The following is a 54,333-nucleotide window of genomic DNA, read 5'->3' on the forward strand; positions in this document are numbered from 1 at the left end:
AGATATGTTTGGGCACAAGAAGAGCCTAGAAATATGGGGGCATGGAGTTTTATGTTACAAAGATTTGACAAAATCAAATTAGAAGTAGCATCTCGAAAATACCATGCGGTGCCTGCTGCCGGATCCAAAGCAAGATTTGAAAAACGCCATCAGGAAGTAATTGATCAGGTGTTCCAAAAATAAAAAAGATAAAATTCAAAATATAAAACGATAAACTCATGGTTTTAGAAATGAAAGTTCCTTCACCGGGGGAATCTATAACAGAAGTAGAAATCGCAACATGGTTGGTAGAAGACGGAGACTACGTTGAAAAAGATCAACCAATTGCAGAAGTAGATTCTGACAAGGCTACCTTAGAACTTCCTGCAGAAGAAAGTGGAGTTATTACTTTAAAAGCAGAAGAAGGAGATGCGGTAGCAGTTGGTGCTGTTGTATGTTTAATTGACATGGATGCAGCAAAGCCAGAAGGAACATCTACTCCTGCTAAAGAAGAAGCAAAAGAAGCTCCAAAAGCAGAGGCTCCTAAGGCAGAAGCAAAAAAGGAAACCTATGCTACAGGAACTGCTTCACCGGCAGCTAAAAAGATCTTAGCAGAAAAAGGAATGGATGCCTCTTCTGTTAAAGGAACCGGAAAAGATGGAAGAATCACTAAAGAAGATGCAGTAAAAGCTGTGCCAAGTATGGGAACTCCAACAACAGGGGGAAGCAGAGGTTCTGAAAGAAAGAAGCTTTCTATGTTGAGAAGAAAAGTAGCACAACGTTTGGTTTCTGTAAAGAACGAGACAGCTATGCTTACTACTTTCAATGAAGTAAACATGCAACCTATCTTTGACCTAAGAGCTCAATATAAAGAAGAGTTCAAAGCGAAACATGGAGTTGGTTTAGGGTTTATGAGTTTCTTTACCAAAGCTTGTGTAAGAGCATTGCAAATGTATCCGGATGTAAACTCTATGATTGATGGAGACTTCAAAGTGAGTCATGACTTCCAAGATATCTCAATCGCTGTTTCAGGACCAAAAGGATTGATGGTTCCTGTAATCAGAAATGCTGAAAACCTAGGTTTTAGAGGAGTAGAAAGCGAAGTAAAGCGCTTAGCCTTAAGAGCTAGAGATGGTCAAATTACAGTAGATGAGATGACTGGAGGAACATTTACGATCACCAACGGTGGAGTATTTGGTTCTATGTTGTCTACACCAATTATTAACCCTCCTCAGAGTGCTATTTTAGGAATGCACAACATTGTTGAAAGACCAATGGCTGAGAATGGAGAAGTAGTAATTAGACCTATCATGTATGTTGCTTTATCATACGATCACAGAATTATTGATGGTCGTGAATCTGTTGGATTCTTAGTAGCAGTGAAAGAAGCTTTAGAAAATCCTGTAGAGTTATTAATGGACAATAATGTACACAAAGCTTTAGAACTTTAATTCTTTAGCTTAAACGATAAAAAAAGCCTCGGATTTCCGAGGCTTTTTTTATTATTTATCTCCTAATTCTTCTCTGATATCTTTTGTTGTTAGATGAAACTCTTGGTAGAGTTGTAACAAGCTCATTAATGCAGAGATCAAATCTTGTGTCTCTAGCAAAATACTAAAGTATAAGGTAGTGTTCTTAGGGCTAGATTCTTCAGCTCTAATTCTAGCTACTTGTTTTTCTATAGAATCAGCAACATAATTCAAGAGTTTTTTCTTTTCAATTAAGATCACCTCTAATTCATCAAAAGAACGCTTTTCAAAAGAAACTCCAATATCTTTCAGTAACTCGTTTAACTGAGCATTAATGGTAAGAAGATCTTTTAATTGACCTTTCTTTAAGTTCTTGTGATTGTTGTTTACGTGTTTGTAGCTGGCTCTGGCAATAAATCCAATAGCTTGAGCAACATCTTGTAAATGACCTAAAGTAAGAATGTAGAATTTACTTGCTTCTACAGAATCTTCTTCCAGAGATTTGATAAAGTAGTAAACACCATCTTTAAGTTCGTCAATTTCATTATTAAGCTTCCCAACATTTTTGTCGGTCTTTCTCAACTTGTTCAAGTCATGCTTAGAAAGATCAGAAACAACACTATTGTATAGCTTTCCAACGCGTAATACCACATTAGAGATATGATCTGAACTTTCTTCAATCACTCCATTAATGCTAATCAATTCAGCTCTCTCTACATATTGTTGCTTCTTTTCTTCTTTTGCTTTTTTAGAATGCTGTATGGTAGTTCTAGTTACCATAAAGGCAACAACAACCAAGAAGAAAATAATGAAGTATAAACTAAAATGAATCAATGAAGCCACAATAGCAGCAGCAATAAAAGCAATAATAGCAGTTAAGAACCATCCTAAGATTACATTAATTACCCCGGCAACTCTATAAACAGCACTTTCTCTTCCCCAAGCTCTATCAGCTAAAGAAGCCCCCATCGCAACCATAAAGGTTACATAGGTTGTAGATAGAGGAAGTTTCATGGAGGTTGCTATAGAGATCAATACACTAGCTGTGATCAAGTTTACAGAAGCTCTTACCAAATCAAAAGCAGGAGCTTGATCTTGTTGACCTCTAGGAATAGCAAGGCTAGGTTTCTCAAACTTTGAGTTTAAGTAATTTTGAGCCTTTTCCGGAAGGATAAAGTTAAACCCGGCATTTGTAAACATAGCCATTCTTACCACAACTCTAGAAAGATTGTTAGGCTTGAATTTTTCATGACCTTCACCTTGACGTGATAAGTTGATCCCTGTTTCAATTACACTCTTTGCTTTTTTAGAAGTCCATAAGGTTACAACCATAATTGCACCCGCAAGCAACAAAAGCCAAACGTTTGAGGGTACTTTCTTAGCTAAGATTCCCATAGAGAAATTAATAGCTTCCTGACCAGATTCGCTCCAAATCTCATACGAGTTCAAGGCGGCAATTGGTACACCAATAAAGTTTACCAAATCGTTTCCGGCAAAAGCCATAGCTAATGAAAACGTTCCTACCCCAATAATGAGTTTCAGAACATTTACTTTAAGAACTGTAATTAAGATAAATGAAATCAATGTCCATATCACAAAATTGGCGCTGATTAAAATGAAGATGTTATAGTCTAAAATATATTGAATATCGGCATAAAAAGGAGTTCCTTTCAGTCCTTTAATAATGATAAAATAGATAATAGATGTTAATGCAAAGCCTCCAAAAAGAGCATTTACATGAGTTGGTCTTTGATTAAAGTTGAAAGAATAGATAAGCCTAGAAAAATACTGAACTATGGCTCCGACTGTAAATGCGACGACGACCGAGAGTAATATTCCCAAGATAATCTTTGTAGCAGTACTGTAGTTGATATAGTTCCACAACTCAGATAAAGCTTCACCTTTCCCATTAATCTTAATAAGAGCAATAATCACTGCAGAACCCAATAATTCGAATACAATAGAAACTGTTGTAGAAGTTGGCATTCCAAGTGAGTTAAAGAGATCTAAGAGAAGAATATCTGTAATCATCACGGCCATAAAAATGATCATGATGTCCTGAAAGACAAACATATCAGGATTAAAGATTCCTTTTCTGGCAACTTCCATCATACCACTGGATGAGACGGCTCCGAAGAACACACCAACACTGGCAATGATCATAATACTTTTAATAGGAATAGCTTTAGAACCTATCGCAGAATTCAAGAAGTTAACAGCATCATTACTAACTCCCACTACTAAATCTAGCACGGCAAGAACAGCCAATGCGATCAGCATTAAAACATATGGATCACCCATCGTAAATTTTTTACAAACTTAGCAAAGTTACTCAGACCAATAACACTCAATGTTATGTAAATGTTATGAAATTTTAGGGAAAATGCGGAGTTTCCTGTTATTATACTAACTTTAGGCATGTAAATTAGAAAGTTATGGAATACATTACATTAGTTTTAATTGCTTTTGTTGCCTTTGAGCACTTTTATTTTTTGATTTTAGAGATGTTCCTATGGACAAAACCGAAAACGATCAAAATTTTTGGTATTAGAGACCAGCAATTGGCTGAAGACACTAAGGTCTTGGCAGCCAATCAAGGTTTGTACAATGGTTTTTTATCTGCAGGATTAGTTGCCTCTCTAATTTTAGAAGACGAAAGAATGAGTATTCTTTTTTTAACGTTTGTTATTATCGCCGGAATTTATGGAGCATATTCCACAAAAAAGATTCGTTTGTTTTTTGTACAGGGAATCCCGGCAATTATAGCACTTTTACTAGTATTATTTTAAACAAAAAAAGAAGTTTCGTTAACTTTTTCTTATAAAAAAGTTAAACTTTTTTGTATTCTAGAACTTCCAGTTATATTTGCCTTCATTTTAAATAATTTACACCAAAAATTGTTCTTAGTTTAAAATTCCCTAAAGTAGTTTTATGTTAAGTGCGATTTTAAGAACAAACTTTTAAAAACTTAATTAAATCATGAAATTTTTATTATCCCTAGCCGCTTTTTTTGTGATGACTTCAGCTGTGTTTGCACAGAACAACAGAATAAGTCAATACAGTATCGATTTTTCGAGATCAGCAGACAACTCGTTAAACTCAGTTGCAGGTAAGTTGTATATCGACGAAGCTTTTTCTCAAGCGAAAATTAGCAACTATGACAATTCAACTCTTTTAAGATACAACCCTTATAGAGATGAGATGGAGTTTATGAAGCAAGATCAAATCTTTTATCTTGACAAACACGAAGGAATTAAAATCAAATTTGTTAGAGCTAACAAGAACTATGTAATCAAGAACGTAAATGGAGAGTTAAAATACTTTGTTGAAGTACAAAAAGGTGATAAAGTATCTTTTCTTGTAAAAGAAAGAGTAAAGTATTCACCAGCAGCCCCAGCTGTAGATAGTTATAGCTCTTCTAAGCCAGCAAGATTTACAAGAAGTACAGATGCTTTTTATGTAGAATTTGCTGATGGTACTGTAGAAGAAATGCCAAAAAAGAAAAAGCAGGCTATTAAGTTCTTTAAAAAGAAGAATATAGACTTAAAGAGCTACTTAAAAAAGAACAAGATCAATTTCAAGAAGGAAAAAGATGTGAAGAAATTGGTTCAAGACTTGAACAAGTTATAGAAATAAAACGTATATAGTTTAAAGGGCAACACTAATGTGTTGCCTTTTTTTATATATCTAAAATATTAACATATGTAAATGGGTAATTTTTAGTAACTTGGCGAAACAATAAAAAAACTTACTTATGAAAACTCAAAAATTGTTACTATCCCTGCTCGTTATCTTATTACCTTTTTATGTAAATGCACAAGAAACAAACTTAAGTAGAGCAGGAACAACGGGTATTGGTATTGACCTTTCTAGTTGGGAGGGAATGACGTTTAGAAACAGCTTAACGACTTCAAATTCCAGAGTCGGAAATAAATCATTAGAAACTTTTTACGAAAGTGTTACAGGTGTATCTCCATACATTAATGATACATTTATGCCGGCAAAAGTTAACAACTTCAAACAAATCGCTACAGCAAGATATGATGCTTACAAAGATTTATTTGTAGTTAAGATCAATGAATCTAAAAGTCTTTATTTAGAAAAAAGACTTGGAAACAGGGTAACCTTTATTGCAACTAAAGAGATGTATCAGGTCTTTTATGATGAAGAAGAAAAAGCAAGATTCTTTAAGATCGAAAAAATGACTCCTCATTTCTCTTTATTAATAAAGCAAGAGATTGTACTTAGAGGAGGAGAAAAGCCAAGAAGCAGTTACGATAAGTATGTAGCTCCTTTCTTTAAAAGAACAAAAGACAAACTATATCTTAGTTTAGATAATAGACTTGCAGTGAAAGCACCTACCAGTAAAAAGAAATTCTTCAAGTTATTTAAAGATGAAGCAGGGGCGATTAAAAGCTTTGTGAAAAAGAACAAGTTGAATATCAAGGAAAAATCAGATATTCTTAGAATCTTAAACTACTATGCTACTCTATAAGCAGTAAGCAAAAGATAATACAAAGGAAAGCGGCATTTATTTGCCGCTTTTTTATTTTATAACTCAGATGATATCATGAGTCTTTTCTGAGTTGTTATTTTTAGTAAATTGGTGTACAACAAAAAACCTTACTTATGAAAGCTCAAAAATTGTTACCATCCCTACTTGTTATTATACTACCCTTTTACCTAACAGCACAAGAATTCTATCAAGGAGAAGCTATAGGAAGTAATAACTTACGAGCTCTAAGCAGCTTTAATCAAATAACTATTAGAAATAGCGCTTTGTTTGAGAATGTGAGAGATGGGCAAAATTCGGTTAATGGAAAGTTTTATGAAAGTATAACAGGAGACTCACCCTATATTAATAATGCTTTTTTTCCTGCGAAGGTTAATAATTACAAAGAATTTACTACAGCAAGATATGATGCATTTAAAGACTTGATAGTTGTTAAGATCAATGATTCAAAAGGCCTTTATTTAGAAAAGAGATTAGGAAATAAAGTAAGATTTATGACGACTAATGAGGTATACCAAGTGTTTTATGATGAAGAAGAGAAAGCAGGTTTTTTTAAAGTACTAGAAACAACTTCTAAGTATGCAATGCTTATAAAGCAGCAAGTTCAATTAAAAGGAGGAGAAAAGCCTAGAAATAGTTACGATAAGTATGTAGACCCTTTTTTTAAGAGAGTAAAAGACAAATTATACATTAGCCTAGATAATAAAAATGCAGTGAAAGCGCCTACAAGTAAAAAGAAGTTCTTCAAGCTTTTTACAGATGATGCGAACGCAATCAGGAGTTTTGTAAACAAGAATAAACTGAATATCAAAAGCCAGAAAGATATCTTGAAAATATTGAATTACTACGCAACTCTATAGAAGTTGTAAAAAAGATAAAACTGTAAGCGACACCTTTTTAGGTGTCGTTTTTTTTGTTAAAAGTGATTATTCAACGCAACCTTTTGCGCAATTCATCTACTATAAGGTAGAGACAATTGTTTATGAATTATTAAAACTAGCTATTTATGAGAACACAAAAATTACTGATCTTGCTTTTGGGGTTGTTTGTAATGAACAACAGTTTTGCACAAACATTACCTCCTGTAGAAAGCGTTGGAATAGGTGGGTTTAAAAAAGGAGCGGGTCATTTAGGTCTTACCTCTTTTAACCCTATTACCTATAGAAATGTACTTTTATTTGTGAACAGAGATCATAAGAATGAGATCAATGATAAGTTTTATGAGAGTGTTTCAGGCTCACCTTATATAAGCGATAACTTTTTACCGGCCAAGGTAAATGATTTCAAAGAAGTAATTTCAGCTCGTTACAATGCATACAAAGATTTGATTACCATAAAAATTGGAGATTCAAGAGCATTCTTCCTTCAGAAAAAAGCAGGAAACAAGTTGACTTTCGCAAATAATAGAGGGACTTATCAAGTGTTTTATGATCAAGGTGAAGAGGTAAAGTTTTTTAAAGTACTAAAATCAACTAAATTCTATTCTTTATTGATAAAACAAGAAGTTCAGTTGGTAGGAGGAGAAAAACCAAAAAATGACTACGATAAGTACATCGCTCCATATTTTAGGAGGAATAAAGATAAGTTGTACCTCAGTTTAGATAATGTAAGGGCTGTAAAGATTCCAAGCAATAAGAAGAAGTTCTTTAAGCTATTTGAAGATGAAGAAGAAAAGATTAAAGCGTATGTGAAAAAGCATAGATTAAGCGTGAAAAAAGAAGAAGATCTTATAAAAATATTAATGTATTACGAGTCTTTGTAATTTAATTCTACTACCGAGATTTTATAAAAGGCAGCATCTATTTAGATGCTGCCTTTTTTGTTTGACATACAAAATGGCATTCTTTTTGAGATATTGAAAACATAACTAGCTGATAAGCAGTTTATTATTTTTTGTAAATTTATCATGCTATGAGAAAGAAAAGGATAAAAACTAAAACTTTTCACGTATGAAAACATATAAAATCATTCTTGCACTAGTCATTTGTTCATTGATGACAATAGGTGCATTTTCTCAAATCTCACAGAACAACAGAATAAGTCAATACAGTATCGATTTTTCTAAATCTGATGCCAATAACCTAGGAAAAGTATCAGGAAAACAATACATCAATGAGTCTTTTGCTAGTGCAAAAATTAGTAATTACGATAGCTCCACTCTTTTAAGGTACAACCCTTACAAAGACGAAATGGAGTTCATGAGAGGTGAAGAGATCTTCTATCTTAATAAACATGAAGGGATCAAGATCAAATTCGTCAATGAAAACAAAACCTATATCATAAAAAGTGTAGGAGGAAAACTCATGTACTTTGTAGAGGTTTTCAAAGGAGAGAAAGTTTCTTTTCTAATCAAAGAAAAAGTAAAGTATACTCCGGAAACACCGGCAGCTAACAGCTATAGTTCTGCTAAGCCTGCAACATTCAGTAGAAGCCCGGATGTTTTTTATGTAGCATTTGGAGATGGTCCTTTAGTAGAGTTTCCCAGAAAAAAGAAACAAGTGATTAAACTTTTTCAATCGAATAGCATCGAGTTAAAGGGATACTTAAAGAAAAACAAAATCAGTTTTAAGAAAGAGAAAGATGTCTTAAAAATGGTAAAAGACGCGAATAAAATGTAGTCTTCAGATTATTTTTTCTTTTCTTTAGTCACCACAAAATCTTTCAGATAAAAAGGTTCAAAATAAGCGACGTTTTCAACGTCGTTTTTTTTGTATTTGGCATAAGTTAGCTGTATCATATCTTTTGCAGAAGGGAAGTGATCGTCTATAAAAGATGCATTCTTATGTTGGAGAATAGTTTTACATTTTTCTGCTCCATCACCCAAGAAAGTTACAGTACCTTGCTCTAAATAAGACTGAAATGACGTTTCATCAATGATCTTAGCTTCGGTTTCGCTCACTAGTTCTTTATCAGCATTAAATACACTACAATATACTTCCATGCGTCTTGCATCGATCATAGGAATAATATAACCGCTAGAAGCTTCACAGGAGTGAGCTAAAACTTCAAGAGAATTGATTGAAATTAGTGGAAGATCGTTTGAAAAACAAAGTCCTTTTGCAGCAGATACACCTATTCGTAGTCCGGTATAAGAACCAGGTCCTTTTCCAACAGCAATTGCATCTAGTTGATCAAAAGTAAGGTTACTTTCTTTCATGCAATCTGCAATGAAAGGATGTAGCATTTCGGCATGTGAATAGTTTCCGGTATTTAATTCCTTGAATGCAATAATCTCACCGTCCTTAGCAATACTAACGGAACAGTTTTTTGTAGAAGTCTCTATATTTAAAATGTAGGCCATAAATCGGAGGCAAAGATACAGCATAAAAAAAGACCTTGAAAGATTCAAGGCCTTTTGTAATATATGGTCGTTTGATTAATCTAAATTCAATTCTCCGTAGTAGAACTGAAGTACTTTTGTTTTGAATACAAAATCATATTTGTTTCTGATTAATGTAGATTCTGCACTCACTAATCTGTTTCTTACTAGATCGAAATCAAAAAGAGTCATCGCTCCTAAATTATATCTTTCCTGAGCATTTTTAAACGCTTCTTGTTGTGACTCTAAAGATATTTTAGCAGCATCAAAAGCTTTAGCAGCAGCCTTGGCATCAACAAATGCTTGCTCAATAGTTTGCTGTAATTGAAGTTTCTCATTGTCTAATGCAACCTTGCTGATCTCTTTATTTACGAACTGACGATCTACATTGATTCTCGTTTGGTTTCTGTTGAAAATAGGAATGCTTACATTAAACCCTACTCCGTAACCTAAGTTGTTATCTAACTGAGTTAAAAGTTTTGTATTTCTAAAACCAGCAGGAAGATCTAAATCAAAACCGTAGTTTGTGCTAATACTTAAAGAAGCAGAAACAGATGGTAAAAATCTACCTTTGGCAATAGCAATATTATAATCAGCGTCTTTAATTCCTAATTCAGCATTCTGAATCTGCGGCTGATTGGTCAATGCTTTTTCATATACAACATTAGCACTGTCATATAAAAGAACTCCAGGCGCACCTACATCAACATTAGCAATATCAAATCCTTCAGAAGGAATTTGAAGCAATTGAGCTAAGTTTAACAATGCGATCGTTAACGTATTCTCACGAGTTACTAAGTTTTGTTGATCTGCAGCAGCAGTTGACTCGGTATTTAACAAATCTCCTCTTGGAATTGTTCCGGCGTCAAACCTTTCTTTTGCAGCTTCCACTTGTTTTTTACTGATTTGAGCTTGAACTCTGGCTACATTTAAGTTCTCTTTAGCAAACAAAACGTTCAAATATCCATTCACAACAAATAATGAGATGTCGTTTTGGATTTTTGACAATGTAAGTTTACTTCTTTCAACTCCTAATTGTGCTTGTTTATAGCTGTTAAGGTTTTGGTACCCGTTAAAAATGGTAACTCCGGAGCTTACTCCAATAGACCCTCCAAATAAAGTATTGGAAACCCTGTTTTGAGATACCGGGTCAAAACTGGAACCAAATGATAAATTACCACCGGTAGAACCATTTAAATTTGGTAAAAAGTTCCCTTTATTTGATTTTACATTCAGTTCTGCAAGCTCAACATTCAATGTATTTTGTTGAATGGTGATATTATTTTTCAATGCATGATCTACACATTCTTTTAAAGTCCATTGTTTTTGAGAATAGCCTAAAGAGACAAAGAAGAGAGATACAAGTAGTAAAAACTTTGTTTTCATGTTGGTTAGATTCTTGTCGTATTTTTAATATTTAAAGGTTAAAATAGTTTTTAACACCTTACATAAGACGACCAAAATTAGAATATGTTACAGTATCGGGCTCTTATTGAAATGTTAATTTTTAGGAGCCTTTTTATATCGGTAAATAAAGTAGAACAAAACAGCTATTAGAATGTAGGGAAAAACCATCAAATATGTGATTCCCGAGTTAACTCCTTCTGCCATGGTAGTATCACCATTTTCTACAACTGCCTTACACATAGCACACTGTGCTTCTGCTATTAATGGCAAGAAAAAAAGAAATGCGAATGTTTTGAATTTTCTAAGCATAATAAGGAGAGATCATTAAATAGACAATTACACCACTTACAGCAACATATAGCCATAAAGGAAATGTGATCTTAGCAATTTTTTTGTGCTCAACAAATTTTTCAAGCTTTGCTCTCATAAGTGTAATCAAAACAAAAGGGATTACAACAATAGAAAGTAAGATATGCGTAATAAGGATGAAATAATACACATATTTTATGGCTCCTTCTCCTCCAAAAACAGTAGAATCAGAAGTCATATGATAGGCTACATACATTACCAAAAATAAAACAGAACAAACTATAGCCATTATATTCAAGCGTTCGTGCAAGTTTCTGTTGCCTTTTTTAATGGCAATTACAGAAAGAATTAATAACACCGCTGTTATTCCATTAATGGTAGCGTAGATTGGCGGTAAGAAGCTCAATGGCTCAACATCTAATTTAATTCCAAACAAAGCTGCAACAGCAACAGGAATAACAATAGATAGAATTGTTATGATCTTCTTATACCTTTTTTCTTGAGCTTCTTTATTCATTTAAAAGTAATTTAATGTCTTCTTTTAATTCTTGAATCTGATCAGGGAAATCATTCTCTTCCAAAGCTCTGTAATACTTAATTGGGTTTCCAAATTCATCTTTTCTAGACCTGATATACCCATCTTTATCTATTAAGGCAAATAATCCTGAGTGTTCAAAACCACCGTGCCCTTTGTGTTCATCTTTGCCTGCGTATAATTGGAAACCTGTATTAGATAAAGCATATACTACATCATCAGATTTTCCTGTAAGCAAGTGCCAGTTTTTATGATTGATACCATAAGAGTTTGCATATTCCTTTAAGACTTTTGGAGTATCTATATCCGGAGTGATGGAAATAGAAGCAATACCAAAATCAGGATTTCCGAAAAACTCATTCTGAATGGTTAACATCTTTTGATTCATAATAGGGCATATGGTAGGGCAGGTTGTAAAAAAGAACTCTACAACATATACCTTTCCTTTATATGTATCGTTGTTGATGGTTTCTCCGTTTTGATTAACAAACTCAAAAGCCGGAACTTTTTCAAAACGATAAAGGTCTGCTTTTTGAAAACGATCAACGATTTTAGGAATAGCGTAGATTCCAAAGATCAAGATTACAAATGCTACACCTACGTATGAATATTTTTTTTTCATAACTCAACCTTTTTTCTGTCTGCTTTCTTTTTGTTTTTAAAAGCAGCTCGGTATTCATATAAAAGAACTTTAATATCGTCTTCCATTTTGTTATTTAACTCACCAACGGAGTTAAAGTTGTATCCAAATAAAAGACCGTCTACAGAATCTTTATCATCATTTCTACCTCTTAAACTTGAGTTCTTGTCTACAATATATGCTTTGTTGGTATAGAACTGATTTAAGTTATCGTTAGTTCTTAAACTTTGAAAAAGAGAGGAGATAGATTCTTCAGATAAACCGATGAAATGCCATTTAGACATATCGGTAAATTTTTCAATACTGGATCTTAATTTCTGTATTTGATCTTCTGATCCTTTTGGGTACACAGCAATGATTTGAAAAGGAAGATAACCGTAGAATTCCTTATAAATCTTTTGATTTAAGTTGAAAAGCCCTCCTTTTTTAGTGTCGATATCCTTTCCTAAGAAGCAAAGTACAGAAACATGATCAGAAAAGGTAACAGTTTGCACGCTATCTACTTCATTCAAATCTTTTACTTTTTGAGTAAGAACCGGAAGTTTTTTGAAATTATTAATACCGGTAGATAGAACTAAAAAGAAGATTAAAGGAAATATGAAGAGTGCAATAAGCACAAATCGCTTCTTTGTTATTTTCATGATATAAGATAAAAAAAGGTGGTTAAAACCACCTTATAAAATTTTTATTACCAACGCACTAAGGGCGATAAAGTATCGTATAAATACCCACCTTCTATAATTAATAAGGTGACTAAGTAGATAATTAAGAAAACAGCTGTCCAAACAACAGAACGTCTAAACCAAGTTTTCTCACCTTCCATGTGCATGAATGTCCATGTGATATAGTAGGCCTTCACTAAGGTTAAAATGATAAAGATCCAATTTAACCAGCTAGTTCCTAATCCGTTTAGGTGTAAAGAGTCAGGCTTTACAATACCTAATCCAACTTCAACAATTGTAACTATAGATAGCAATCCAAATACTATCCATATTCTTTTTACATTTGAGTTATCGTGTGCGTGTGCCATGTGATTTCTTTCTTTATGTTATTATACTAAGTAGAAGAAGGTAAATACGAATACCCAAACTAAATCTACAAAGTGCCAATACAATCCAACTTTTTCAACCATCTCATAATGTCCTCTTCTTTCGTAAGTACCTAAGATTACATTAAAGAAAATGATGATGTTAATAACGATTCCTGAGAATACGTGGAATCCGTGAAAACCTGTGATAAAGAAGAAGAAGTCTGCAAAGATGGTATTTCCATACTCATTTACTTCTAAGTTTGCTCCTTCAACTACCAATTTCCCTTTTGCTAATTCTTGAGCTCCTTTATCTCTTGAAAGAACGATCTTCTTTTTGGTAGATAGATCAATCTTTTCACTTCTAATTTGAATGTTTGGATTGGCTTCGTAAGAAGCGATGATTTGAGGAATCGAATATTGAGAAACAGATTCTCCAGATTCGAACCATAAACCATTCTTTCTAGAGTGCTCTACTGTATGATCACCTCTGTCTCCTACTACGAAGTCGGCTAAAGCTATTTGCTTATAGATAGGCTTTCCATCGTCATCAACGCCTGTTTGTTGAGCAAATTGAAGAATCTTACCGTCTGTAGTTTTTACAGCTCCGTACGATCCTTTGATAAATGTTTTCCACTCCCATGCTTGTGATCCAACGAAGATCAAACCACCAATGATTGTAGCAAACAAATACCAAGTAACTTTCTTTTTATTCATCTTATGACCTGCATCTACAGCTAATACCATAGTTACAGAAGAGAAGATCAGAATAAATGTCATGAAAGCAACATAGTACATTGGGAATTCACCGTGAATAAAAGGAATGTGTGTAAACACCTCATCGGCGATTGGCCATGAATCAATAAACTTAAAACGAGTTAATCCATAAGCTGCTAGAAAACCTGAGAAAGTTAATGCATCCGATACGATAAAAAACCACATCATCATTTTTCCATAACTTGCTCCAAATGGTTTTACTCCACCACCTCCCCAAGTTGGTTTTTTTTCTGAAGGTACAGCAATGTTTGCTTCCATAAAATCTATGTTAAAAATTCTTTAAATAGTTGGCCAAAATTAATCAATTTTCATCATCTAATAAAATAGAAAAAGAAAAATAAATAAATCCATAAAACATCCACGAAATGCCAGAAGATTGAACCTAGTTCAAACCCCAGTAAATCATTTGGTTTGTACTTGTTTTTAAAATGATTATAAATAACAACAAGTAGTACAATAACCCCAGCAATTAGGTGTAAAACGTGCATTAAAGTAATACCAATTAAGAAGGAAGTAGATACTGTACTTTGATCTCCGGTAAAATATAAACCGGCCGCTCTTAACTCATTGAAACCAATGTATTGGTACCAAATAAATGCAATTCCTAAGGCTAAAGTGATTAATAATAGTCCTATAGATAGAGGCCTGTTGCCTTTTTTTAATAAACGTTGCGAAAAGAAAATAGTAAAACTACTGGCTACAATTAAGGCAGTACTTATATAAAAAGCGTTAGGTAAATCAAAACTAACCCAATCGTCTCTTTTCATACTAATTACATAAGCACTGGTAAGTCCAGCAAAAAACATGACCATACTGATCATTGAAATCCAAAGCATAGGCTTTGCCGATTTCTTTCTAGCAACTTTCAGTTCTTGTTGTAACGCTTCTTTTTCCATTAGTGTAAAAATTTATCAACTACATATACGATCTGAACTACTGTAATATAGAGTACACTAGCCAGCATTAACTTTCTTGCCTCTACATTTGTTTGTTTTCTGTGTAAAACAATTCCGTAGTACAACATAATGCCTCCTAGGATTGCTACCAAAACTGCAGTAAAAGGTGTAATGTAGAATTGCCCGGTTACTTTTAATACCGGAGCTATAGATACCAAAATCATTATTGCTGTGTAAAAAATGATCTGCTTAGTTGCTCCTTGATCTTTTTGATTCATAGGTAACATATTAAACCCTGCCTTTTTATATTCATCAAACTGTAACCAGCCAATAGCCCAAAAGTGAGGGAATTGCCAGAAAAATTGAATCATAAACAAGAATCCGGCTTCTACTCCAAACTGACCTGTAGCAGCTACCCAACCTAACATAAATGGGATAGCACCAGGGAAAGCCCCAACAAAAACGGCTAGAGGAGTTACTGATTTCAACGGAGTATAAGCACAAGTGTATAGAAAAATAGAAACTGCTCCAAAAAGAGCACTCTTTGCATTAATACTATATAAAATGGCAATACCCGCTACAGTAAGTACAACGGCAATGGTAAGTGCAAGTGATACCGACATTCTTCCGGTAGGAAGAGGCCTGTTCATGGTTCTTTTCATCAAGGCATCAGTGTCCTTCTCAATTACTTGGTTAAAAGCATTGGAAGCTCCTACCATAAAAAAACCACCAATACTTAATAAGAATAAAGTATTGTAGTTTACAACATCAACTGCCAATAAGTAACCTGCAATGGAAGAAAAAACCACACTCAACGACAATCCAACCTTTGTGAGTTGCTTGAGATCCGAAATCGTGCTTTTAAGAGAAATTTTCTTGTCGATAACTGTTGTTGAGCTCATTAGAATTAAATCGACTGCAAAGATATTCCATAATAATGGAAAAGCCATGAATTTTATAAGATATTCCAGCAATTTTCTTGAAAATAATTTTCAAAAGTCTTTGTAGTTTCTTTTTTTGTTTTAAATTTGCACCCGCATTGATAGCAATGCCACGATCTTTTAAATAAAATGACTACGCGAAAGTAGCTCAGGGGTAGAGCATCACCTTGCCAAGGTGAGGGTCGCGGGTTCAAATCCCGTCTTTCGCTCTATTCTAAAATAAAAGTCCAAATGCAGAAGTGGTGGAATTGGTAGACACGTTGGACTTAAAATCCAATGGCCTGAAAGGCCGTGCGGGTTCAAGTCCCGCCTTCTGTACAAAAGAAAACCAAGACGAAAGTCTTGGTTTTTTTGTTTTGAAAAACTTAGAAATAAAAAAGCCTTCATAATTTATGAAGGCTTTTCTTTTTAAATTTTAATTTGTCGATTGATCTGTTGATCTAAAGAAATGAACGTTTCCGTTCGTGCTACACCTTTAATTCTCTGAACATCATGATTCAGCAAATACATTAGATCTTCATTGTTTTTACAAAGAATCTTTATGAAGATCGACCAGTTTCCTGTGGTGTAATGACATTCAACAACTTCGGGAATGTCTCTTAATTTTTTAATGGCAGAAGAATACATACTGGCCGATTCCAGAAAAATCCCCACAAAAGCAGTGGTTGTGTATCCTAAAGCTTTGGGATTAAGAATTAATTTAGACCCTATCATAAGTTCAGAGTCTTCAAGCTTTCTTAATCTTTGATGAATTGCAGCTCCGGAAATTCCTACTTCCCTTGCAATTCCTAGAACAGGTGTTCTAGCATCTTCTACGAGTCTTTTGATAATGATTTTATCAATACCATCTATTTTGATCCCCCCAGACATAAATATATAGTTTAGTGATTAGTGATTGTAAGAGATCAAATATAAAAAAAGAAAGGATATAAACAAATACCCTTTCTTTAATTATGTTATATAAGTAAAAATACCTATTATGCTTCCATTTCGAAATCTTCCATGAATTTAGTAGTATAATTACCTGCTACATAATCTGGATGATCCATTAATTGTCTGTGGAATGGAATGGTGGTTTTTACTCCTTCGATGACAAACTCATCTAATGCTCTTCTCATTTTATTGATTGCTTCTTCTCTTGTTTGAGCAGTTACAATCAACTTAGCGATCATAGAATCATAGTTTGGTGGAATCATGTATCCTGAATACACGTGAGTGTCTAGTCTGATACCATGACCTCCCGGTGCATGAAAAGTAGTGATTTTCCCTGGAGAAGGTCTAAATCCGTTATGTGGATCTTCAGCATTGATTCTACATTCGATAGAGTGTAGGTTTGGAGTATAGTTTTTTCCTGAAATTGGAACTCCGGCAGCAACTAAGATTTGCTCTCTGATCAAATCATAGTTAATTACTTCTTCAGTAATTGGATGCTCTACCTGAATTCTGGTATTCATCTCCATAAAGTAGAAGTTTCTGTGCTTATCTACTAAGAATTCTACAGTTCCAGCTCCTTCGTATTTGATATATTCTGCAGCTTTTACAGCAGCAATCCCCATGGCGTCTCTTAACTCGTCAGTCATGAAAGGAGAAGGAGTTTCTTCTGTTAATTTTTGGTGACGTCTTTGTACCGAGCAATCTCTTTCAGATAGGTGACAAGCTTTTCCGAAAGAATCCCCAACAATCTGTATTTCAATATGTCTAGGTTCTTCAATCAGCTTCTCCATGTACATTCCGTCGTTTCCGAAGGCAGCTTTAGCTTCCATACGAGCAGAATCCCAAGCATCTCTTAGGTCTTCTACTTTCCATACAGCACGCATTCCCTTACCTCCACCACCAGCGGTAGCTTTTAGCATTACAGGGAATCCCATTTCTTTTGCTAATTTTTCTGTCTCTTCGTAAGTATCTAAGATTCCGTCCGAACCAGGAATACAAGGTACTCCTGCAGCAATCATAGTTGCTTTTGCAGAAGCTTTATCTCCCATTTTATCAATCATTTCGGCAGTAGCTCCAATGAACTTGATCTCGTGCTCTTCACATAGTTTAGAGAACTTTGCATTCTCAGACAAGAAACCATATCCTGGGTGAATTGCATCAGCATTAGTAATTTCTGCTGCTGCAATAATATTAGACATTTTTAAGTAGGATTCAGAACTCGGTGCAGGACCAATACAAACAGCTTCATCAGCAAACTTAACGTGTAAGCTTTCTGCATCAGCTGTAGAGTATACTGCAACTGTCTTAATTCCCATCTCTCTACAGGTTCTAATTACTCTTAAAGCAATCTCACCTCTATTGGCAATCAATATCTTTTTAAACATAATCGTTACATTTTGTTCTTCTATACAGTAGTATAAACTGTATGTAGAATTGTTATGATGGGTCTACTAAGAATAAAGGTTGATCAAACTCAACTGGAGAAGAATCTTCAGCTAAGATTTTAACAATCTTTCCTGATACTTCAGATTCGATCTCGTTGAAAAGTTTCATTGCCTCAATGATACAAACAGTATCACCTGGTTTGATCTCACTTCCAACTTCTGCAAAATTAGGCTTATCCGGAGATGGTTTTCTGTAGAAAGTTCCAATGATTGGTGACTTGATTGTGATATATTTTGAAGTGTCTTCAGCAGCGGCATCATTTGAAGCAGTTTCGGCTGGTGCAGGAGCAGCAGCTACAGGAGCTGGTGCAGGAGCAGCTTGAGGAATAGAAGCAACAGGAGCAGCTTGTACAATTGTTGTCTCGGTTTTAGATGAACCCGTTTTGATGGTAATCTTAACGTCCTCCATTTCTAGTTTTACTTCACTTGCACCTGACTTAGCTACAAACTTGATAAGACTTTGAATTTCTTTGATGTCCATTATTGTGTCGATTTTAGTGTTTTAGTAGTTTAAGAATTATAAGCCCATTTTAAATAGATAGCTCCCCAAGTGAAGCCTCCACCAAATGCAGCAAAAATTAAATTATCTCCTTTTTTGAGTTTATCTTCATAATCAGCAAGTAATAAAGGTAATGTTGCTGATGTTGTGTTTCCGTATTTATGGATATTCATCATCACTTTGTCAGGATCTAGATCAATTCTGTTAGCAGTAGCTTCAATGATCCTTTTGTTGGCTTGATGTGGAACTAACCAGTTTACTTCTTCTTTAGAAATATCATTTCTGGTTAACATTTTTTCTGCCACATCTGCCATGTTAGAAACAGCAAATTTAAATACTGTCTTTCCTTCTTGATGAACAAAGTGTTGCCTGTTCTTAACAGTTTCTCCAGATGGAGGAAGAATAGATCCTCCGGCTTCAATCTTTAAGAACTCTCTACCAATTCCATCACTTCTTAAGTATTCGTCCTGTAATCCGTAACCGTCGGTATTAGGTTCAAACAAAGCTGCTCCGGCACCATCTCCAAAAATGATACAAGTAGCTCTGTCTGTATAGTCGATAATAGAAGACATTTTATCAGCTCCTATCAACAATACTTTTTTATACCTCCCGGACTCAATATAAGAAGCTGCTGTAGACATTCCGTACAGAAAGCTAGAACAAGCGGCTTGTAGATCATAAGCAAAAGCATTGGTAGCTCCAATTTGACTTGCTGTAAACACTGCGGTAGAAGCAACAGGTAGGTCAGGAGTAGCAGTAGCTACAATTACCATATCTATTTCCTTTGGGTCTAAATTTGTTTTTGCTATCAGATCTTCGGCAGCTTTTACTGCCATATATGATGTACCTTTATTAGGTCCTTTAAGAATTCTTCGTTCTTTAATTCCTGTTCGGGTAGTAATCCATTCGTCGTTGGTATCTACTAAGGTTTCTAACTCTTGATTGGTTAGAACGTAATCGGGAACATATTTCCCAACTGCTGTTATCGCTGCAGTTATTTTTGTCATAGTTATAACTTGATTAGAAGAAAGATTTTAGTTGTTTGTTACCCTCTCTATAACTAGGTGACTAAAGTACTAAAAAATATTTTAGATTTTTTTAATCAAAAGACCAAAAATGATCGATTTTTAGTTAAAAACATAAAAAAACCCTCTGAAAAGAGGGTTTTTGTGTCTTTTTTCACACAAATTATGCTTCAGCAGCACTAGAATCTAATACTACTTGACCTCTGTAGTATAATTTTCCTTCATGCCAGTGAGCTCTGTGGTACAAATGCGCTTCTCCTGTAGTAGGATCTACAGCTATCTGAGGCATAGAAGCTTTGTAATGAGTTCTTCTCTTATCTCTTCTAGTTTTAGATATTTTTCTTTTAGGATGTGCCATCTTATGTCGTTTTTTCTATTATTCTCTAATTAAACCTTTTAATTTATCCCATCTGGGATCTATTTTCTCTTCCTTCTCTGAAGGACTGTCTTCATCTATCTGAAGTTCTTTTAATCTTTCGAGCGCTTCGGAATTCATTGTCCCATCCAGTACTTTTGGGTGTACTTTTTTAGATGGAATAGATAAAACGATCAATTCATAAATAAATTGAGCAACATTGATCTGATACTCTTCATGAGGAATGATCAATATTTCGTCATTATCATCATTGTATTCCGGGCCAAACTTTATGATCAGAGAAAAAGTTCCCTCAATCTCTTGATCAAAAGACTCCAATGAAACATCGCAATCAACATTAACAGATCCTTTAGCTTGAAAAGAAAGTTCTAATAAAGTACTCTTCTTTACAAAGTGCAAGTTGATGTGTATGTTACTGCTATGAAACTCATCAAAGTTAAAAGCTTCAAAGAACGTGTTGTCAATATCATACTCAAATACATGATCTCCTTGTTTTAACCCTACAAAAGGAATGTTGAATTTTTTCAAGTCTTTCATTGTAAATGAATGAATTTGAGCGTGCAAAGATAATAAAATGTTTTAATAAACAACTAAATAAATGTTATTAATACGTTGTTATGATTTCGCAGTTAAAACATTTTTAGTGAGTTCTTTATATTCACTTCTGTTTTGGTGAACTTTTATTGCTGTAAAAAGAGCTTCCTTGAAAGAATCGGCATTGGCTTTTCCTTTTCCCGCAATATCAAATGCAGTACCGTGATCCGGAGAAGTTCGTATTTTATTTAAACCGGCGGTATAGTTCACACCGTTTCCAAAAGATAGTGCTTTAAAAGGCGCTAGCCCTTGATCGTGATACATGGCCAACACTCCGTCAAATTGCTTATAAGTTCCTGATCCAAAGAAACCATCTGCAGCATAAGGACCAAAGATCATCCAACCTGTATCATCTTTGATCTTTTGTATTGTAGGTTTGATAACTTCTTCCTCTTCTTTTCCTATAACTCCATTATCTCCTGAGTGAGGATTCAATCCTAGTATGGCTATTTTAGGTTTGTTGATGTTGAAATCTCTCACCAAAGACTGTTGAAGAATTGATACTTTTTTCTCAATGAGTTCTGGAGTAATGGTTTCAGCTACTTTAGCTACAGGAATATGCCCCGTGATCAAACCAATTCTTAGAGCATCGTTCATTAAGATCATCAAACTATCTCCTTCTAGATGACTTTCAAGAAATTCTGTATGTCCTGAAAAAGGAAAATCTTCAGACTGTATTGTTTCTTTATTAATAGGAGCGGTTACTAATACATCAATAGCATCTTCTTGTAAGGCTTTTACAGCTTTATCTAAAGATTGAAATGCGTAGTTTCCTCCCTGTTTGGTTGCCTTTCCTATCTGAACAGAAGCTTCTTCTTTCCAAATGTTCAGAAGATTTATTTTACCATGAACAATTGCATCGAGAGAGCGAATGCCTTGTACATTGGTTTCGACACCTAAGATCTTTTTATGAATAGAGATCGTTTTGGAAGAACCAAAAAGTACCGGGGTACAAAAATCTAACATTCTCTTATCTTCAAAGGTTTTTAGAATTACTTCTATCCCAACACCATTGATATCTCCTATTGAAATTCCAACAACTATTTTCTGCGCTTTACTCATATCTCAATTGTAATATTCCTACTTTTGTACACAGCAAAAGTAATTAATTTTATATACATGTTTACCGGAATCGTTGAGACTTTAGGACTCGTTAAAAGAATTGAAAAGGAGAAAGAAAACCTACACCTAACCATTGAGAGTAGTTTTACAGATGAACTTAAAATCGATCAAAGTGTTTCACACAATGGAGTTTGTTTGACTGTTGTAGACATTCAAGATTCTCAATACACTGTTACTGCAATAAAAGAAACGATTGAGAAAACAAACATAGGAAACCTGACAGTTGATGAGTATGTGAATTTGGAACGTGGAATGAAGCTGGGAGACCGTTTAGACGGACACATCGTTCAAGGGCACGTCGATCAAACAGGGACTTGTGTAGAGGTTAAAGATGCAGACGGAAGTACATATTATACGTTTGTTTACGATCCTAGTTTGCATAATATTACTATAGAGAAAGGGTCTATTACGATTAATGGTGTTAGTTTAACTGTTGTAGATTCTACGAAAAACGGCTTTAGCGTTGCAATTATTCCTTATACTTTAGAGAATACAACATTCAAATATCTGAAAGAAGGAGATACTGTAAATTTAGAATTTGATGTGATTGGTAAGTACGTAACCAGACTCCAAGGCTTAAAAGAATAAGCTTAGTCTCTTACTTTTTTAATACCGTAAAAAATACCTGCTGCAAGTAAAAAGAGTGCTCCTCCATCAATTGGCAACCCCGGAGGTGGTGGGGGAGGAATTGGAGGGGGAACGGCTTGGCTATTCGCAACAAAGGAACAGCAAATAACAATTACTAGTGTAATTAATCTTTTTTTCTCCATTTTATATCCCCCCAGATTAAAATTAGAAATTATTCTTATGGTGTAAATATAATCTTTAAATCAACACCAGCAAACAAAAAATTAGTGGACCCAGAAGGGCTCGAACCTTCGACCCCCTGATTATGAGTCAGGTGCTCTAACCAGCTGAGCTATGGGTCCTGCTAATTGGTTGGCAAATGTAACAACTTTTTAGAAATCTTAACAGAGTTTCTAGAAATAAATTATTTGTTTCTTGCCATAAGAAAAGTTCCAAAGTCTTTTAAATTCTGTTTACTTTCAGAACTTATGTTCATTTCTTCTAAGATAGAGAAAGAAGATTTGGTGTAGTCTTCTATTAGTTTTTGTATTAAAGAAGGGATGTCATTCCTTTCAAAAATCCTCTTTACTTCTTCTATTTTTATTGAATTATCTTCTAATTTTTGATTGTAAAAATATTCTAATTTCTGTTGATCTTCTTCGTTGGATAATTCAAGAGCTTTTAAATATAAATAGGTCTTTTTATTCTCAATAATATCTCCACCTACTTGTTTTCCAAAGGTTTCAGGGTTTCCAAAAGTATCTAAATAATCATCTTGCAATTGAAAAGCAAGTCCTAAATTTAATCCATACTCATACAAACGATCTGCATCCTCCTCTGAAGCTTCAGCAACAATGGCTCCCATTTTAAGGGCTGCTGCAACAAGAACAGAAGTCTTTAAGCGTATCATATTAATATACTCTTCAATGGTAACATCGTTTCTTGTTTCAAAATCAATATCCAATTGCTGTCCATCACAAACTTCCAGAGCTGTCTTACTAAAAAGCTTAGCTAATCTTTGAAAAATGAGAGGCTCGTAATTCTCGAAATATTGATACGCTAAGATAAGCATTGCATCTCCGGAAAGTATTCCTGTGTTTAAATCCCATTTCTGATGCACCGTTTCTTTCCCTCTTCTTAAAGGGGCTTCATCCATAATATCATCATGAACCAATGTAAAGTTGTGAAAAACTTCAACAGCTAAAGCGGCCGGTAGTGCTTTTTTAAAATCGCCAGAAAGAATATCGGCAGCCATTAAGGTTAAGATCGGTCGTATACGTTTACCGGACAGTTGTAAAATATAATCTATAGGCTTGTATAGATTCTCAGGCTCTTTCACCCAGTTGATGTTTTCAAGGTAACTTAAAAACTCTTTCTGATAAGATGTTAAATCCAATGTATTGTAAAATTTTGGTAAAAATAAGCGATTGCAATTTTACAGTAAGTTAAGAATGTTAAAAATTAACTAATACTTTGGAAACTTTTTTGGTTTCTAAAGTTTCCTTTCGTAAATTTGCCCCCGATTATGAGAGATAAAATTTTAGAAAAAGCCAGAGAAATGTTTTTAACCTTAGGGTATAAAAGCGTTACAATGGATGATATTGCTTCAGAATTAGCAATTTCTAAAAAGACACTTTACAAGTACTTTGATAACAAGCTAGCTTTGGTTGAGGAAGCTACTGTGGGTTTACATGAGTCATGTTTAATGATGGTAAACGCGGTAATTTCACAAGGTTACAACCCTATCAAAGAAAACTTTGAGATTAAGAAGATGTTTAAGGAAATGTTTAAAACAGCATCATCATCCCCTATTTATCAATTAAGAAAGTACTATCCCAAGATTCACGAAAAAGTAATGAAGAAAGAAATGGTTGCTTTTTCAGAATGCTTGAGATCCAATTTGGAAAGAGGTATTCAAGAAGGGTTTTATAGAGAAGAAATAAAAGTAGAGTTGTATACACAGTTCTACTTTTCTTTAGTGTTTAGCATACATGATTCCCCTATCGAGAACCATAAAATTCCGGAATTGGAAAAAGAGGCGTTGGTTTATCACACAAGAGCCATTGCAACTAAAAAAGGAATAGAAGAATTAGAAAACCAATTATACACCAACAATTAATAAATGAAAAAGTATCTAGTAATTATTACTGCTATTTTTCTAGGAATTTCTGTAGAGGCACAAGAGTCTTCAATGACTTTATCTTTACAAGAAGCTATAGATTTTGCTATTAAGAATAGTTATGATAACAAAGTCGCTCAAAGGGATATTGAGTCGGCTAAACAACAAAAGTGGGAAACAACCACTATCGGGCTACCTCAAATAGAGGCAACTGTTGATTATCAACACTGGTTAAAACAACAGGTAACCCTTTTTGATACCAATGGAGATGGTATAAATGAAGAGTTTACTTTCGGGACCAAGCAAAATGTAAATGCTGCTGTAACATTAAGGCAGTTAATATTTGATGGTTCTTATATCGTAGGATTACAATCTGCCAGAACTTTTTTAAAAATTTCTCAGCAGGCTAAAGAGAAAACTGAGCTCTTAACAAGAGAAGCAGTAATTAATGCTTATGGTAATGTTTTAGTTACAGAAAAGAGCATTGAGATCTTTGAAAATAACGAGAAAATTCTTGAAAAGAACTTTAATGATGCCAAGAAGATCTTCGAAAACGGATTAAACGAAGAAGAAGATGTAGAGCAATTGGAAATCACTTTAGGAAATATCAAGAGTCAATTAAACAGCTTGAAACGTTTGAAAGTAATTGCTTACCAAATGTTGAATGTTACTTTAGGAAATGATATCGACACTGAGTTGACTTTAACAGACAACTTAGATTCTTTAACTGAAACAAATATAGACTTTGGATTAATTAGTCAATCGTTCAACTTAAACGATCATATAGATTATAAGATCGCGGAGAACGATAGAGAATCGAAACGTTTATTAATGCAGTTAGAGAAAAGTAAAGCGTTACCAACACTTAATGCTTTTGTAAACTACGGAAGTCAGGCAAACTCAGATTCATTTTCTTTCTTCAACGGAAACCAAGAATGGTTCAACTACTCTCTATTAGGGGTAAGTTTAAAGGTACCAATCTTTAGTAGCTTTGGAAGAAGTGCTAAGACACAAAGAGCAAAAATTGATCTTGAGGTCGCAGACATTCGATTAAAAGAAACGGAAGAAAAATTAAGCTTACAGGCAAAAAGAGCAAAGAGCGATTATCAGTTAAGTATAGAAGATTATCAGACAGCTAAGAAGAACTTGAATTTAGCAGAAAGAATTGAAAAGAAGCAACGAATCAAATTCTTTGAAGGTTTATCTACAAGCTTCGATTTAACTCAGGCTCAAAATCAATTATATAGCCAACAACAAACATTTATCCAATCTATGTTAGATGTGATTGCTAAAAAAGCAGCATTAGAAAACGCATTAAACATCCCAGTAAAATAACTATCCAAATGAGAAAGATCTATTCAATATTCATCATGACACTAGTGTTAGTTTCATGTGGGAAAAACGAAACAGGTTCTTTAGACGAAGTATTAAACTCTAAAGATGTAAAAGTAATTCAGGCTAAGAAGACCGAATTAGATACAAAACAGCAAGAACTTGCTGCACAGATCAAGCAGTTGAACGAAAAGTTGGAGGAATTAAATCCAGATAAAAACATACCGTTAATTACAACATTCCCGGCAAAGCAATCTGTATTTACACATTACTTGGAATTACAGGGAAATGTAATGACAAAACAAAACGTATTGATCTATCCTGAAATGGGTGGCTTATTACAAAAAGTATATGTAACCGAAGGGCAAAGAGTAGCAAAAGGAGATCTTTTAGCAACTATTGATGACGGAGGATTGCAACAACAGTTAGCACAAACAGAAGCTACAGCTGAGTTGGCAAAAACTACTTATGAGCGTCAAAAGAGACTATGGGATCAAAAGATCGGTTCTGAGATTCAATACCTTCAAACAAAGACAGATTATTTAGCTAAGAAAAATGCTGTTGAGCAATTGAAGAAGCAATTAGACAAAGCAAAAATCACAGCACCTTTTGACGGAGTAATCGATGACGTGATCAAAGAAGAAGGAACAATTGTAGCACCGGGTCAAGGAGCAGAAGTTTTCAGAATTGTGAACTTAAACAATATGTACATCCAAACAGATGTTCCAGAAACATACGTAAAAAGTATTACCAAAGGAAAAGAAGTTGTAATCAACTTTCCAATTTTAGGAACAACTGTAGATTCTAAGATCAGACAAGCAGGAAACTTTATCAATCCGGCAAACAGAACTTTCAAAGTTGAAATACCTGTACCAAGCAATAGCAAGAACGTTAAACCTAATCTGACAGCCAGATTAAAAATTAACGATTATACAAATGATGATGCTATTTTAATTCCATTGAGTATTATTTCTGAAAATGCTCAAGGACAACAGTATGTATATGCTGTAACAGGAATTCAAAAGAAAGGAAACGTTACTTACGGAAAAGCTGTTCAAAAGATTATCAAGGTAGGAAAAACTCAAGGAGATGATATCGAAGTATTAGAAGGAATCAATGTAGGAGATCAAATCATCGATGCAGGAGCACGTACTGTAAAAAACAACCAAGAGGTAAAAATTACTACCGAAGAAAAAAAGAAATAAACCATGACTGATCAACAAAAGAAAGTAAATAAAGAATTTGGTCTTTCGTCTTGGGCAATTAATAACAAGACCACCATTTATGTATTGATGGTTGTGATCTTCTTCTTGGGATTGTCTGCTTTTTTAAGCATGCCAAGAGAGAACTTCCCTGAAATACGTGAGACCAAGATCTACATCAGCTCCTTATACCCGGGGAACACAGCTGAAGATGTAGAGAAATTGATTACCGATCCACTGGAAGACAAACTAAAAACTTTAAGTGGAGTTATCGATATTACATCAACTTCTCAAGAAGATTACTCAATGATCATTGTTGAGTTTGATGAAAAAATAAGTGTAGGAGAAGCAAAGCAAAAAGTAAAAGATGAGGTAGATTCTGAAACTTCGAGTGAAGACTGGCCTACCTTTAACAACGCAAAAGTAGATCCAAATATTTTTGAATTGAGTTTGTCTGAGGAAATGCCAATCCTTAATATTAATATTAGTGGAGATTATCCTGTAGACAAATTAAAAGAATTCGGAGAATACCTTCAAGATGAGATTGAAGATTTGCAAGAGATCAAGAAAGTAGATATTCGTGGAGCTCAAGATAAAGAAGTAGAAGTAGCAGTAGATATCTATAAGATGATGGCTGCTCAGGTGAACTTTAATGATGTTATTAATTCCATTAAAAACGGAAATACAACCATGTCTGCCGGTAATTTGATTGCTAGTGGACAAAGAAGAACCATTCGAATTATAGGAGAGATCGATGATCCTCATCAACTAGAGAATTTTGTAGTAAAATCTGAAAAAGGAAACTCTATCTACCTAAAAGATATAGCAGAGGTCTTTTTTAAAGATAAAGAGAAAACTACCTATGCTCGTGAATACGATTCAATTCAGAAAGGCGGAGCTCCTGTAGTGATGCTGGATGTTAAGAAAAGATCGGGGCAAAACATGGTGGAAGCAGCAGAGAAAATTCAAAAGATCGTAAAAGAAACCAAAGAGAATGTATTCCCTGCCAACTTAAAAGTAACTATTTCTAACGATCAATCTTCTAAAACTATTGGTCAGGTTGATGACTTGGTAAACAACATCATCTTCGGGGTAATCTTGGTAGTTACCGTACTAATGTTCTTCTTAGGATTTAAGAACGCCTTATTCGTAGGATTTGCAATCCCAATGTCTATGTTCATGTCTTTAATGATCTTGAACGCTATGGGATACACCATGAATACAATGATTCTGTTTGGATTGATTATGGGACTTGGAATGCTGGTGGATAACGGAATTGTGGTTGTTGAAAACGTCTATCGTTTGATGGATGAAGAAGGAATGTCTCGAATTGAAGCAGCAAAGAAAGGAATTGGAGAAATTGCATTCCCAATTATCATTTCTACAGCAACAACAGTAGCGGCCTTCGTACCGTTAGGATTGTGGCCTGGAGTAATGGGGCAGTTTATGATCTACTTCCCGGTAACGTTATCTGTAGTATTAGGATCATCTCTATTCGTAGCGATCTTCTTTAACTCGGTAATGGTATCACAATTCATGAGTACGGAAGATAAGAATATGCCATTAAATAGAATTGTTAAACTAACTGTGATCATGGCAATCTTCGGAATCATCATTTTGATCTTTGGAGGAGCCTACAGAGCATTAGGAACAATCATGGTATTTACAGCCATTATGCTTTGGATCTATCGTTTAGGATTAAGACCATTGGCAAATGGATTCCAGAACAGAATTTTACCAAAATGGGAACGTTTTTATGAAAAAGCGATTACTGCAGCTTTAAAAGGTTGGAGACCAGGATTGATCGTAATCTCTACATTTGTTTTATTATTCATTGCTTTTGGAGGATTTGGAGCTTCAGTAGCAAGTCAAAGAACCAAAGTAGAATTCTTCCCTGACAATGATCCAAACCAGATTATTGTGTATATCGAATACCCTGAAGGAACCGATATTGAAAAGACCAATGAGATCACAAAGCAAGTTGAAGACAGAGTATATGCTGTTTTAAATTCGCCTGAGTATGTAGACAACGGATACAATTTCTTGGTAGAAAGTGCAGTATCTCAAGTTGGTGCCGGAGCAGGAAACCCTCAAACTGATGGAGGTTCGGCTGCAGAGATGCCTCACAAAGGAAAGATCACAGCTACCATGCGAGAGTTTAAATACCGTAGAGGAGCTGAATCTAAAGAATTACAAGCAAAAGTACAGGAAGCATTAAAAGATGTATATCCGGGAGTTTCTATCTCAGTAGAAAAAGATGCTGTAGGACCACCGGCAGGATATCCAATTAGTGTACAGTTAGAAGGAAAAGATTATGATGAATTGATCGTAACTGCTCAAAAAATGAGAGACTATATCAATTCTAAAAATATTCCTGGAATCGATGAATTAAAGATCGATGTGAACAAAGCGAAACCAGCAATGTTGGTTGAAGTAGATAGAAAGAAAGCAGGAGAGTTAGGAGTTAGTACCGGACAGGTAGGACAGCAATTGCGTAACGCAGTTTTTGGATCCAAAGCAGGTATTTACAAAGAAGATGGTGACGATTATGATATTTACGTACGCTTTAACAAAGAGGATAAATACAATACGAGCGCTATTTTCGAGCAACGAATTACGTTCAAAGATCAAAATTCAGGGCAAACAAAAGAGATTCCTATTTCTGCCATCGCTAAGAAGAGCAACAATTCAGGATTTAGCGCCATTAAGCATGATGGAGTAAAAAGAGTTGTATTGTTGTACTCTGCACTGGCTCCGGGAGGAAATGCAGCAGCTATTGTAACTCAAATCCAAAAAGAAATGGAGAGTTATCCAGACCTTCCATCTACAGTAAAAGTAGATTATACTGGAGAGATCGAAGAGCAAACCAAGCAGATGAATTTCTTAATGGGAGCTTTCTTTACAGGGTTGGCATTAATCTTCTTTATTTTGATCTTCCAGTTCAACTCAGTTTCTAAACCCGGAATCATCATGTTGGCGATCTTCTTGAGTTTGATTGGAGTATTTGGAGGAATTGTAGCAACAGGATCTTCGTTTGTAATTATGATGACTATGATGGGTATCATCTCATTGGCAGGAATTGTAGTAAACAATGGTGTGGTACTGTTAGATTATACACAGCTGTTGATTGATAGAAAGAAGGTAGAGCAAAATGTAGATGAGAATGATTATGTAGATATTCAAACATTAAGTGCAGCAATCATCAGAGGAGGAAAAGCACGTTTACGTCCTGTATTGTTAACGGCAATCACAACCATTTTAGGATTGATTCCATTGGCAACCGGATTAAACATTAACTTCTTTACGTTGGTAAGCGAATTTGATGCGCATATCTACGTAGGAGGAGACAACGTGATCTTCTGGGGACCATTAGCATGGACAGTAATCTACGGATTATTGATCGCTACTTTCCTAACATTAATTGTAGTACCAATATTATTCTTCTTAATCACGAAGTTCAAAATGTGGTTAAGAGTTAAAATGGCATAACGCCCCCCTTCTATAATGTAACCTAAGGGTTGTGGATTTTATATCTGCAACCCTTTTTTAGTATAAGTTCAGAATCTTCTTTTTAAGAATTTGTCCGTTCGTTAATTGAATCTCCACCAGTAATAAAGGAGAATTTGATCTTTTAATAGAGATGGAATGAGTTTCACTTTCGATAACATCTAAGTGGTTTTTAGACCCTAAATAAACTGAATATAGATCATGAACAGTTACACTTTTAACATAGATGTTAGGTATTGATAAAGGAGATATTATGATGTCGCTTCCGTTTTTATAAGCAGTAACGTCGGTTGTTTTGATTTTTGGCTTTTTGATTTTAGAATTAATTAATAACTCAAATCGCTCTTTAAATGTACCTATGTTAGAATAAAAAGTATAGCTCCCGTCTTTTAGGTTATGATGTATATTTTCATCCTTGTCAAATAAAATAATCTCAGAATTAGGGAGGTTATCTCCAATAATATGATCTATGGAAATTGTAAAACTACCTGCAAAAGAAGAATCATACCCTAAAGAGATAGTCTCCTCTTTTCTTATAGGAGGTTTCCCTTGAATACCATACACTCCTTCTTTTATGAGTGAATAGAAGTTGGCAGATAAATTTCCTACAAAACGTTTACCATCATATTTAGAATCCGGACCATTTGTAGCTCCTTTTAAAAATCCAATTAAAATTTGATTAAAGGTAGATTCAGAAGAAAGGTTTAGCCAGATATTGTCCTTTTTTAAGCCCGGTTTAACAGGAGTAGGTCCCCTAAAGAAGCTATTGTTATTTCCGGAAATTCTCATGCTATTGGTAAATGAAACATTGCTTGAAGCAATAGCTTGTGCAAAAAAACCTTGACCTGAAGCAATATTTCCATCTGGGGTTACCCCACCACTAACAGCTGCAGTTCCTCCGGTAGTATTATACATTGCATAATCATCTTGAGTGTTGTTTCCTGCACTATCTTCGGTATTGTGAGTCCAGAAGTAAATTGTTCCTCCAATTGTTGAAGAATTATCATTTAAAAAAGTGTCGGCATCAATAGCAGAAGCATAAGGGTTTCCTATTAAGTTCCAATCGTTAGTATCGTCAGCATCGTTAGAAAAACCAAGAGTTACATCTATGTTACCATTGTTAGGAACACCGCCGGTAAAAGAAGCTGTATAAGTTCCGGGGTAACTGGCTCCAGTGTCTCCAATAATAGCATAGCCAGTTCCTACAGACATAGATGTGGCAGAGGTGGCACTAACAAAATTTTGTGTGGTAGCATTAAAAGAAAAATATAATTGAGCATTGGCTACTTCAGCCAATGTAGAAGAAGATAAAGGTGTAGACCAAAAAGTATAATCACCCTCTTCTTGCTGGGATGTAGAAATTCTTTCAACGGTGTAATTTGCTCCAGTATTTAAACCATCCGATGTTTCTTGAACCAACGACCCTCCACTATTGATAATTAAATCACCGTTATTGACAATTCCATTCTCGATGGTTATGGTACCTCCAGAATTAACAGTTACGGTTCTTGATGCATTAATCTGACATTCACAAACGCTAAAGTTCCCGTCAGTAGAAGTATCATAATCTCCATCTATAACGCCTGTAAAATAATCACTAGGGTTCCCGGTTCCATTCCAAGAAGTAGTCCATGTGATCTCTGAAGTAAATGTACTGGTAAAATCTTGGACAACAGTGTTGGAGCCTCCCCAATTGGCATTGGTGCATATGGCGCTCAGAATAGCACTTCTGGTTCCAGTTAATGTTGAGCTGTCATACATTGCATTGTCAATCTCTGTAATAGCAATAGCGTTTGTTCCATTTGTCAAACCAGTAGGCAGAGCCGAGGTTCTAGCATTGGAAGCTGTAGATTGCCATACAGCTGAGCCTTCATTATTAATGGCAAAAATGAACGTTGGCGTGGCTGCAGATCCTTGGTAAGCTAAAATTTGATCTCCATTTACACCTAATGCTACATTAGTAAAAGTAAAGGTTATGATGTCTCCACAAGAAATGTTTCCTGTTGCGGTCCAAGTGTCTATGCCTTCATTGGATCTAAAAGTATTGTTACTTCTCCAGCCATTGTCAGTAAAGTTAATGGATGTTCCGTTTTCCATGCTTGTGAGAGCTATAAACTTAATAGTTTCAGTAGCTCCATCGGCATTGTACTGTAAAATTGCAATATCCCCAGCAGAAAGAGTTGTTTGCGAGAATACTTTACATGCTCCTATAAGAGCAAAAAGTAAAAAGGGTAAAAACCTCATAATCTTAAATTTAAAGGGTGGGGAAGTACCTACCAAGGTACAAAATCTATTTTTTTAAAAAAAGTATATTTTTATAATGCTCTCTTTTTTAAATTGTACTCGATGAAAAGAAGTGTTTTTACAGTAGATGAGATTAAGAAGAAGTTAGAGTACTACTGCGCTTACCAAGATCGATGTCATCAAGAAGTAGAGAAGAAACTTTCTGAGTTCCGTTTGATTCCAGAAGCAAGGGAAATGATCTTACTGCATTTGATGCAACACGATTTTTTAAACGAAGAACGCTTTGCAAAAAGCTTTGCCAGAGGGAAGTTCCGAATAAAACAATGGGGAAGAAAAAGAATCGTTCAAGAGTTAAAGTACAGAGATATTACAGAGTATAATATCAAATCGGCATTAAAAGAGATCGGTACAGATGAATACATGTCTACCTTATACAAAGTAGCTGAAATAAAAGAAAGAGCGATCAAAGAGAAGAACGCATATTTAAAAAAGCAAAAACTATATCAGCACTTATACAGAAAAGGCTACGAGTCTGATTTGATACAAGAAGTGATCAAAGATGTTATTTCTCAAAAGTCTTAGCTATAATAGAATCTGTTTCTTTTTTCACATCAATGAGCTTTTGAATATCATCATTAGGTACTGTCACAGATAATACATAGTGTTTTAATGTAAACTCATCTCCTTTTTTTTGAAGAACTCCCGATCCTCTGCAAAGCCCCATCCAAGTAGATAACAATTCATCAAACCAAATAAAAGAAGCATCATTATTCATGTAGGTGTTTCTATCAATAGCTGTAAAACTCCAAGCTCTACCTCTATCAAAATAAGGCTTGCTAAAAGCTACAAATTCACTTTTGTTCCAGTTCTCTGTAGCATCAGTTCCAATAAAAATAGAAAGGCTATCCATCTTATTAAAATAACCATCAAAATCAGCTTCAGAAGCAGCCAAGTGCCATTGATCTAAAAACGTGTTTACTTGAGTAGAAATAGCTTCTTTTTCAGCATCCGTTTTAGCAGGACTTTTTACATTACAGGAAAAAAGTACAAATGCCGCTATGAGAAAGGATAGTTGTTTAATTTTCTTTTTTGCTTTCATTTTTCTTGTTTTTATTGGATCTCCGCAAACTATTCTTTTGAGGAAGTTTCTTTTGTTTTCTTTTGAGCTCTTGAGGTTTAATAACTTTTGGATGTTCAGATTCGTTTGGAATAGAATCAGTTCTTTTAAATTCGGTAGAAAATTTCGGATCATTTACTTCATCATCTAAATCGGCTTGTTTTACAACGGTATTGATCTTTGAATTTATAGATGAAAATGCCAAGAGCAATTTTTCTACTTGAGCATTTACTTCGGTTGCTTTGATAGATGAGATAGAAGACATATCATATAATCTCATAGATTCATTTAAAAGTAGATTTACTCGAGCTTTAAAAGCATCAGACTCCAAGAATTTAGGAGTTACACTATCTCTTAAACTCTTTACCAGATCATTTAGTTCTTTTGAGTTGTTCAATGCTTCATTCGGAGAAATAGAATTAAACCTGTCTAGAAAATTCTTCAAGGATTCATATTCTAACCAATCGTCAATTTTCTTTTGAGATTTAGGTGTGAGATCATTGATTTTCTCGTGCTTTTGAGTCACACTAAGCTCAGACCTTTCAACAACAGTACTCTGAGTAGTTTCCTTCTTTTGACAAGAAACGATAAGCGCTAGAAAAGCAAAAAAAACAAAATATTTCATGCAGTAAAAATAGAGCCCTAAAAGTACACAATTTCATTGAAACTCAGCGACAAGCTTAGCTCAGAAGATTTGTTTAAGATTTTACAAATAATGAAAAGATATGTTTTTTATTGATTCTCTTTTTATGAAAAGCGAAAATAAGTACCTTTGAAATTAAGAAAAACACAATTTTATAATGAGTGAAACCATACTTATATTAGGTGCAGGAGGACAAATAGGAGGAGAATTGACAATAAAGCTAAGATCAATTTACGGAGATGACAATGTAATAGCATCAGATATAAGAGAAAGTATTTTTCATCAAGCACTTAACGGTCCTTTCGAAATGCTGGATGCTACCAACAAAGAAGCCATCTTAGCAACCATTAAAAAGTACAAAGTAACTCAGGTTTATTTATTAGCAGCATTGCTTTCGGCTACCGGAGAACAATTCCCGGGAAAAGCATGGGATTTAAACATGACCTCTTTGTTAGCCGTTTTAGATCTTGCCAAAGAAAAACACATCAAGCAAGTATATTGGCCTAGCTCCATTGCAGCGTTTGGGCCTACAACTCCAAAACAAAATACTCCGCAAAGAACCATTATGGAACCATCTACGGTTTATGGAATCAGTAAAATATCAGGAGAGTTTTGGTGCAATTACTATTATGAAAAATATGGAGTTGATGTAAGAAGTATACGTTACCCGGGTATTATTAGTTGGAAAACGAAGCCGGGAGGAGGTACAACAGATTATGCTGTAGATATTTTCTTTAAAGCTGTAGAGCAAGGTTCGTATGAATGCTTCTTAAGAGAAGACACACGATTGCCTATGATGTATATGCAAGATGCCGTTGATGCTACAATTCAATTGATGCAGGCAGATGCAAAAGACATTAAGATAAGAACATCGTATAACCTATCGGCTATAGATTTTACGCCAAAAGAGTTGTCTGAAGAGATAAAAAAACACATTCCAAATTTTGAGATCACTTATAAGCCCGACTTCAGACAAGAGATAGCAGATAGCTGGCCTCAAAGTATAGATGATTCTCATGCTAGAACTGAATGGAATTGGTCCCATAAATTTGATATCAGTTCAATGACTCAAGATATTATCAAAAACCTACAAGCTCAAAAGAATCAAGAACTAGAGACTGTGTAAGTTTATTTATATTTTTGCGTCTAAAATTTTCGAAAGGAGAATATTAGATGAAAGAAATTATAGAAAATAGCTTACAGAAAGGAATTACTTACGAGGAGTACAGATCATTGGTGAGTCGTCTTTTAGAAGAAGGAAAATCTACAGGACCTCATCAAACAGAATCATTATTAAATTACAGCACATTAAATGACAGAAGGATGAAACGTTTAGACAAAACGATTCGACTTTCTGAAGAGACAATTGCTTCTGTTAAAGATGTAAAAGAACCGGTAACATGGTTGGTTTTAACTGAAGGATGGTGTGGAGATGCAGCGCAAACATTGCCTATTATCAATAAGATGGCAAGTGAAAGTGATAATATTGACCTTAAGATCATTCTTAGAGATGAGAATGAAGAGCTGATGAATCGATTTTTAACTAATGGAGGAAAATCAATTCCAAAACTGATCGCTTTAAACAAAGATCATGAGGTAATTGATTCATGGGGTCCAAGACCTTCTATTCCTACTCAGATGGTTGAAGATTACAAGAAAGAACATGGTCAGTTAGATGCAGATTTCAAAAAAGATCTTCAAGTTTGGTACAACAAAGACAAAGGGAAGAACACCCAAGAAGATATGCTGAAATTGCTGTAGAATTAGATGTTATTAAATGCAATGTAACCCTTAAGTGATGAACTTAAGGGTTTTTCTTTTGTGTATATTTGCGCCATGCTTGTATCGTTTGAATCACTTTCGGAAACAGCCAAAGTATGGATATATCCGGCCAGTAGAAAATTCTATAAAGAAGAACTAGAAACCGTAGAAGAAAAGGTGAAAACTTTTGTGTCGGAATGGAAAAGTGATGACGCAGATTTTAAAGCCTCTTACCAATTTTTATACAATCGATTTATCATTGTGTTGGCAGAAGATGAAGATGGAAAATTGACCAATCAAGATATAGATACGCTGGTAGGTTTTATTTTACAACTGCAAACAGAATATGAGCTAGAGCTTTTGGACAAAATGAACGTGTGTTTCAAGCAAGGAGAGTATGTTCAGTACAAAGAAATTAAGGAGTTCAAAAAACTATTAAAGAGCAAGTCTGTGTCCAGCAAAACCATTGTGTTCGATAACTTGATTCAAACCAAAGAAGAGTTAGAGCACTATTGGGAAGTGCCTATTACCGAGAGTTGGTACAATCGATTTTTATGAAAAAGTACAGATTCATACAACGCATTCAAAAAGTAGCCAGTAGTCATCATTATGTACATCTGGATTCTAAGATCGTTGATGAGTTTGAGAAAAAAGAAAAAACCAGACTGTTGTGTGTGCTAGACAATACAGTTTCTTATTCTTGCCAAATCAAAAAGCAAGGAGATACATATCTTATCATGATCTCTGCAAGCAATCTCAAGAAATTAAAAAAGCATGTTGGAGATGAGGTAGCATTTGAAATTTGCCAACACCCAAACCCATTAGGAGTTGATGTTCCTGAAGTTTTAGAAGTCTTCTTAGAACAAGATCCGGAAGCCAAGGCGATCTACGATACATTTACTGACGGAAAAAAACGCACATTGATATTTCAAATTATCCGAGTTAAGAATATTGATAAGCAAATACAACGGATCACAGATTTTTTAACACAAGAAAAGATCAAGCAACTACAAAAGAGATTCTCGTAGTCTACTTATACTGTTACGTCTTGTAAATTTCTACGTCATATAATTAAAAATATGGCAGGAGAAGGATTTTCAAAACACGCAAGCACCAGCTTAAAGAACAACAAAAGCTTTTTAAGGAAAAAGAGCCTCTTTAAAAAAGAACGTTCTTTTTTAAACCTCAAAAGAGATTCCATTAAAACAGATTTGGGAACAATACCTTCTAAAAAAGTATCTCAAAAAGAGCTAAGAAGAATTAGAAAAGAAACATTAAAAGATACCAAACACGCATTCAGGATAGAGTGGCTTTTGTTCTTTGCTATAATTGGAATTGGAGTACTGATGGGGATTCAATACTTTCAAAGAAACAGTGAAATAGAAAAGATCATTGGTACAAAGAACGACCTTGACTACTATCAGAAAAATATTGAAGAATATAACTACCTGATCTCAAGTGGAGATAATTGGATGAGAGAAAAAAACTATCACAATGCTACATTTCAATATGAAAAAGCACTGGAAATTTTCCCTAAAGACAGTATAGGAGTTTACCGCCTCATTTCAGCCTATGATCTTCAATGCAGAACAGAACAGCAAAACTGTGAAAAAAGAGAAGAGCTCTTAAATAGCCTTGTAAAAGATTAAAGGAAACGGAACCCGATTCCTAGAGAAACACTCTCTAAAGTTCCACTGTCTTCAAACCCACGAATGTTCTTTCTGTGATATAGTAATTTGATCACAGGTTTCCATCTGCTATCTGCATATAGCTGCCAACCAACACCAAAATTGTAATAATCGCCATCTTCATATCGAGAAGAAGGACGCCACATTTTTCCTCGGCTAAACTGAGTAAAGAACGAACCTTCAATATCTCCCCATAGATTGTATCTGGCAGTTACATAAGTAGGAAATGCATTGATAGCATAAGGAAAATGATGATCATATCCGGCATTTAAACTCAAAGAGAATCGTTTTCCAAATTGATACCCAACTCCAAACCTGAAAAAAGTACCTGTGAGTTTTAAAAAAGTTTCATCGTCATCAGGATCAAGGGTGAAGTTCTCGTTTACTGCGAAAGTAAGCTTAAAGGAACCGGTAAAAAACGGGCGAATTGTTTTCTCTTGAGCTTCTTGAGCGGTTAAAGTTTGGATAAGAAAAAGTGTACAGACGAAAAGTAATAGTTTTTTCATAGAATGAGTTTTGCCCTATAAGACAAAAACTATTCCATTTCTAATTTTTGAATGAATTCTTCAATAGTATCTGCATCTTCTACTTTAAAATCACCTATTCGAGTTCTTCTCAAAACAGAGAGGTGAGCACCGGAATTTAAAACATGCCCGTAGTCGTGTGCTAGAGAACGAATATAAGTTCCTTTGCTGCAGACAACTCTAAAGTCAGTCTTTGGAAGTGCTATTTTGGTGATCTCAAATTCTGAGATATGTATTTTTCTGGATTTGATCTCTGTAGTTTGCCCTTTTCGTGCCAATTCATACAAGCGCTTTCCATCTTTTTTAATAGCTGAGAAAATAGGTGGTTTTTGATCGATCTCGCCTATGAAGTTTTGTGTTGATTCATGCAAGAGATCTTCAGTAATATGGTCTGTTGGAAATGTTTGATCGATCTCAGTTTCCAAATCATAACTAGGAGTTGTAGCACCTAGTGTAAATGTTCCCGTATACTCTTTTATTTGCCCCTGGTAGGTAGAGATGTTCTTAGTTTCTTTTCCAACGCATATGATCAATAAACCGGTAGCTAAGGGATCTAAAGTTCCGGCATGACCTACTTTGATCTTTTTTAAACCAAATTTCTTTTTAATATGCCAGCGTATTTTATTGACTGCCTGAAATGAAGTCCATTCCAATGGTTTATCAATCAATAAAACTTTTCCGTTCAAGTAATCTTCTACAGTAGCCATTAAGATAAAGAATAAATAATAGCAATTAAACCAACCACAGCACAGTAAATAGAGAAGTACGTTAGTTTACTCTTCTTAACCAAAGCGATCATCCATTTACAAGCAAACATCCCGGAGATAAATGCTGCAAAAAAGCCTATGATCAAAGGTGTTACTTCTGTGCTTTGAAAACTAATCTCTCCTCCTGAAAGGTCTTTGATCATTTTCCCAACAATTAAAGGAACCACCATTAAGAAAGAGAATCTTGCTGCTTTTGCTCTGTCTATTCCCAATAAAACTGAAGTAGAAATTGTAGCTCCGGATCTTGAGATTCCAGGCAATACAGCAATAGCTTGTGATACTCCAATAACCAGTGCATTTAAATAAGAAACATTCTTTGTAGTGTCTTTTGCTTTGTCCGCCAATAATAAAAGTAAGGCAGTAATAAAAAGCATAAAACCAACAAGCAAAACCTGACCGCCAAAAAGAGAAGCCAATTCTTCTTCAAAATACAATCCGATAAAGGCTGTTGGAATCATAGATACAATGATCTTTAATGAAAACTGAGTTTCCTCATTCCATTTGAATTGAAATAAACCTTTAAAAATTTGAAAAACTTCCTTTCTAAAAATGACAAGAGTACTTAAGGCAGTTGCAAAGTGAAGAACAACAGTAAAAGCAAGACTTTCCTCAGGAATAGAGCTATCTCCTAAAATTGCTTTAGCCAATTCTAAATGACCACTTGAAGAAACGGGTAAAAACTCAGTTAACCCCTGAATGATTCCAAGGAGCGTAGCATCAATAGAGTCCATTGTTATTTTTTGGGATTCAACATAATGGCATAGATCTCAATACCCAATCCAATAATGATCAAAGTGGGAGCCAATCTAATTCTTTGGAAGTTGTAGATGTCCTCGTTAAAAATAGCAGGATCATCACTTCCACCACCGGCCATCAAGATAAATCCAATAGCAATAAAAGCCAGACCAATAAACATGAACATATAGTTCTTTTTTCCAAAGAGGAACTGAGGTTGCGGATTTTTATCTTTTGTACTCATATTATATTAATAGTATAATTCGTCAGTTTTTAAATTTAGAAAACGTTGTGTGGCAAAAAAGGTGCTTAACCAAGTAATACCAAATGCAACGATGATGACTCCAACGCCAATATATGTTAGTGTTGTATAATCAGTTAATAATTCTAAGGTTGCTATTTTTTGATCTATAAAATAGATAGCAGTTGCCAATCCTACCAAAGCTAATAACGCGCCTACCATTCCCAATCGTATACCATTCCAAATAAAAGGTTTTCTGATAAAGCCTTTGGTGGCACCAACCATCTGCATGGTTTTGATATTAAACCTCTTTGAATAGATTGATAATCGAATAGAGCTATTGATCAATAAAATAGCGATCAATCCAAAGAACGAACAAGCAACTAACAACCAAAAGCTAATTCTATTGATGTTTGTTGTTAGTGAATTTACCAGAAAATCATCGTAGGAAACCTCAAAGACAAATGCGTTTTTTTCAAATCGATCAGAAATGATTTTTACCTTTTCCGGTGCAACAAAATCTGCTTTTAAATATATGTCGATACTGTTCTTTAAAGGATTTGTTCCTAAATAACTTACAAAGTCTTCACCTAGGTCTTTACTGTAGAATTTGGCAGCTTCTTCTTTAGAAATAAACACGATCTCTCTGGTAAAATCTTCTTCTATCAGAGAGTTTCTCATAGATTCGATCTGCTCTTTTGTAACATCGTCTTTTAAAAATAAAGTAACCGCAACTTCTTCTTTAAGCTGATTGGCCAAGCTTCCGGATTTTAAAAGAACCAGTCCTAAGATTCCGGCCATAAATAATACCAATGCAATACTGATTACGACTGAAAAGTAAGAAGATCGTAATCGACGTTTTTGATAAGAGTCAAATTTAGATGACATACAAAGGAATTAGATAGCTGCTCGCAAGATACAAAAATTAAGAGGCAACCGATTTGTTAAAAATTAGTCAATTTCTTGACATAATTCGATCAAAACTCCATTGGTAGATTTCGGGTGTAAAAAAGCAACCAGTTTGTTGTCGGCTCCTTTTTTAGGTGTCTCATTTAAAACAACAAACCCTTCATCTTTCAATCGAGCTATTTCAGAAACAATATCGGATACAGCAAAAGCTATATGATGGATTCCTTCTCCTTTTTTTTCTATGAATTTTGCAATTGGGCTATCAGGATTTGTAGCCTCTAATAATTCTATTTTGTTAGGCCCCGATTGAAAAAAAGAAGTCTTTACTCCTTCAGAAGCTACTTCTTCTACTTTGTAATGAGGTTTTCCAAAAAGAGCTGCAAATAAAGGATTAGAAGTTTCAAGACTTTTCACAGCAATTCCAATATGTTCTATTTTTTCCATGGCTCAAAGATACATCTATTCCTAAGAAAAACAGAGCCCGTTTAAACCATCTGAAATGTACAGGAAAACCCCCTTTTTCAACTGGGTTTTTCCTCCAAATTTAAGGGCTTAAACTAATTTACCCTTTTAAATAAAAAGGAAAACGGTAATTTCGGACTGATAACTTAAAACCGAACATTATGAAATCGACAAAACTTTATTTTAGTGCATTACTATGTACCCTATTTTTATTTACAGGATGTAAAGATTACGTAAGGGGAAATGGAAACAGTAACGACCGCCCCGATATCATCCTTACATACCCGGAATTAGTTTCTATGTTGCAGCATTATGATAAAACTAGAAAACAACAATTTGCAGCGGCAGTTGGAAAAGATGAAGATACCCGTATCAATCATTTTAACCTTAAAGATTTAAAAGATTATATTGCCTATATTGAAAAAGAATGTAAGAAAAAGAACATTCCATTGACAGGAATCAATTTTATTTCAGGAGCATACCCTGATAATTATAGATTAGATCCTAAAAAAAGTAATTATCAAGCTTTAATTATGATGCCAGCAACTACAATTGACGGTGAAGAGAATGTTTCATTTGACCCTTTTAAATCAGAAAAAGGAAAACCTCTTTCATTGAAAGAAATATTAGAGGGTTACAGTTATACTAGTTGGACATATGATGAACTCAAATCAAGAAAGTCAAAGAAAAAATCATCTAGATCAACTCAAAAAGGAGGAGGTAATGATCTTAGTCCTGCAGGAAATAGAACTGGAATTTCGCCTCCAAACTAGACAAATTGCATGAATGTATTAGTAAATATTGTATTAAGTGTTGAATTTGCTACGCTAATGGTAGCGCTTTTTTATGTTAATAAGCATAAACAGAAGTACTTTAAATATTTTATAGCATATGCCGCAGTTATATTCATAGTTGAATATATAGGAAATGTTCTTATAAAAAAGAACAATGGATATGTCTATGATATATATACATTCTTCGAATTCAATCTAGTCGCAATTATTTACTATCATTTAAACAAAGAAAAATTTTCTTTGAGAGTAATCAAATACATGACTGTTATATTCAACGTCATTTATTTTTTAAGCTTTTATTTTGATTTTTTACAAAGGTATATTGTTGTTACTCTGGCATTCATATTGTCGCTGTTTATGATTTTATATTTTAAAGAACTGTTGTCTTCTAATAAAATTATAAACTACAGAAAGAACTTATCCTTTTGGATTACAACGGGAATGTTGTTTTATTACTTGACAACTATTCCTTATTTAGCATTAGTGTATATTACAGATTTAACCAATGATTATGCTAATTTTATTATACGTTTGATAACTGTGGCAACTCATTTGTGCTTTATAACTGGTATTATATGCAGTCAGAAGAAAGTCAATTAGTCTTATATGTAGCAACGATAATCATTGCTTTTGTGGTTATCTTCATTGTTGTTCTGTTTTCGGTTTTTCAAAGTCGAAAGAATAGATTATTAGGAGAACAAAAAGAAGCGAAAAAGAGATTTGAAAGCGAAATTGCAGAAACACAAATAGAGATTAGAGAAGAAACCTTGCGTAATATTAGCTGGGAGTTACACGATAATTTGGGTCAATTGTTAACCTTGGCAAAGATCCAGTTGCAGAGTGGTTCTAAAGAAAATATAGATGAGGTTTCAGAAATTATAACAAAAAGTTTAAATGAACTCAGGGCACTGTCTAAGTTGATCAACCCTGAGTTTATTAAAAACATACAATTAAGAGAAGCCATTCAGTTAGAAATAGATCGATTCAATCGATTGAATTTCATCAAATCTACATTGCATGTAGTAGGAGCCGAAAAAAAGCTCAACGAAAAAACAAGTATGGTCATATTTAGAATTCTACAAGAATTCTTTTCAAATACGATCAAGCATTCTAAGGCTACCCGACTGGAAGTAGAACTGATCTTTAGCGAGCATGAGTTAGAGATCACAGCTACCGATAACGGTATTGGTTTTAATAAGGAAGAGACACAAAGCTTAGGATTGGGTCTAAAAAATATAGAAAACAGGGCAAATTTAATTGGTGCAGATGTTTCTTTAAGATCGGTGCCAAAAGAAGGAACTCAATTGAAGATTAAACATTATTTTAAAGCATGAAATATTCAGTAGTTATTGTAGATGACCACACCTTACTTTCTCAAGCTATTGGTGCCATGGTAGACACTTTTGATAAGTTTAAAGTTTTATATACATGTAAAAATGGTAGGGAATTAACAGAACGATTTTCAGAATCAGAAAGCCAGATTCCTGATGTAGTCTTAATGGACATCAACATGCCTATCATGAATGGAATTGAAACTACTGAATGGATCAACAAAAACCACCCAAAAGTTAATGTAATGGCATTGTCTGTTGAAGATACAGATGCTACCATTCTTAAAATGTTAAAGGCAGGGGCTGTTGGTTATCTGTTAAAAGATACCGAAAAGAGAGTTCTAGAGCAGGCACTTGTTGAGGTTGTTGAAAATGGTTTCTTCCACACAAAGAATGTAACAAACCTACTCTTACAATCGATTTCAGGAAATAGCAAACGAGATATCGAATTCAAAGAGAATGAGATCACCTTCATGAAATTGGCTTGTACAGAACTTACCTACAAAGAAATTGCAGACAGAATGTGTTTAAGTCCAAAAACAATTGATGGCTACAGAGATGTTCTTTTCACAAAACTCAATGTGAAAAATAGAGTAGGCTTAGTGATGTACGCAATTAAAAATAAAATCTATACTCCATAATTTATGCGTAAATTCGCAGCATGGAAGAAACGAATAGACAGCGAAAAATAGCGGGTGTTTTACAGAAGGATCTGGTAGACGTTTTACAAAAAGCGGCTCAAGATGGGATGCAAGGAGTTATCATTTCTGTTTCTAAAGTTTCTGTAACTCCAGACTTAGGAGTTGCAAAAGTATACTTAAGTATTTTCCCTTCTGAGAAAAGAGAAGAGATTGTAGAAGGAGTGAAATCCAATGCCCCGTTAGTTCGACATGAATTAGCTAAAAGAACTCGCAACCAATTACGAAGAATGCCGGAATTGTTATTTTTTGGAGATGATTCTTTAGATTATATCGAAGAGATTGATAAATCTTTGAAAGGAGAAGATGAAAATCCTATTAAGAATCCGGATATACTGCCAAGAAGACAAAAGAGATAACTGCCGGTTCTTTGAGTTTTCCATTATACATAGCCAAGAGATATTTGTTTGCCAAAAGTGGTAACAATGCGATCAATATCATTACTATGATCGCCTCCTTGGGAGTTATTGTGGGAACAGCAGCACTTTTTGTGATTTTGTCAGGATTTTCAGGACTGAGAACTTTTAGTAATTCATTGCTGGATATTTCTGATCCGGATATTAAAATATCAGTAGTAAAAGGGAAAAGCTTTTTTTACACCGATTCTCTAAAAACCATTCTCGACTCCAATTCAGATATCGTAGATTTTTCAAGAGTAATTGAAGAGCGTGTCTTTTTAAGATCGCAAGACAAGCAACAGATAGCTTACGTAAAAGGAGTAGATTACAATTATGTTAGTGTTGTAAAACTAGACTCAGCAATTCAAGTAGGAAACTGGTTAGAACCGCAATACAAGAATACAAGTGTTTTGGGAAATGGTTTGGCTTTCAAACTTTCATTAGGTGTAATGAATTTTGGAGAGCCTTTAGAGATTGTTGTTCCTAAAACCGGAACAGGATTGTTAAACCCCAACAGTACGCGTAGTATTAAAACACAAATAGTAGGGGTGTATGTTGGAACTGAAGAATTTGAAAACAAATATGTTTTTGTATCCAATCTTCAAGCTCAGCATTTGCTCAACTATGCAGAAAATCAGTTTACAGCTATTGAGATCAAGTTACAACCGGATGTAAACCCGGATGCTTTTGCCAATGCGCTGCAAAAACAAGTAGGAAGCCAATTCAAGGTGCAAACCAAGGCTCAGTTGAATGAGCTTTTTTACAAAGTGATCAATACAGAGAACTTTGTGTCTTATCTTATTTTTACGTTGATCATGGTTATTGCCATGTTTAATGTTGTTGGGGCAATCATTATGATGATCATCGATAAGAAGAAAAACTTAAAGACTATTTTGAATCTTGGAGCTACATTAAAAGAGATCAAGAGAATCTTTGTACTACAAGGGTTCTTATTAACGGTAGTTGGAATGTTAATAGGACTTTTCCTTGCAGTAATTCTAGTATTCGTTCAACAACAGTTTGAGTTTTTTATGATCACTTCAACTATTGCCTATCCGGTTGAATTAAAATTAACCAATCTGCTTGTAGTTGTAGGAACGATCTCTGTATTAGGATTCTTGGCTGCCAAAATTGCCAGTAGTAGAATTTCTATCCGATTTCTGGAATCATAGCATTCCCAAACTTTTTCTCCACTTCGTCAAAAGTATCAAAAACGTCTTTAGGATCATCAGAAGTAACCATTTTCAAACGGTACTCTTTAAAATGAGGGATTCCTTTGAAGTAGTTGGTGTAATGTCTTCTCGTTTCTACCACTCCCAAATGCTCTCCTTTCCAGTCTATAGACATTTGTAAATGACGTCTTGCCATTTCGGTTCTTTGAGCAATGGTTGGTTTTGGAAGATGTTCACCGGTTTTGAAATAGTGTTTTACTTCATTGAAAAACCAAGGATACCCAATAGAGGCTCTTCCAATCATAGCACCATCCAAGCCGTATACATCACGCATTTCTTTGGCTCTTTCCGGAGTGTTTACATCACCATTCCCAAAAACAGGAATGTGCATTCTTGGGTTGTTCTTTACTTCGGCAATTGGTTTCCAATCTGCATCTCCTTTATACATTTGAGCACGAGTTCTTCCGTGAATAGAAATAGCTTTACAACCTACATCTTGTAAACGCTCAGCAACTTCTACAATACGAATAGAATCATGATCCCATCCTAAACGAGTTTTTACGGTAATTGGAAGTTTGGTATGCTTAACCATAGCTTCGGTTAATTTCACCATAAGATCGATATCCTTTAAAATACCGGCTCCGGCACCTTTAGAAACTACCTTTTTTACAGGGCAACCAAAGTTGATGTCAATAATATCAGGATTGGTTTTTTCTACGATCTCAACCGAACGTAACATCGAATCTAAATTGGCTCCAAAAATTTGAATTCCAACAGGACGTTCTTTCTCATAGATATCTAGTTTCATCACACTTTTAGCGGCATCACGAATCAATCCTTCTGACGAGATGAACTCGGTATACACAACATCAGCTCCGTTCTCTTTACACAAAGCACGAAAAGGAGGATCACTTACATCTTCCATAGGAGCTAGAAGCAATGGAAAGTCTGGTAATTCTATGTTGTCTATTTTAACCATACTGATATTTTGTGCAAAAATAACAATAAACTGCGAATCTACTATTTAGAGAAATACTAGTTATTTTAGTTACTTTGCAGTTATGGAAGAATTCTTGGCATTTATTCGAAATTATATTGAGCTTTCTTTAGAAGCAGAAGCTACAATTCGATCTGTTGGAAAGGAAATTTCTAAAAAGAAAGGAGAACTTATCGCCGAAGAAGGAAAGACATCAAAGCATATGTATTTCTTAGCGTCTGGTGTAGCAAGAACGTATTTGTATTTGAATGGAAAAGACATTACGCATTGGATCTCTTTAGAAGATTCACTCATTACATCTTGGTATAGTTATGTTCAAGAAAAACCGGCTTCAGAATATGTAGAACTTACCGAAGATTCAAGACTTGTTCAAATCTCCAAGCAAGATTGGGAGATTCTATATCAACAGCATCCGGAATTGGAGCGATTTTCTCGATTGATCTTAGAACAAGAAATGTCTGTTATAGACGAATTCTACAAAGGGTACTATTTCTTAACAGCAAAACAAAAATACGAATTGTTGATCTCTGCAGCTCCTCAGATCATTCAAAGAGCCAATTTAGGACATATTGCTTCTATGCTGGGAATTACTCAAGAAACATTAAGCAGGATTAGAGGGAAATAAAAAAAGCCTCCATTACGGAGACTCTTTTATCTGGGGTGTTGTATACTTGGTTAGAATACTCTTACGATGTTAAATCCAAAGAAGATATGACCATCTCCCCAATCACCTTCAGCATTGCTTAAGAATCCTGGTTCATTGGTAGATTGGGCATTAGAGAAGAGTAATTGAAATACGTGTCCTCCTGTTTCAATATCTACTCCTATGGTCAACGGATCGTTAAATAACGAATTACTATCTCTGTTAAAGTTGTAAGCATAATCCATATTAATACTCATACGCTTGCTTACCTTTAAACGACCACCAACTCCCATTGCAAATTGATTGTGATTGTTGGCACCCGTTAAGTTTAGGTTTTGTAAGTTCTGACGAATGTAAGAAGGAGCGAGCAAGAAGGAGAATTTATCAGATACTCTTCGAGACACTAACAATTGAGTAGCATAACTCATTCGATCTCCAAACTTCAAAGCCGGAAACTGGTTTTTATTTAATTGCGTATCTACGTTTGCAGTTCCGTAAGCTACTAAGTTAAAAGGCATATTGTCTGATTGTCTTGCCAGTCGAACCTTAAGAGAACTAGAATAAGTTTGTCTTAGTGATTCTCTTGCGACACTTAATTGTACACCTTCCCAAAAACCATAGACTAACTGTATTTTTGTATTGGCATTGTCAAACCCAAAAAACGTTGTCAATCCATCTTGTAAAGTTCCAAATCGGTGAGAGACATAAAGATAAAAATCACCTTTATCAGCAATTTTAGTCGATTGTAAATTTCCAATCTTCATGGCTTTGAAAGCCGGTAATTCGAATTTGGTTTGTGGTTGAGTTTCTTTGTCTAACTCATCTAAAAGATCGTCTTGTGCGTTAATTGATGAGACGAAGAATAACAGCATAGCAAAAAATGAAAAATATGTTTTATTCATGGTTCGGTTTATTGTTGAATGATACATTGATCTAATTTAAGTTCTTCTAAAAGGTCGTCATAACCAATAACGCGTCCTTTGATTTTAATTTCTTGGTTGTTTTGGATAGCCTTAATATCTACATCTTCTCGAAATTGACAGTAAATCTGACTGCTTAAAGTAATCCCTTTACCATCATTATTGGTAATACTTCCAGAAAGAACCACTACCTTATCCTGCCAGACAGAGAAATCTTCTTTCACTTTTGAAAGAAAAGCATCAGAAGTTCCTGTAAAGTCTACCTTCTTTGCTTCAATTTTTGTCGGAGGTCGCATAGAATACTGATAAACTACAACTACAGAAATAGCAATAATTACCAGTAAAGCAATGATGATTTTACTTTTTTTCGACAAGCTCATAGTTTAATGTAATATTGATTTTATCTGCGATCTTTTTTCGTACGATACTCGGAATCTTGATGTCAAAATCTTGAGGTTTAACTGAAAAAGTTGCGGATAAAACGATTTTTTCTCCATCTTTCTTTAGCAAGGCTTTTGTATTGATCTCCTTTTTAACTCCTTTGATGGTTAGAGATCCATTCAGGTTATACTCTTTTTCTCCAGAAAGAGAGCTCATATCAAAGTTGTCTAGTTTTCCTCTAAAAACTGCTTTTGGAAACTTGTCAGAATCCATGTAGTTTTCATTAAAATGCTCTTGCATTAAGGCAACTCTGAATTTAAAAGCAGTGATAAACAGTTGAGCTGCAATATCTCCTGTTTGTGTTTTTAGGATGGCAGTTGTACTGTTGTTCTTTGCTTCTACAGGTTCAAAAGCCTCTACAGAAGCTTTAAATTCTGTAAATCCTGTCCTTGTAAAATAGGTTTGACTAATTGCTACCTGACAAGCAATCATGCAAAGGATAATACATACGGTTTTTTTCATGATTTTAGTTTTCTAAAAATCCGTCTTGTCTCCATTTGTCTATAATAGCTCTTGTGGCAGCCGGTAAGATACCACTAGGAGGCATTGGACTTGTTGCGTTATTCATTCTAGGGATTAGGTTTCCGTTTTCAGCAGAATTTCTTACTTGCTGATAGGTTACCAAACTTAAACCTGCATTTGGATTAACAGTTCCGTGGCAAGTTGTACAGTTATTATCGATGATGGCTTTTACATCACCAACATACGTAACAGTTTGAGTAATTGGATCCGGGTCTTCTTCTAAAGGTATTTCTGCCGTAGTACACGAACTTGCAGTTAGACCAATAGCAAATAGAATAGCAAAATGATATTTTTTCATTAGTAGGGTTTTTGAATGATTTATTGAATACGTTTTAAACATGATCTGTGATCGATAATATTTGATACAAACTAACTACAGATTTAAATATTACGACAACAAATACTTAGTAAAGCGGAAAAATAAACCTTAAAAGGGAAATGCTTTTGCCACATGTTTTTGTATTCGATTATTTGTAAGCCTCTGATTAACAGTAAATTTAAAAATTAATTTTGAACATCAATATTAGTAACACTTTCAGTTTTGTTTTCTTCTACTCCAATAGTTACTAGCTGACTTACACTTGTAATATCTCCGGGGCTTAAGCCAAGATCATTGTTTTTGTCGGCAACAATAGTGATGTAATAATCACCGGGGTGTAAATACGAATAGAAAACCTGATTTTCTCCATTGGCATAAGTTGGAAAATGCAAGATGGTATCATAAGCATCAGGATCGGTTGTGAAAAATCCGTTACTGTCGGTTAGTGGTTTTTTAGATAGGTAAGCCAGCAAAACATCATTTGTGATTTGCGAATTCCTAGTAAGGTTCAATGTTAATGTTCCCAGTCTAGGGTGTTCTGTAATGGTAAATGGATCTCCCGATTGTGGAGCCAGATCGTAAACTGTTGCACTTGCATCACCTTGTGATAGGAAGGTGGCAGAAAGAGGTTGTTCATTTCCTGGAATCACATACAAGAAATCTTCTCTAAAGCCTTCCGAGAAATCCCAAGCGATTGTGTTTTGAGGAAATCCTGTAGCCGTTGCTGCATCTTGCGAAAGCTCCAAATCTCTTTTCTTTGCTTTGAAAGTCATATGCCTTGTAGGAACAGGGTTAAGACCTAAACGACTTGTGTAAGCATTAAAATATAAACTGTCGTTTTTAAATCGTAACTCAAAGAACATGGTTCCTTTTCCTCCCTTTGCATCTACAAAACGAAAGTATTTTTCATTCGAAGCTATATTACTAATACTATCCATCACAAAATAAGAGGTTCTGTAGATTCCGTTCAGTAAACCTCCGTTTCGCGCCATAATGGTACGAGTATTCTTAAAATCGGTAACAAAGAAAGAGGTTAGTAAGTTTCCGTTGGTTCCTCCTTCATGAATACCGTGAATGTGAGAAGGAGAAATAGCTCTGTAATCAAAGCCAAACCAAGGATAGTCATCTGCGATTACTAAGTTTCTACCAGTCCAATGTCCTTGCATTTTTTCTAGAAAGTCGAAACCATCTACATTAATATTAGTAGGTACTACCTCTGCTACAGGGGTAGTAGGATTAGTAGCATTACCTCCGGTAATATCCCGAATCCCATCCTCACAACTGAGAAAGGAAAAAGCAAGTAGGGCAATGATAAAATGTGTTTTAATTCTCATGTGTTTTCTTTTTTTTGATCCAAAATTCTTTTAAGGGTTTGTTTCTTATGTAGGTGGTTACTTCTAGAGTATCCGAACTTTTTTGCTTGATCACCAAGTCTTTTTTAGTCATAGTGGCTCCTGAAATAGCATCAATGTATACACTGTCTTTGCGCTTGATCTTGTGTAAAAAGATGTCTTTTTCAGTTCCTGTTCCTTTGTACACATAGGTGTCGTCATTGTAGTATTGTATTTTACCAACAATTCTGTTGTTATACTCCTCAATAGCATAAGTTGCTCGATAATGAGGGCTTTTTACTTCCCATATACCAATCAATTCTTTGGGTTTTTGAGTGCAGAACAAAAAGCCAAACATCATTAAAAAGACAAGTCCTTTTTTCATACATAAGATTTACATGACAAAAGTGTGAGAATTCTCAAAGAGGTTTTTTGACCTATATCAAAATCGAAATTTGAAAAGCAAATTAGTTTTGAATCTTTAAAAAATGATAACTTTATAGAGAAACAAAGTGTATGAAGAACTCTGTAAAGTGGAGAACAGTTATAGCGTTAATCCTAATGTATATTGCCATTCTAATGAGTTGGGAATGGGCTTGGGGTGTTTTGTTTCTCTACTGGGTGATCCCAGATCTTTTTTCAGGAGTCACCTATTTTGTTGAGCCTATTTATAAAAATGAAAATCCAAATCTGTATTGGGTAATTGTTATTAGTTGGATCCTTTTGGCTTTATACTCTTTGTCTGATTTGGTTGTAAACATCAACCCGTACAGCTTATGAAAAAATGGAAAACAATTTTGGCTTTGATCTTTATGGCCATAGCAATTCTATTAAACTGGAGCTGGTTCTGGGCTATTTTTATCCTCTTAGGATTGATTCATGTTATTAGAAGTGGAGAGATCCATTTTGTAGAATCGGTTTCCAAAAGAGAATCGCCAAGACTTTATTGGACGATGATTGTTATTTGGTCTCTTTTAGCTTTATACTCAATGCTTAATTATTTAGATATTTTGACATAGGTCAAAACGATAACGGATTAGTATAAAGATCTTTGTATCAACTTAAAATTAGAAAGATGAGCAAAACAAGATTGATAGTTTATTCTATTGTAATTGTAGCAACCATAGTTGGTATTCCCCATTATGTGGCTGAGAACTTTACCATTACAGAGTATAGTAGTGAAGCTGTAGATCGTTTCTTTTACATTTTTAACGACCTCAGTGTCTTATATATTATTGTGCCATTTTTTGTACTTGAATTAGTAAGGTATTTAGTTACAAAAAGATTAAATAAAAACCTGGCATTAGATTCGGTTGCCAATATCTTAACGGTAGGTTTTTTTACTGTAATCAATTATATTTTAGGACTTTTATTCGCTACAAAATTATATATATGGGCATCGGAATATAGCTTTTTTGATGAGCTTCCATTAACTTGGGTAACCATAACATCCTGTATTTTATTAGCTGATTTTTTATACTATTGGGAACATAGATTAATGCATGAGCTAGCAGCAGGTTGGGTTACACACACTGTTCATCACAGTTCACCACACTTTAACATGTCTGTAGCCTATAGATTTGGGCCTTTAGATGGCTTTTTCCCATTATTCTTTTCTGTGCCGGCGGTTATGCTTGGGTTTAATCCATTCTTAATGTTAGCAGCAGAATTATTTGTGCAAACTTTTCAAGCAGTATTGCACACAGAAATTATCGGAAAGTTGTTTAAACCAATCGAATATATCTTTAACACGCCTTCACATCATAGAGTACACCACGGTTCTAACAGACAATATTGGGATAAGAATTATGCAGGAATCTTAATCATTTGGGATAGAATGCTAGGTACTTTCGAACCTGAAAAAGAAAAGGTGATCTATGGAATTTCTGAGCCTTTAAACAGTGTAAACCCTATCAAAGTATTTTTTCACGGAATCACTCGTTTTTCCCATAAATTAAAGCATACAAAAGGATTTGGTAATAAGTTGTTGTCCTTTGTAAAAAGACCACATTGGATGCCTAAAGGACAAACGTATCCTCCACAAGCATCAGATAAATAGAGCTGTTTAACCCTAACAAATTATCAGAAAATGAAAATAGCAAATATTACATTTAAAGTTTTAGGATACATTATCATTCTCGGTGGCTTGGCATTACTTGTGCTTTTCGCTCTGTATCCGTCAGAGTATGAAATGGATTACTACACTCAAGAAGAATATGTTGAAGGTAATTCTGTTGTTACCCAACCTACATCAGAAGAAAAGACAAAGGAAACTACAACTATTGAAAAAAGCACAACAGAACAAGAAGCAATTTCGCTTACCGGAAAATGGAAAGTGACTTACAAAAGTTTAGAAGGTTCGATAGTATATGATATTAAGAAAGAAGGAAAACTGTTTAATGCTTACACTTCTGAAATTCAAGATGAAAACGGTTACGGAGAAAAAGTAACAGCAGTAAAAACCCTAATCATTAAATCTTTTAACGGTAAAAGAGGAAAAGGAACTTATAAAGTTGAGTTTGAAGGGAAAAAATACAATGTGCCATGTAAAATTAAACTGATTGATAAACACACTTTTCAATTAAGTTATGATTACTACGGATACAAGGATACAGAAGTTTGGAAAAGAGATTAAAATACTTAGATAATGAAATCAAAAGTATCTAAGAAAGAAGTATTCTACTTTGTTGCAATCATGCTTATTTTTTTAGCAGGTACGATTGTTATGCTACTCTATAGAATTGAGAACATTTGGATTTGGGTTGGATATGTTACTGTATGGACATGGCTAGAAGCTAGTGTTGCGAAGAACATCCGATTGAAATGGTGGGTGTGGGCGTTGATTATTTTAGGAATCTGTTGTATAGATCTCGCAATTATTAGTTCTATAAACTATATATAAAAACTCATGAAACAGAATAAATTCATATGGGCAGATTTGTCCAGTTATCACCCTGAGAAAACGAAGCGATTTTATGAAAAGATCTTTGGATGGAAATATTACTATAGCTACTCTTATTATACAGCCTATAAAGGAACTAAAGAAGTTGTTGGGCTGTATGAAACTCCCGAAAAGTTTCAGCAAATGAAGATGCCTTCTTTTTGGATGTCGTATATACAAGTTGAAAGCGTATCTGAAACTG

General features: G+C 34.6%; 67 protein-coding genes and 3 tRNA genes (2 of these 70 only partly in view). 33 read left to right on the plus strand and 37 right to left on the minus strand.

Annotated features, from left to right (window positions below; all coding sequences use genetic code 11):
* Both ACFSRZ_RS07435 and odhB read left to right on the plus strand, forming a co-directional pair.
* On the plus strand, positions 1-183 hold the end of the coding sequence (locus ACFSRZ_RS07435) for a 2-oxoglutarate dehydrogenase E1 component (RefSeq protein ID WP_379665911.1). The gene continues 2,547 nt to the left of window position 1, outside the view; 183 of the gene's 2,730 nt are visible here — the last part of the coding sequence; the start codon falls outside the window, past its left edge; it ends in the stop codon at positions 181-183.
* A 35-nt stretch (positions 184-218) separates the two neighbouring features.
* Positions 219-1,430: a 2-oxoglutarate dehydrogenase complex dihydrolipoyllysine-residue succinyltransferase gene (gene odhB, locus ACFSRZ_RS07440; protein ID WP_379665912.1), complete on the plus strand. Its 1,212-nt coding sequence runs from the start codon at positions 219-221 to the stop codon at positions 1,428-1,430.
* A gap of 51 nt (positions 1,431-1,481) precedes the next feature.
* Here odhB and ACFSRZ_RS07445 read toward each other — a convergent pair whose 3' ends face one another.
* Complete coding sequence (locus tag ACFSRZ_RS07445; RefSeq protein ID WP_379665913.1) at positions 1,482-3,749, minus strand: inorganic phosphate transporter; 2,268 nt, start codon at positions 3,747-3,749, stop codon at positions 1,482-1,484.
* A 134-nt stretch (positions 3,750-3,883) separates the two neighbouring features.
* On the opposite strand from ACFSRZ_RS07445, the gene ACFSRZ_RS07450 reads away from it, so the two are divergent.
* From ACFSRZ_RS07450 to ACFSRZ_RS07475, 6 genes are all read left to right on the plus strand, one after another.
* The gene (locus ACFSRZ_RS07450) at positions 3,884-4,237 is read left to right on the plus strand and encodes a DUF1304 domain-containing protein (RefSeq protein WP_379665914.1); all 354 of its coding nucleotides are present in this window, start codon (positions 3,884-3,886) and stop codon (positions 4,235-4,237) included.
* 190 nt (positions 4,238-4,427) lie between these two features.
* Positions 4,428-5,078: a hypothetical protein gene (locus ACFSRZ_RS07455; protein ID WP_379665915.1), complete on the plus strand. Its 651-nt coding sequence runs from the start codon at positions 4,428-4,430 to the stop codon at positions 5,076-5,078.
* Between the two features lie 124 nt (positions 5,079-5,202).
* Positions 5,203-5,943 carry a hypothetical protein gene (locus ACFSRZ_RS07460; protein ID WP_379665916.1) on the plus strand — a complete coding sequence of 247 codons (741 nt, stop codon included), beginning with the start codon at positions 5,203-5,205 and terminating at the stop codon, positions 5,941-5,943.
* Between the two features lie 134 nt (positions 5,944-6,077).
* Positions 6,078-6,821 (plus strand): hypothetical protein, encoded by a 744-nt coding sequence (locus tag ACFSRZ_RS07465; protein WP_379665917.1) that lies wholly within the window; start codon positions 6,078-6,080, stop codon positions 6,819-6,821.
* Between the two features lie 146 nt (positions 6,822-6,967).
* Positions 6,968-7,723: a hypothetical protein gene (locus ACFSRZ_RS07470; RefSeq protein ID WP_379665918.1), complete on the plus strand. Its 756-nt coding sequence runs from the start codon at positions 6,968-6,970 to the stop codon at positions 7,721-7,723.
* A 187-nt stretch (positions 7,724-7,910) separates the two neighbouring features.
* Complete coding sequence (locus ACFSRZ_RS07475; RefSeq protein WP_379665919.1) at positions 7,911-8,579, plus strand: hypothetical protein; 669 nt, start codon at positions 7,911-7,913, stop codon at positions 8,577-8,579.
* Positions 8,580-8,587: 8 nt separating this feature from the next.
* Here the strand turns inward: ACFSRZ_RS07475 and tsaB are convergent, their stop codons facing one another.
* The 10 genes from tsaB to cyoE form a co-directional block, all read right to left on the minus strand.
* Positions 8,588-9,262, minus strand: a complete 675-nt coding sequence (tsaB, locus tag ACFSRZ_RS07480) for a tRNA (adenosine(37)-N6)-threonylcarbamoyltransferase complex dimerization subunit type 1 TsaB (protein WP_379665920.1) — start codon at positions 9,260-9,262, stop codon at positions 8,588-8,590.
* Positions 9,263-9,337: 75 nt separating this feature from the next.
* Entirely contained in the window at positions 9,338-10,666 is a 1,329-nt protein-coding gene (locus ACFSRZ_RS07485; protein WP_379665921.1) for a TolC family protein, read from the minus strand.
* 114 nt (positions 10,667-10,780) lie between these two features.
* Complete coding sequence (locus tag ACFSRZ_RS07490) at positions 10,781-10,996, minus strand: hypothetical protein (protein ID WP_379665922.1); 216 nt, start codon at positions 10,994-10,996, stop codon at positions 10,781-10,783.
* Positions 10,989-11,513, minus strand: coding sequence for a DUF420 domain-containing protein (locus ACFSRZ_RS07495; RefSeq protein ID WP_379665923.1), 525 nt, complete (start codon positions 11,511-11,513; stop codon positions 10,989-10,991). The genes ACFSRZ_RS07490 and ACFSRZ_RS07495 overlap by 8 nt, the downstream gene beginning before the upstream one ends.
* Positions 11,506-12,153, minus strand: coding sequence for an SCO family protein (locus tag ACFSRZ_RS07500; protein ID WP_379665924.1), 648 nt, complete (start codon positions 12,151-12,153; stop codon positions 11,506-11,508). Before ACFSRZ_RS07500 ends, ACFSRZ_RS07495 begins: the two co-directional genes overlap by 8 nt.
* Positions 12,150-12,812, minus strand: a complete 663-nt coding sequence (locus ACFSRZ_RS07505) for a hypothetical protein (RefSeq protein WP_379665925.1) — start codon at positions 12,810-12,812, stop codon at positions 12,150-12,152. Before ACFSRZ_RS07505 ends, ACFSRZ_RS07500 begins: the two co-directional genes overlap by 4 nt.
* 47 nt (positions 12,813-12,859) lie before the next feature.
* A complete protein-coding gene (locus ACFSRZ_RS07510) occupies positions 12,860-13,201 on the minus strand; it encodes a cytochrome C oxidase subunit IV family protein (protein WP_379665926.1) in 342 nt (113 codons plus the stop codon).
* A gap of 21 nt (positions 13,202-13,222) precedes the next feature.
* Entirely contained in the window at positions 13,223-14,233 is a 1,011-nt protein-coding gene (locus ACFSRZ_RS07515; RefSeq protein ID WP_379665927.1) for a cytochrome c oxidase subunit 3, read from the minus strand.
* 53 nt (positions 14,234-14,286) lie between these two features.
* Complete coding sequence (locus ACFSRZ_RS07520; RefSeq protein ID WP_379665928.1) at positions 14,287-14,871, minus strand: cytochrome c oxidase subunit 3; 585 nt, start codon at positions 14,869-14,871, stop codon at positions 14,287-14,289.
* A complete protein-coding gene (gene cyoE / locus ACFSRZ_RS07525; RefSeq protein WP_379666076.1) occupies positions 14,871-15,773 on the minus strand; it encodes a heme o synthase in 903 nt (300 codons plus the stop codon). Before cyoE ends, ACFSRZ_RS07520 begins: the two co-directional genes overlap by 1 nt.
* Positions 15,774-15,949: 176 nt before the next feature.
* Here cyoE and ACFSRZ_RS07530 point away from each other — a divergent pair.
* Together ACFSRZ_RS07530 and ACFSRZ_RS07535 are read left to right on the plus strand one after the other, a co-directional pair.
* Positions 15,950-16,021: transfer RNA gene (locus tag ACFSRZ_RS07530), tRNA-Gly, on the plus strand.
* Between the two features lie 24 nt (positions 16,022-16,045).
* Positions 16,046-16,130 (plus strand) — tRNA-Leu (locus ACFSRZ_RS07535).
* Between the two features lie 90 nt (positions 16,131-16,220).
* On the opposite strand, the gene ACFSRZ_RS07540 is transcribed toward ACFSRZ_RS07535, so the two are convergent.
* The 7 genes from ACFSRZ_RS07540 to pdxA all read right to left on the minus strand — a co-directional run bounded on the left by ACFSRZ_RS07540 (position 16,221) and on the right by pdxA (position 21,746).
* Entirely contained in the window at positions 16,221-16,682 is a 462-nt protein-coding gene (locus ACFSRZ_RS07540) for an Lrp/AsnC ligand binding domain-containing protein (protein WP_379665929.1), read from the minus strand.
* A gap of 107 nt (positions 16,683-16,789) precedes the next feature.
* Complete coding sequence (accC, locus tag ACFSRZ_RS07545; protein ID WP_379665930.1) at positions 16,790-18,130, minus strand: acetyl-CoA carboxylase biotin carboxylase subunit; 1,341 nt, start codon at positions 18,128-18,130, stop codon at positions 16,790-16,792.
* 52 nt (positions 18,131-18,182) lie between these two features.
* Positions 18,183-18,671 (minus strand): acetyl-CoA carboxylase biotin carboxyl carrier protein, encoded by a 489-nt coding sequence (gene accB, locus ACFSRZ_RS07550; RefSeq protein ID WP_379665931.1) that lies wholly within the window; start codon positions 18,669-18,671, stop codon positions 18,183-18,185.
* A 29-nt stretch (positions 18,672-18,700) separates the two neighbouring features.
* On the minus strand, positions 18,701-19,696 hold the full coding sequence (locus tag ACFSRZ_RS07555) for a beta-ketoacyl-ACP synthase III (protein WP_379665932.1): 996 nt from the start codon (positions 19,694-19,696) through the stop codon (positions 18,701-18,703).
* Positions 19,697-19,877: 181 nt separating this feature from the next.
* Positions 19,878-20,072, minus strand: coding sequence for a 50S ribosomal protein L32 (gene rpmF, locus ACFSRZ_RS07560; protein ID WP_379665933.1), 195 nt, complete (start codon positions 20,070-20,072; stop codon positions 19,878-19,880).
* Positions 20,073-20,090: 18 nt separating this feature from the next.
* Positions 20,091-20,627: a YceD family protein gene (locus ACFSRZ_RS07565; RefSeq protein ID WP_379665934.1), complete on the minus strand. Its 537-nt coding sequence runs from the start codon at positions 20,625-20,627 to the stop codon at positions 20,091-20,093.
* Between the two features lie 78 nt (positions 20,628-20,705).
* Positions 20,706-21,746: a 4-hydroxythreonine-4-phosphate dehydrogenase PdxA gene (pdxA, locus tag ACFSRZ_RS07570; RefSeq protein ID WP_379665935.1), complete on the minus strand. Its 1,041-nt coding sequence runs from the start codon at positions 21,744-21,746 to the stop codon at positions 20,706-20,708.
* A 57-nt stretch (positions 21,747-21,803) separates the two neighbouring features.
* On the opposite strand from pdxA, the gene ACFSRZ_RS07575 reads away from it, so the two are divergent.
* Positions 21,804-22,394 carry a riboflavin synthase gene (locus ACFSRZ_RS07575; protein ID WP_379665936.1) on the plus strand — a complete coding sequence of 197 codons (591 nt, stop codon included), beginning with the start codon at positions 21,804-21,806 and terminating at the stop codon, positions 22,392-22,394.
* Between the two features lie 2 nt (positions 22,395-22,396).
* Here ACFSRZ_RS07575 and ACFSRZ_RS07580 read toward each other — a convergent pair whose 3' ends face one another.
* The 3 genes from ACFSRZ_RS07580 to ACFSRZ_RS07590 all read right to left on the minus strand — a co-directional run bounded on the left by ACFSRZ_RS07580 (position 22,397) and on the right by ACFSRZ_RS07590 (position 23,769).
* Positions 22,397-22,576, minus strand: coding sequence for a PID-CTERM protein-sorting domain-containing protein (locus tag ACFSRZ_RS07580; RefSeq protein WP_379665937.1), 180 nt, complete (start codon positions 22,574-22,576; stop codon positions 22,397-22,399).
* 85 nt (positions 22,577-22,661) lie between these two features.
* A tRNA-Ile gene (locus ACFSRZ_RS07585) sits at positions 22,662-22,735 on the minus strand.
* Between the two features lie 62 nt (positions 22,736-22,797).
* Positions 22,798-23,769 carry a polyprenyl synthetase family protein gene (locus tag ACFSRZ_RS07590; RefSeq protein WP_379665938.1) on the minus strand — a complete coding sequence of 324 codons (972 nt, stop codon included), beginning with the start codon at positions 23,767-23,769 and terminating at the stop codon, positions 22,798-22,800.
* A gap of 129 nt (positions 23,770-23,898) precedes the next feature.
* On the opposite strand from ACFSRZ_RS07590, the gene ACFSRZ_RS07595 reads away from it, so the two are divergent.
* From ACFSRZ_RS07595 to ACFSRZ_RS07610, 4 genes are read left to right on the plus strand one after another with little or no spacing between them, the layout of a single operon-like run.
* On the plus strand, positions 23,899-24,492 hold the full coding sequence (locus tag ACFSRZ_RS07595; RefSeq protein WP_379665939.1) for a TetR/AcrR family transcriptional regulator: 594 nt from the start codon (positions 23,899-23,901) through the stop codon (positions 24,490-24,492).
* Positions 24,493-24,495: 3 nt separating this feature from the next.
* Entirely contained in the window at positions 24,496-25,827 is a 1,332-nt protein-coding gene (locus ACFSRZ_RS07600) for a TolC family protein (protein ID WP_379665940.1), read from the plus strand.
* Between the two features lie 8 nt (positions 25,828-25,835).
* Positions 25,836-27,029: an efflux RND transporter periplasmic adaptor subunit gene (locus ACFSRZ_RS07605; protein ID WP_379665941.1), complete on the plus strand. Its 1,194-nt coding sequence runs from the start codon at positions 25,836-25,838 to the stop codon at positions 27,027-27,029.
* A gap of 3 nt (positions 27,030-27,032) precedes the next feature.
* Positions 27,033-30,515, plus strand: coding sequence for an efflux RND transporter permease subunit (locus ACFSRZ_RS07610; protein WP_379665942.1), 3,483 nt, complete (start codon positions 27,033-27,035; stop codon positions 30,513-30,515).
* Positions 30,516-30,572: 57 nt separating this feature from the next.
* On the opposite strand, the gene ACFSRZ_RS07615 is transcribed toward ACFSRZ_RS07610, so the two are convergent.
* Complete coding sequence (locus ACFSRZ_RS07615) at positions 30,573-32,777, minus strand: hypothetical protein (RefSeq protein ID WP_379665943.1); 2,205 nt, start codon at positions 32,775-32,777, stop codon at positions 30,573-30,575.
* A 102-nt stretch (positions 32,778-32,879) separates the two neighbouring features.
* Between ACFSRZ_RS07615 and ACFSRZ_RS07620 the strand changes: the two genes are divergently transcribed.
* Positions 32,880-33,359 (plus strand): regulatory protein RecX, encoded by a 480-nt coding sequence (locus ACFSRZ_RS07620; RefSeq protein WP_379665944.1) that lies wholly within the window; start codon positions 32,880-32,882, stop codon positions 33,357-33,359.
* Here the strand turns inward: ACFSRZ_RS07620 and ACFSRZ_RS07625 are convergent.
* Positions 33,340-33,876 (minus strand): nuclear transport factor 2 family protein, encoded by a 537-nt coding sequence (locus ACFSRZ_RS07625; protein ID WP_379665945.1) that lies wholly within the window; start codon positions 33,874-33,876, stop codon positions 33,340-33,342. The genes ACFSRZ_RS07620 and ACFSRZ_RS07625 overlap by 20 nt on opposite strands.
* A complete protein-coding gene (locus tag ACFSRZ_RS07630) occupies positions 33,854-34,519 on the minus strand; it encodes a hypothetical protein (RefSeq protein ID WP_379665946.1) in 666 nt (221 codons plus the stop codon). Before ACFSRZ_RS07630 ends, ACFSRZ_RS07625 begins: the two co-directional genes overlap by 23 nt.
* Positions 34,520-34,694: 175 nt before the next feature.
* Here ACFSRZ_RS07630 and ACFSRZ_RS07635 point away from each other — a divergent pair, with 175 nt between their 5' ends.
* The 5 genes from ACFSRZ_RS07635 (at position 34,695) to ACFSRZ_RS07655 (ending at position 37,947) form a co-directional block, all read left to right on the plus strand.
* A complete protein-coding gene (locus ACFSRZ_RS07635; RefSeq protein WP_379665947.1) occupies positions 34,695-35,663 on the plus strand; it encodes an NAD-dependent epimerase/dehydratase family protein in 969 nt (322 codons plus the stop codon).
* Between the two features lie 47 nt (positions 35,664-35,710).
* Positions 35,711-36,298 carry a thioredoxin family protein gene (locus ACFSRZ_RS07640; RefSeq protein WP_379665948.1) on the plus strand — a complete coding sequence of 196 codons (588 nt, stop codon included), beginning with the start codon at positions 35,711-35,713 and terminating at the stop codon, positions 36,296-36,298.
* A gap of 75 nt (positions 36,299-36,373) precedes the next feature.
* Positions 36,374-36,856 (plus strand): ABC transporter ATPase, encoded by a 483-nt coding sequence (locus tag ACFSRZ_RS07645; protein WP_379665949.1) that lies wholly within the window; start codon positions 36,374-36,376, stop codon positions 36,854-36,856.
* The gene (locus ACFSRZ_RS07650; protein WP_379665950.1) at positions 36,853-37,326 is read left to right on the plus strand and encodes a YdeI/OmpD-associated family protein; all 474 of its coding nucleotides are present in this window, start codon (positions 36,853-36,855) and stop codon (positions 37,324-37,326) included. Before ACFSRZ_RS07645 ends, ACFSRZ_RS07650 begins: the two co-directional genes overlap by 4 nt.
* A gap of 51 nt (positions 37,327-37,377) precedes the next feature.
* Positions 37,378-37,947: a hypothetical protein gene (locus tag ACFSRZ_RS07655; protein ID WP_379665951.1), complete on the plus strand. Its 570-nt coding sequence runs from the start codon at positions 37,378-37,380 to the stop codon at positions 37,945-37,947.
* On the opposite strand, the gene ACFSRZ_RS07660 is transcribed toward ACFSRZ_RS07655, so the two are convergent.
* The 6 genes from ACFSRZ_RS07660 to mce form a co-directional block, all read right to left on the minus strand.
* Complete coding sequence (locus ACFSRZ_RS07660; RefSeq protein WP_379665952.1) at positions 37,944-38,492, minus strand: hypothetical protein; 549 nt, start codon at positions 38,490-38,492, stop codon at positions 37,944-37,946. The two genes, ACFSRZ_RS07655 and ACFSRZ_RS07660, sit on opposite strands and share 4 nt — an antisense overlap.
* 29 nt (positions 38,493-38,521) lie before the next feature.
* Complete coding sequence (gene truB / locus ACFSRZ_RS07665) at positions 38,522-39,217, minus strand: tRNA pseudouridine(55) synthase TruB (RefSeq protein WP_379665953.1); 696 nt, start codon at positions 39,215-39,217, stop codon at positions 38,522-38,524.
* Positions 39,217-40,008: an undecaprenyl-diphosphate phosphatase gene (locus ACFSRZ_RS07670; protein ID WP_379665954.1), complete on the minus strand. Its 792-nt coding sequence runs from the start codon at positions 40,006-40,008 to the stop codon at positions 39,217-39,219. Before ACFSRZ_RS07670 ends, truB begins: the two co-directional genes overlap by 1 nt.
* A gap of 2 nt (positions 40,009-40,010) precedes the next feature.
* Positions 40,011-40,256, minus strand: coding sequence for a DUF3098 domain-containing protein (locus ACFSRZ_RS07675; protein ID WP_379665955.1), 246 nt, complete (start codon positions 40,254-40,256; stop codon positions 40,011-40,013).
* A 6-nt stretch (positions 40,257-40,262) separates the two neighbouring features.
* Entirely contained in the window at positions 40,263-41,141 is an 879-nt protein-coding gene (locus ACFSRZ_RS07680; protein WP_379665956.1) for a cell division protein FtsX, read from the minus strand.
* 63 nt (positions 41,142-41,204) lie between these two features.
* Positions 41,205-41,606, minus strand: a complete 402-nt coding sequence (mce, locus tag ACFSRZ_RS07685; protein ID WP_379665957.1) for a methylmalonyl-CoA epimerase — start codon at positions 41,604-41,606, stop codon at positions 41,205-41,207.
* A gap of 179 nt (positions 41,607-41,785) precedes the next feature.
* Here mce and ACFSRZ_RS07690 point away from each other — a divergent pair, with 179 nt between their 5' ends.
* The 5 genes from ACFSRZ_RS07690 to ACFSRZ_RS07710 all read left to right on the plus strand — a co-directional run bounded on the left by ACFSRZ_RS07690 (position 41,786) and on the right by ACFSRZ_RS07710 (position 46,017).
* Positions 41,786-42,397 (plus strand): hypothetical protein, encoded by a 612-nt coding sequence (locus ACFSRZ_RS07690; RefSeq protein WP_379665958.1) that lies wholly within the window; start codon positions 41,786-41,788, stop codon positions 42,395-42,397.
* Positions 42,398-42,993: 596 nt separating this feature from the next.
* Complete coding sequence (locus ACFSRZ_RS07695; protein ID WP_379665959.1) at positions 42,994-43,752, plus strand: sensor histidine kinase; 759 nt, start codon at positions 42,994-42,996, stop codon at positions 43,750-43,752.
* Entirely contained in the window at positions 43,749-44,390 is a 642-nt protein-coding gene (locus ACFSRZ_RS07700; RefSeq protein ID WP_379665960.1) for a response regulator transcription factor, read from the plus strand. The genes ACFSRZ_RS07695 and ACFSRZ_RS07700 overlap by 4 nt, the downstream gene beginning before the upstream one ends.
* 20 nt (positions 44,391-44,410) lie before the next feature.
* Positions 44,411-44,806, plus strand: coding sequence for a 30S ribosome-binding factor RbfA (gene rbfA, locus ACFSRZ_RS07705; RefSeq protein WP_379665961.1), 396 nt, complete (start codon positions 44,411-44,413; stop codon positions 44,804-44,806).
* 11 nt (positions 44,807-44,817) lie between these two features.
* Positions 44,818-46,017, plus strand: a complete 1,200-nt coding sequence (locus tag ACFSRZ_RS07710; protein WP_379665962.1) for an ABC transporter permease — start codon at positions 44,818-44,820, stop codon at positions 46,015-46,017.
* Here ACFSRZ_RS07710 and dusB read toward each other — a convergent pair.
* On the minus strand, positions 45,995-46,996 hold the full coding sequence (gene dusB, locus ACFSRZ_RS07715; protein ID WP_379665963.1) for a tRNA dihydrouridine synthase DusB: 1,002 nt from the start codon (positions 46,994-46,996) through the stop codon (positions 45,995-45,997). The genes ACFSRZ_RS07710 and dusB overlap by 23 nt on opposite strands.
* An 82-nt stretch (positions 46,997-47,078) precedes the next feature.
* Between dusB and ACFSRZ_RS07720 the strand changes: the two genes are divergently transcribed.
* A complete protein-coding gene (locus ACFSRZ_RS07720; RefSeq protein ID WP_379665964.1) occupies positions 47,079-47,639 on the plus strand; it encodes a Crp/Fnr family transcriptional regulator in 561 nt (186 codons plus the stop codon).
* 50 nt (positions 47,640-47,689) lie between these two features.
* Here ACFSRZ_RS07720 and ACFSRZ_RS07725 read toward each other — a convergent pair whose 3' ends face one another.
* The 6 genes from ACFSRZ_RS07725 to ACFSRZ_RS07750 form a co-directional block, all read right to left on the minus strand.
* Complete coding sequence (locus ACFSRZ_RS07725; protein ID WP_379665965.1) at positions 47,690-48,559, minus strand: DUF5777 family beta-barrel protein; 870 nt, start codon at positions 48,557-48,559, stop codon at positions 47,690-47,692.
* A gap of 8 nt (positions 48,560-48,567) precedes the next feature.
* The gene (locus tag ACFSRZ_RS07730) at positions 48,568-48,951 is read right to left on the minus strand and encodes a hypothetical protein (RefSeq protein ID WP_379665966.1); all 384 of its coding nucleotides are present in this window, start codon (positions 48,949-48,951) and stop codon (positions 48,568-48,570) included.
* A complete protein-coding gene (locus ACFSRZ_RS07735) occupies positions 48,935-49,480 on the minus strand; it encodes a YceI family protein (RefSeq protein ID WP_379665967.1) in 546 nt (181 codons plus the stop codon). Before ACFSRZ_RS07735 ends, ACFSRZ_RS07730 begins: the two co-directional genes overlap by 17 nt.
* A 4-nt stretch (positions 49,481-49,484) precedes the next feature.
* Positions 49,485-49,838 carry a c-type cytochrome domain-containing protein gene (locus ACFSRZ_RS07740; RefSeq protein WP_379665968.1) on the minus strand — a complete coding sequence of 118 codons (354 nt, stop codon included), beginning with the start codon at positions 49,836-49,838 and terminating at the stop codon, positions 49,485-49,487.
* Positions 49,839-50,044: 206 nt separating this feature from the next.
* Positions 50,045-51,193 carry a hypothetical protein gene (locus ACFSRZ_RS07745; protein WP_379665969.1) on the minus strand — a complete coding sequence of 383 codons (1,149 nt, stop codon included), beginning with the start codon at positions 51,191-51,193 and terminating at the stop codon, positions 50,045-50,047.
* Positions 51,183-51,575 carry a hypothetical protein gene (locus tag ACFSRZ_RS07750; RefSeq protein WP_379665970.1) on the minus strand — a complete coding sequence of 131 codons (393 nt, stop codon included), beginning with the start codon at positions 51,573-51,575 and terminating at the stop codon, positions 51,183-51,185. Before ACFSRZ_RS07750 ends, ACFSRZ_RS07745 begins: the two co-directional genes overlap by 11 nt.
* 131 nt (positions 51,576-51,706) lie before the next feature.
* Here ACFSRZ_RS07750 and ACFSRZ_RS07755 point away from each other — a divergent pair, with 131 nt between their 5' ends.
* The 6 genes in view from ACFSRZ_RS07755 to ACFSRZ_RS07780 are tightly spaced (at most 56 nt apart) and all read left to right on the plus strand, a layout consistent with a single transcriptional unit that may run on beyond the window.
* Positions 51,707-51,970 (plus strand): hypothetical protein, encoded by a 264-nt coding sequence (locus ACFSRZ_RS07755; RefSeq protein ID WP_379665971.1) that lies wholly within the window; start codon positions 51,707-51,709, stop codon positions 51,968-51,970.
* Positions 51,967-52,209 (plus strand): hypothetical protein, encoded by a 243-nt coding sequence (locus ACFSRZ_RS07760; RefSeq protein ID WP_379665972.1) that lies wholly within the window; start codon positions 51,967-51,969, stop codon positions 52,207-52,209. Before ACFSRZ_RS07755 ends, ACFSRZ_RS07760 begins: the two co-directional genes overlap by 4 nt.
* Before the next feature lie 56 nt (positions 52,210-52,265).
* Positions 52,266-53,249, plus strand: a complete 984-nt coding sequence (locus ACFSRZ_RS07765) for a sterol desaturase family protein (protein ID WP_379665973.1) — start codon at positions 52,266-52,268, stop codon at positions 53,247-53,249.
* Between the two features lie 30 nt (positions 53,250-53,279).
* The gene (locus ACFSRZ_RS07770) at positions 53,280-53,825 is read left to right on the plus strand and encodes a hypothetical protein (protein WP_379665974.1); all 546 of its coding nucleotides are present in this window, start codon (positions 53,280-53,282) and stop codon (positions 53,823-53,825) included.
* Between the two features lie 12 nt (positions 53,826-53,837).
* Entirely contained in the window at positions 53,838-54,092 is a 255-nt protein-coding gene (locus ACFSRZ_RS07775; RefSeq protein ID WP_379665975.1) for a hypothetical protein, read from the plus strand.
* Positions 54,093-54,098: 6 nt separating this feature from the next.
* On the plus strand, positions 54,099-54,333 hold the beginning of the coding sequence (locus ACFSRZ_RS07780; RefSeq protein ID WP_379665976.1) for a VOC family protein. The gene runs 482 nt beyond the window's last position; the window shows 235 of its 717 coding nt (coding positions 1-235); its start codon is at positions 54,099-54,101; its stop codon lies beyond the right edge, outside the window.

This window comes from Pseudotenacibaculum haliotis (assembly GCF_042684245.1).
In the GTDB taxonomy this organism is placed as follows: Bacteria; Bacteroidota; Bacteroidia; order Flavobacteriales; family Flavobacteriaceae; genus Polaribacter; species Polaribacter haliotis_A.

Bases quoted from the DNA above. Each gene is read 5' to 3' on its own strand.
- odhB (WP_379665912.1), top strand. From the start codon at position 219: ATGGTTTTAGAAATGAAAGTTCCTTCACCGGGGGAATCTATAACAGAA.
- ACFSRZ_RS07445 (WP_379665913.1), bottom strand. From the start codon at position 3,749: ATGGGTGATCCATATGTTTTAATGCTGATCGCATTGGCTGTTCTTGCC.
- ACFSRZ_RS07450 (WP_379665914.1), top strand. From the start codon at position 3,884: ATGGAATACATTACATTAGTTTTAATTGCTTTTGTTGCCTTTGAGCAC.
- ACFSRZ_RS07455 (WP_379665915.1), top strand. From the start codon at position 4,428: ATGAAATTTTTATTATCCCTAGCCGCTTTTTTTGTGATGACTTCAGCT.
- ACFSRZ_RS07460 (WP_379665916.1), top strand. From the start codon at position 5,203: ATGAAAACTCAAAAATTGTTACTATCCCTGCTCGTTATCTTATTACCT.
- ACFSRZ_RS07465 (WP_379665917.1), top strand. From the start codon at position 6,078: ATGAAAGCTCAAAAATTGTTACCATCCCTACTTGTTATTATACTACCC.
- ACFSRZ_RS07470 (WP_379665918.1), top strand. From the start codon at position 6,968: ATGAGAACACAAAAATTACTGATCTTGCTTTTGGGGTTGTTTGTAATG.
- ACFSRZ_RS07475 (WP_379665919.1), top strand. From the start codon at position 7,911: ATGAAAACATATAAAATCATTCTTGCACTAGTCATTTGTTCATTGATG.
- tsaB (WP_379665920.1), bottom strand. From the start codon at position 9,262: ATGGCCTACATTTTAAATATAGAGACTTCTACAAAAAACTGTTCCGTT.
- ACFSRZ_RS07485 (WP_379665921.1), bottom strand. From the start codon at position 10,666: ATGAAAACAAAGTTTTTACTACTTGTATCTCTCTTCTTTGTCTCTTTA.
- ACFSRZ_RS07490 (WP_379665922.1), bottom strand. From the start codon at position 10,996: ATGCTTAGAAAATTCAAAACATTCGCATTTCTTTTTTTCTTGCCATTA.
- ACFSRZ_RS07495 (WP_379665923.1), bottom strand. From the start codon at position 11,513: ATGAATAAAGAAGCTCAAGAAAAAAGGTATAAGAAGATCATAACAATT.
- ACFSRZ_RS07500 (WP_379665924.1), bottom strand. From the start codon at position 12,153: ATGAAAAAAAAATATTCATACGTAGGTGTAGCATTTGTAATCTTGATC.
- ACFSRZ_RS07505 (WP_379665925.1), bottom strand. From the start codon at position 12,812: ATGAAAATAACAAAGAAGCGATTTGTGCTTATTGCACTCTTCATATTT.
- ACFSRZ_RS07510 (WP_379665926.1), bottom strand. From the start codon at position 13,201: ATGGCACACGCACACGATAACTCAAATGTAAAAAGAATATGGATAGTA.
- ACFSRZ_RS07515 (WP_379665927.1), bottom strand. From the start codon at position 14,233: ATGGAAGCAAACATTGCTGTACCTTCAGAAAAAAAACCAACTTGGGGA.
- ACFSRZ_RS07520 (WP_379665928.1), bottom strand. From the start codon at position 14,871: ATGGAAAAAGAAGCGTTACAACAAGAACTGAAAGTTGCTAGAAAGAAA.
- cyoE (WP_379666076.1), bottom strand. From the start codon at position 15,773: ATGAGCTCAACAACAGTTATCGACAAGAAAATTTCTCTTAAAAGCACG.
- ACFSRZ_RS07540 (WP_379665929.1), bottom strand. From the start codon at position 16,682: ATGTCTGGGGGGATCAAAATAGATGGTATTGATAAAATCATTATCAAA.
- accC (WP_379665930.1), bottom strand. From the start codon at position 18,130: ATGTTTAAAAAGATATTGATTGCCAATAGAGGTGAGATTGCTTTAAGA.
- accB (WP_379665931.1), bottom strand. From the start codon at position 18,671: ATGGACATCAAAGAAATTCAAAGTCTTATCAAGTTTGTAGCTAAGTCA.
- ACFSRZ_RS07555 (WP_379665932.1), bottom strand. From the start codon at position 19,696: ATGACAAAAATAACTGCAGCGATAACAGCAGTTGGGAAATATGTTCCC.
- rpmF (WP_379665933.1), bottom strand. From the start codon at position 20,072: ATGGCACATCCTAAAAGAAAAATATCTAAAACTAGAAGAGATAAGAGA.
- ACFSRZ_RS07565 (WP_379665934.1), bottom strand. From the start codon at position 20,627: ATGAAAGACTTGAAAAAATTCAACATTCCTTTTGTAGGGTTAAAACAA.
- pdxA (WP_379665935.1), bottom strand. From the start codon at position 21,746: ATGAGTAAAGCGCAGAAAATAGTTGTTGGAATTTCAATAGGAGATATC.
- ACFSRZ_RS07575 (WP_379665936.1), top strand. From the start codon at position 21,804: ATGTTTACCGGAATCGTTGAGACTTTAGGACTCGTTAAAAGAATTGAA.
- ACFSRZ_RS07580 (WP_379665937.1), bottom strand. From the start codon at position 22,576: ATGGAGAAAAAAAGATTAATTACACTAGTAATTGTTATTTGCTGTTCC.
- ACFSRZ_RS07595 (WP_379665939.1), top strand. From the start codon at position 23,899: ATGAGAGATAAAATTTTAGAAAAAGCCAGAGAAATGTTTTTAACCTTA.
- ACFSRZ_RS07600 (WP_379665940.1), top strand. From the start codon at position 24,496: ATGAAAAAGTATCTAGTAATTATTACTGCTATTTTTCTAGGAATTTCT.
- ACFSRZ_RS07605 (WP_379665941.1), top strand. From the start codon at position 25,836: ATGAGAAAGATCTATTCAATATTCATCATGACACTAGTGTTAGTTTCA.
- ACFSRZ_RS07610 (WP_379665942.1), top strand. From the start codon at position 27,033: ATGACTGATCAACAAAAGAAAGTAAATAAAGAATTTGGTCTTTCGTCT.
- ACFSRZ_RS07615 (WP_379665943.1), bottom strand. From the start codon at position 32,777: ATGAGGTTTTTACCCTTTTTACTTTTTGCTCTTATAGGAGCATGTAAA.
- ACFSRZ_RS07620 (WP_379665944.1), top strand. From the start codon at position 32,880: ATGAAAAGAAGTGTTTTTACAGTAGATGAGATTAAGAAGAAGTTAGAG.
- ACFSRZ_RS07625 (WP_379665945.1), bottom strand. From the start codon at position 33,876: ATGAAAGCAAAAAAGAAAATTAAACAACTATCCTTTCTCATAGCGGCA.
- ACFSRZ_RS07630 (WP_379665946.1), bottom strand. From the start codon at position 34,519: ATGAAATATTTTGTTTTTTTTGCTTTTCTAGCGCTTATCGTTTCTTGT.
- ACFSRZ_RS07635 (WP_379665947.1), top strand. From the start codon at position 34,695: ATGAGTGAAACCATACTTATATTAGGTGCAGGAGGACAAATAGGAGGA.
- ACFSRZ_RS07640 (WP_379665948.1), top strand. From the start codon at position 35,711: ATGAAAGAAATTATAGAAAATAGCTTACAGAAAGGAATTACTTACGAG.
- ACFSRZ_RS07645 (WP_379665949.1), top strand. From the start codon at position 36,374: ATGCTTGTATCGTTTGAATCACTTTCGGAAACAGCCAAAGTATGGATA.
- ACFSRZ_RS07650 (WP_379665950.1), top strand. From the start codon at position 36,853: ATGAAAAAGTACAGATTCATACAACGCATTCAAAAAGTAGCCAGTAGT.
- ACFSRZ_RS07655 (WP_379665951.1), top strand. From the start codon at position 37,378: ATGGCAGGAGAAGGATTTTCAAAACACGCAAGCACCAGCTTAAAGAAC.
- ACFSRZ_RS07660 (WP_379665952.1), bottom strand. From the start codon at position 38,492: ATGAAAAAACTATTACTTTTCGTCTGTACACTTTTTCTTATCCAAACT.
- truB (WP_379665953.1), bottom strand. From the start codon at position 39,217: ATGGCTACTGTAGAAGATTACTTGAACGGAAAAGTTTTATTGATTGAT.
- ACFSRZ_RS07670 (WP_379665954.1), bottom strand. From the start codon at position 40,008: ATGGACTCTATTGATGCTACGCTCCTTGGAATCATTCAGGGGTTAACT.
- ACFSRZ_RS07675 (WP_379665955.1), bottom strand. From the start codon at position 40,256: ATGAGTACAAAAGATAAAAATCCGCAACCTCAGTTCCTCTTTGGAAAA.
- ACFSRZ_RS07680 (WP_379665956.1), bottom strand. From the start codon at position 41,141: ATGTCATCTAAATTTGACTCTTATCAAAAACGTCGATTACGATCTTCT.
- mce (WP_379665957.1), bottom strand. From the start codon at position 41,606: ATGGAAAAAATAGAACATATTGGAATTGCTGTGAAAAGTCTTGAAACT.
- ACFSRZ_RS07690 (WP_379665958.1), top strand. From the start codon at position 41,786: ATGAAATCGACAAAACTTTATTTTAGTGCATTACTATGTACCCTATTT.
- ACFSRZ_RS07695 (WP_379665959.1), top strand. From the start codon at position 42,994: ATGCAGTCAGAAGAAAGTCAATTAGTCTTATATGTAGCAACGATAATC.
- ACFSRZ_RS07700 (WP_379665960.1), top strand. From the start codon at position 43,749: ATGAAATATTCAGTAGTTATTGTAGATGACCACACCTTACTTTCTCAA.
- rbfA (WP_379665961.1), top strand. From the start codon at position 44,411: ATGGAAGAAACGAATAGACAGCGAAAAATAGCGGGTGTTTTACAGAAG.
- dusB (WP_379665963.1), bottom strand. From the start codon at position 46,996: ATGGTTAAAATAGACAACATAGAATTACCAGACTTTCCATTGCTTCTA.
- ACFSRZ_RS07720 (WP_379665964.1), top strand. From the start codon at position 47,079: ATGGAAGAATTCTTGGCATTTATTCGAAATTATATTGAGCTTTCTTTA.
- ACFSRZ_RS07725 (WP_379665965.1), bottom strand. From the start codon at position 48,559: ATGAATAAAACATATTTTTCATTTTTTGCTATGCTGTTATTCTTCGTC.
- ACFSRZ_RS07735 (WP_379665967.1), bottom strand. From the start codon at position 49,480: ATGAAAAAAACCGTATGTATTATCCTTTGCATGATTGCTTGTCAGGTA.
- ACFSRZ_RS07740 (WP_379665968.1), bottom strand. From the start codon at position 49,838: ATGAAAAAATATCATTTTGCTATTCTATTTGCTATTGGTCTAACTGCA.
- ACFSRZ_RS07745 (WP_379665969.1), bottom strand. From the start codon at position 51,193: ATGAGAATTAAAACACATTTTATCATTGCCCTACTTGCTTTTTCCTTT.
- ACFSRZ_RS07750 (WP_379665970.1), bottom strand. From the start codon at position 51,575: ATGAAAAAAGGACTTGTCTTTTTAATGATGTTTGGCTTTTTGTTCTGC.
- ACFSRZ_RS07755 (WP_379665971.1), top strand. From the start codon at position 51,707: ATGAAGAACTCTGTAAAGTGGAGAACAGTTATAGCGTTAATCCTAATG.
- ACFSRZ_RS07760 (WP_379665972.1), top strand. From the start codon at position 51,967: ATGAAAAAATGGAAAACAATTTTGGCTTTGATCTTTATGGCCATAGCA.
- ACFSRZ_RS07765 (WP_379665973.1), top strand. From the start codon at position 52,266: ATGAGCAAAACAAGATTGATAGTTTATTCTATTGTAATTGTAGCAACC.
- ACFSRZ_RS07770 (WP_379665974.1), top strand. From the start codon at position 53,280: ATGAAAATAGCAAATATTACATTTAAAGTTTTAGGATACATTATCATT.
- ACFSRZ_RS07775 (WP_379665975.1), top strand. From the start codon at position 53,838: ATGAAATCAAAAGTATCTAAGAAAGAAGTATTCTACTTTGTTGCAATC.